Source organism: Streptomyces californicus (assembly GCF_000717645.1).
In the GTDB taxonomy this organism is placed as follows: domain Bacteria; phylum Actinomycetota; class Actinomycetes; order Streptomycetales; family Streptomycetaceae; genus Streptomyces; species Streptomyces californicus.
The window spans coordinates 113,869-171,539 of sequence record NZ_JNZZ01000010.1; the positions used below are offsets into that span (position 1 = coordinate 113,869).

Consider the following 57,671-nt stretch of genomic DNA (forward strand, 5'->3'; position numbering starts at 1 on the left):
GATGGGCATCGGGAAGTTCCACGGGGCGATGACCCCGACGACGCCGAGCGGCTCCAGGATCGTGAAGTCGATGCCGCCCGCCACCGGGATCTGCCGGCCCAGCAGCCGTTCGGCGCCCCCCGCGGCGTAGTCGAGGAGGTCGCGGACGTTGCCCGCCTCCCAGCGGGCGTTGCCGACGGTGTGGCCGGCCTCCCGCACCTCCAACTGGGCCAGCTCCTCGACGTGTTCGTCGACGACAGCGGCGAAGCGGCGCAGCAGGCGGGCCCGGTCGGCGGGCGCCGCGGCGGCCCAGGAGCGCTGGGCGGTGGCCGCCCGGCGGACGGCGGCGTCGACGTCGGCGGCGGTGGCGGCCGGGACGGTGGCGATGACCTCGGCGGTGGCCGGGGCGATGACGTCCAGGGTGGGTTGTGACACGTACGAACCCCGATCAGGGAAGCGGGTGGTGGTCAGAGGCGTTCGAAGGAGCGGCGCAGCTCCCAGTCGGTCACCGCGGCGTCGTAGGCGGCCAGTTCGACGCGGGCCATGTTCAGGTAGTGCGCGACGACCTCCTCGCCGAACGCCTCCTCGGCGATGGGGCTGGCCTCCCACAGCTCGGCGGCCTCGCGCAGCGTCGTCGGCACCTGGTCGTAGCCGGCGGTGTACGCGTTGCCGGTACAGGCGTCGGGCAGTTCCAGCCGGTGCTCGACGCCGTGCAGTCCGGCGGCGACCAGTCCGGCGACGGCCAGATGGGGGTTGACGTCACCGCCCGGCAGCCGGTTCTCCAGGCGCATCGAGGGCCCGTGGCCGACGACCCGCAGCGCGCAGGTGCGGTTGTCGACGCCCCAGGCGACGGCGGTCGGCGCGAAGGAGCCCGGCTGGAAGCGTTTGTAGGAGTTGATGTTCGGCGCGTAGAGGAGGGAGAAGTCGCGCAGGGCGGCGAGCTGGCCGGCCAGGAAATGGCGCATCAGCTCGGACATGCCGTCCGGCCCGTCGCCGGCCATCAGGTTCGCGCCGTCCGCGTCCGTGAGCGAGAGGTGGATGTGGCAGGAGTTGCCCTCGCGCTCGTCGTACTTGGCCATGAAGGTGAGCGAGACGCCCTCCTGGGAGGCGATCTCCTTGGCCCCCGTCTTGTAGACGGCGTGCTGGTCGCAGGTGGTCAGCGCCTCGTCGTAGCGGAAGACGATCTCGTGCTGGCCGGGGTTGCACTCGCCCTTGGCGGACTCGACGGTCAGCCCCGCCCGCTGCATCTCGTTGCGGATGCGGCGCAGCAGCGGCTCGATCCGGCCGGTGCCGAGGATCGAGTAGTCGATGTTGTACTGGTTGGCCGGGGTCAGCCCGCGGTAGTCGCGGTCCCAGGCCTCCTCGTAGCTGTCCCGGAAGACGATGAACTCCAGCTCCGTGCCGACCTGCGCCGTCCAGCCGCGCTCGGCCAGCCGGTCGAGCTGGCGGCGCAGGATCTGGCGGGGTGCGGCCACCACCGGGCTGCCGTCGTGCCAGGCGAGATCCGCGATCAGCAGCGCGGTGCCCTCGTGCCAGGGGATGGGCCGCAGGGTGGCGGTGTCGGGGACCATGCCGAAGTCGCCGTAGCCGTTCTCCCACGAGGACATCGCGTAGCCGTCGACGGTCTGCATCTCGGTGTCCACGGCCAGCAGGTAGTTGCAGCCCTCGGAGCCGTGCTCCAGCACCTCGTCGAGGAAGAACCCGGCCGCGAACCGCTTGCCCTGCAACCGGCCCTGCATGTCGGGGAAGGCCAGCACCACGGTGTCTATCGACCCGTCCGCGACACGGGCGCGCAGCTCGTCGAGGGCGAGCGGGGGTGTGCGGTCTGCCACGGGAAGCCTCCTTGGGGGAACCGGGAGGCATAAGGTATGACAGAGAACCATTGCTTGGGAAGGGGATCCGCCCGTGGTGACGAGGGGAAGAGCGCACGGCACCCGTCCGGCGGCAGCGGCGGCCGGACGGGCGGCGGACGGCGCCGAGGAGGAAGCCGCGGAGACGGCCGCGGGTGGCGCCGCTGCCGGTCCGCTCGACTCCGTGCTGCGGCCCGTCCGGGCCGGCAACGGCTTCGAGGAGGCGCTGGAGCAGATCCTCCAACTGCTGCGCCTCGGTCTCGTCCCGCCCGGCGAACGGCTCCCCTCCGAACGCGAGTTGTCCCAGCAGCTGCGCATCAGCAGGGTCACCCTGCGCGAGGCCCTCAAGGTCCTCCAGGACCAGGGCATGGTCGAGAGCCGCCGGGGGCGCTACGGCGGCACCTTCGTCCTGCCGCGCACCGCGTCCCCCGACGGCACCGGTGAACTGCGCCGCCGCATCGCCGCCGTCGACGTGGAGGACACCCTGCGCTTCCGCGAGGTGCTGGAGGCCGGGGCGGCCGGTCTGTGCGCCGAAGGGCTGACCGGTGACGAGGAGGCCCGGCTGCGGGGAGCGCTCGACGCCACACGGGGCGCCCGGCTGGAGGACTACCGCCGCCGGGACACCCTGCTCCACCTCACCCTCGCCGAACTCTCCGGCTCCCGTACGCTCGCCGCGCAGTACGCCGCCGTCCGGGCCACCCTCAACGAACTCCTCGACTGCATCCCGCTGCTGGTGCGCAACCTGGAGCACTCCCAGCAGCAGCACGCGGCCGTCGTCGAGGCGGTGCTCGACCGCGACGCGGACGCGGCGCGCGAGATGATGCGCGAACACTGCGGCGGCACCGCCGCCCTGCTGCGCGGCTTCCTCGCGTGAGCCGCACACCCCGGGCCCGTGTCCCCGGCGGAGCCTTCGGCGCCGGACCCCGCGGCCCCTGCCCCGCCCCGTTACCGGTGCCTCCGGCCCGGCGGTCCCGCCGCTCCGCCGGGCGGCCCGGCGAGGCGAATCCGTAACCGCTCTTTAACGCACGCCCCTTGCCATTCCCGCAGCCGTTCCACAAAGGTGTGCCGACGAACCTTTGATCGAAGCAGTTCCGACGATGCCGTTCACCCACATCTGGAGCGCCTCATGGCTCAGGGAACCGAAACACCCGCCGGCCCACCCGGGGACGCGAGCCCGGGAGCGTCCGGCACGGACGCGTACCTCCACCGCAGGACCCTGCGCCGGGGCAGCGCCGGCTGGCTCCTGCTGACCGGCCTCGGCGTCGCCTACGTGGTCTCCGGCGACTTCTCCGGCTGGAACATCGGCCTGTCCAAGGGCGGCTTCGGCGGGCTCGCCGCGGCCATGGTCCTCATGGGCGTCATGTACGCCTGCCTGGTCTTCGCCCTGGCCGAACTCTCCGCGATCCTGCCCACGGCGGGCGGCGGCTACGGCTTCGCGCGGCGTGCGCTCGGCACCTGGGGCGGCTTCCTGACGGGGACGGCGATCCTCATCGAGTACATCCTCGCCCCCGCCGCCATCTCCCTCTTCATCGGCGACTACGTCGAATCGCTCGGCCTGTTCGGACTCACCTCCGGCTGGCCGGTCTACCTCGCCTGCTTCGCGGTCTTCATCGGCATCCACCTCTGGGGCGTCGGCGAGGCGCTCCGCTTCAGCCTGGTGGTCACCGCCATCGCCGTGGCCGCGCTGCTGATCTTCGCCGTCGGCGCGTTCACCGAGTTCGACGCGGGCCGCCTGAACGACATCCCGGCCGACGCCTCGGCCTTCGGCTCCTCCTCCTGGCTGCCGTTCGGCCTCCTCGGCATCTGGGCCGCCTTTCCCTTCGGCATGTGGTTCTTCCTCGGCGTGGAAGGCGTACCGCTCGCCGCGGAGGAGGCGAAGGACCCGGTCCGCTCGATGCCGAAGGCCCTGGCCATCTCGCTCGCCGTCCTGGTCTTCCTCGCCCTCATCACCTTCGTCTCCGCCACCGGCGCCCAGGGCGCCGACGCCATCAAGGAGGCCGGCAACCCGCTCGTGGTGGCCCTCCAGGGCGACGGCGAACCCACCGCCCTGAGCCGCTTCGTCAACTACGCGGGCCTCGCCGGTCTGGTGGCCTCCTTCTTCTCGCTGATCTTCGCCGGCTCCCGCCAGTTGTTCGCGCTCTCCCGGGCCGGCTATCTGCCCCGCTTCCTGTCGCTGACCAACCGCCGCAAGTCCCCCTACCTCGGCCTGCTGATCCCCGGCGCCATCGGCTTCACGCTCGCCGCGTGGAGCGGCAACGGCGGCCGCATGCTGAACGTCGCCGTCTTCGGCGCCACCATCAGCTACGCCCTGATGGCCCTCTCCCACATGGTGCTGCGCCGCCGCGAACCCGGGCTGCCGCGCCCCTACCGCACCCCCGGCGGCGCGCTGACCTCGTCCGTGGCCTTCGTCCTGGCATGCTCGGCGCTGGTGGCGACCTTCCTGGTCGACCGCGACGCGGCGTTCATCGCCCTCGCCGTGTACGCGGTGGCGCTGGCCTACTTCGCCCTCTACAGCCGCCACCGGCTGGTCGCGGGAGCGCCGGAGGAGGAGTTCGCCGCCCTCGCGGCGGCCGAGGCCGAACTCGCCCGCGACTGACCCCCGTACCCCCGCCGGCCGCGGCCGGTCCACGATCCACCCGAGGAGCCCGTTCCATGTCCCGGCCCGTCATCGGCATCAGCACCTACCAGGACCAGGCCCGCTGGGGGGTGTGGGAGATGCCGGCGGTGCTGCTGCCCGCCGGCTACCCCCGCCTCGTGCGCGCGGCGGGCGGACTGGCGGTGCTGCTGCCGCCCGACGACGCCGAGGACGCGGCCCGGGACACCGTCGCCGCCCTGGACGGCCTGGTGATCGCCGGGGGAGCGGATGTGGAACCGGCCAGGTACGGGGCGGTCGCCGACCCCCGCACCGGCCCGCCGGCCCGTGAACGCGACGCCTGGGAACTGGCGTTGATCAGGGCGGCCGTCGAGCAGGAGGTCCCTCTGCTCGGCATCTGCCGGGGCATGCAGCTGCTGAACGTCGCCCTCGGCGGCACCCTCGTCCAGCACCTGGAGGACCACACCGGCGGTCTCGGCGTCTTCGGCAGCCATCCGGTGGTCCCGGTGCCCGGCACCGCGTACGCGGACGCCGTACCGGAGACCGCCATGGTGCCCGCCTACCACCACCAGGCCGTCGACCGCCTCGGCGGCGGCCTGGTGGCCTCCGCCCACGCCCCGGACGGGACGGTGGAGGCCGTGGAACTGCCCGGCCGCGCGAGCCTGGTGCTCGGCGTCCAGTGGCATCCGGAGATGGGCGAGGACACCCGGGTCATGGCCGCCCTGGTGCGGGCGGCCGGGGAGCGGTCCCGGAGCCCTCGAACCCCGGCCCGGAGAAGTCCGGCCCCGCGAACGCCGGTGAGCTGAACCGGGACCCGCCGGCGTCGCCCGCGTCCGGCGCGGGCGACGCCGCCCCGGCCAGCTCCTGGAGCAGGAACGGCCGGATGCCCCGGTCGCGCAGCGCCCCGAGCCACACCTCCCGGGCCCGGTCGAGAGCGGGGGAGAGGGAGGCGTCGGGGAGGTCCGGAACCGCGTCGGCCGCCGCCTGCCTCGCCGCCGTCCGGTAGAGGGCGGCCACGCTGACCAGAGCCGTGGCCGCCGCGATCCCCAGGCTCAGCCACCCGACGCCCACGAGGGTGTCCGCCAGGGCGGGCAGGGCCTCGGCGAGCCGCAGCCCGTACCCGAGGACCAGGAAGGTCGCGGCGGCCACCGCGGCGAGCACCGGCGTCAGCACCCCGAGGACCGCGAGCACCCCGGCCCCCGGCCGCTCCTGGTCGCCCGGCCCGGAGAGCGGTGAGGCCCCGGCCGCCCGCGATCCGCCGCGCGCCTGCCGGCGCAGGGCCGTGTACCGCCGGTACTCCACGTCGGCCGCGTGCGCGACCCGGGCGACGGCCGCCAGGCCCCGGACGCGCAACCGGTCGCCGGGGACGCCCGAACGCTCCAGCAGGCGCTGGATCTGAGGGGAGGCGATCACCTCGTCGAGAGCGCTCGCGTAGTCCGGTCTGTCCTCGTCCCCGAGCCGGAAGGGTCTGCCCATGCTGGTGTCCTCGGTCAAGTGGGGCGGTGGTCGTTCGTGTACGACGGCGCGGGGTCGCGCACGTGGAGCGTGCGCGACCCCACCGGGAGCCGGGTGACCGTCAGAGGTGCGGCGCGATCGCGGGCATGAGGTCCTGGAAGGTCCGCCCGTCCGCCGCCGCGCCGATCGCGGCCATCTGCCAGCCCGAACCGGTCCGCTGGACCTTGGCCATGATCTGGGCGGTGTTCCGCCCGCCGCCGGTCAGGGTGTAGCGGGCCAGCTCCTGGCCGGTGGTCTCGTCGACCAGCCGGCAGAAGGCGGCCTCGACCTCCTCGAAGGTCTGGCCGGTGAACGAGTTCACCGTGAAGACGATCTGGTCGACATGGGCCGGCACGCGCCGCAGGTCGACGACGATGGACTCGTCGTCGCCGCCCTCTCCCGCGCCGCCCACCCGGTTGTCCCCGGTGTGCCGGACCGAGCCGTCGTCGCTGATCAGGTGCTGGAAGAAGACCACGTCCTGCGGGTCGCGCCCCGCGAAGAGCACCGCCGAGGCGTCCAGGTCGATCTCCCGGGCGGTCAGCCGGGCCAGGAACCCCTTGCGGGGAGCGGACTTCCAGCCGAGCCCCATCCGTACGACGTCGAGCTCGCCGCCGCCGGACTTGGTGAGGCTGACCTGCTGGCCCTTGGTGAGGTTGATCGTCATCGTTCCGCCTTCGGTGGCTGGGTGCTGCCTGGGTGCCTGGGGTGGTGTCGGTGGGGCGCGCGGCTCAGAGGCTGACGCCGAAGTCGGCGACGATGCCGCTCAGCCCGGATGCGTAACCCTGCCCGACCGCGCGGAACTTCCACTCCGCGCCGTGCCGGTACAGCTCGCCGAAGACCATCGCCGTTTCGGTCGAGGCGTCCTCGCTGAGGTCGTAGCGGGCGATCTCCGCGCCGCCCGCCTGGTTGACCACGCGGATGTACGCGTTGCGCACCTGGCCGAAGCTCTGGCCCCGCCCCTCCGCCTCGTGGATCGAGACCGGGAACACGATCTTCGCCACGTCGGCGGGGACCGCGGCCAGGTCGACCTTGACGGTCTCGTCGTCGCCGTCGCCCTCGCCGGTGAGGTTGTCGCCGGTGTGCTCGACCGAACCGTCGGGGCTCTTGAGGTTGTTGTAGAAGACGAAGTGCTGGTTGGACCGGACCTTGCCCGCCTCGTCGCAGAGCAGCGCGCTCGCGTCGAGGTCGTAGTCGGCGCCGGTGGTGGTGCGGACGTCCCAGCCGAGACCGACGAGGACCGCGGTCAGGCCGGGGGCCTCCTTGCTCAGCGAGACGTTCCCGCCCTTGGCGAGGCTCACGCCCATGATCTTCTCCCTTGTGCGACGACGTGCGATGACATGCGATGACGGGTGTTCACGCGGTCGCGGCCACGACCCGGGTGACGGCGCGACCGCGAGCCGCGGCCGTGGGGAAAATCTACAGCACTGTAGATTTGCGGTGCCAGGAGGCGAGCGCGCGGACACCGGGCGGAGAGGGCCGGTGCGGTCCGCGGACGGCCCGGGCGGGCGCGGCCGGGTGTGCCGTTCGCGCCGGCCGGTCGCCCTCGGCTCCGGCGGCTGGATACGATGCGCCGATGCCCGGTCGGCGTGACGCCGCGGCCGGGCGGCCGAACGGAGAAAGGGGCCGTGCCGTGGACGCCGAGGGAGTCGGTGGCGAGGGGGAGACGCCTGCCCGCAGGCGCGGCCAGGGCGAGTTGGAGGCCCGGGTGCTGTCGGTGCTGGGCGGGGCGAGCGAACCGGTGACCGCCGCCTGGGTGCTGGAGCGGCTCGACGCCGGCCTCTCGTACAGCACCGTCATCACCATCCTGACGCGGCTGCACGCCAAACAGGCCGTCTCGCGCACCGGGAGGGGCCGCCCCGTGCTGTGGGAGCCCGTGGCGAACGAGGCCGGGCTCGCCGCCCTGCGGATGCGCCGCCTCCTCGACAAGCAGAGCGACCGGGACGCGGTGCTCTCCAGCTTCGTCTCCGTTCTCTCCTCGCACGACGAGGAGCTGCTGCGGACCCTTCTCGCCGAGAGCGGCCCCGACGCCCCCGGCACCACCCCGGACCGGCCGGAGCGCTGACGATGGGCGTCTTCGTCTACCTGCCGCTCGTACTGCCCCTGACCGCGCTGCCCATCGCGCGCCTGGCGGAGCAGCATCTGCATCCCCGCAGAGCCGCCCGGCTGCTGACCACCGTCGCCGTGATCCTCGCCACCTGCAGCCTGGTCTGCCTCGGACTGCTGGTGGTCGTGGGCACGGCCCAACTGCCCGGCAACCCGCTGCCCGACGGCTGGTCCGACGACGAGGTCCGCGAGGCCGTGCCGCACGACGCGTTCGCGGGCAAGGCGTCCATCGTCGCGCTCGTCGTCGTCGCGGCCGCCTGCGGGTACACCGTCCACCGCCACTACCGCTTCCGGGCCCGCGCCCACCGCGCGCTCGCGGGTCTGCGCGGCGACGGCGACGTCGCCGTCCTGCCCGACGACGTCCCGTACGCCTACGCCCTGCCCGGCTCCCCCGGGCGGGTGATGGTCTCCACGGCCATGCTCGCCTCCCTCGAACCGGCCGAGCACCGGGCGCTGTTCGCCCACGAGCGGGCGCACCTGGCCGGACGTCACCACCGGCTGCTGCTCGCGACCCGGCTGGCCGGCTGCGTCAACCCCCTGCTGTGGCCGCTGCTCGCGGCCCTCGTCTACAGCACCGAACGCTGGGCCGACGAGGAGGCCGCCCGGGTCACCGGCGACCGACGGCTCACCGCCCGCGCGGTCGGCAAGGCGGCACTGGTCGCCCGCCCGGTACCCGGCGGCCCGGCCTTCGCCTCCTTCGCGGCGGCGGGACCGGTGCCGCGCAGGGTGGCGGCCCTCCTGGGCCCGGTGCCGCCGGACCGGGGCTGGCCCCCGGCCCTCACCCCGGCCGGCGCGGCCGCGTTCGTCGCCGCGGCCGGGACGACCGTCTCGGCGCTGTCCGCGCTGAACGCGGCCGTCGCCCTGTTCCTCGTCCTGGAGGCGGCGACCCCGCTGTAGGCCGCGACGCCGCTGTGAGCCGCGACGCCGCTGTGGGCCGCGACGCCGCTGTAGGTCGCGACGTCCGCCTCCTTCTTCTTCGGTGCGCACCGCGTCGAACCCCGCCTGTCTACAGGGCTGTAGAGTTCATCAGCCGCAGAGTGCGGAGCCCCCGCCGCCACGGCGCGGGGCCGGGGCGCGGAGCGCGGAGGACGGCGTGGGCACGGACGGCCGGGCACGGCGGGCCGCTCCGGCACGCCGCGATGACGGCAGCCGCGACGGGCCGGACACCGGGACACGGCGCCCGACGGCCGCCCGGCGGGGAGGAACCCACCGGGCCCGTCGGCCGGACACGCGCCTCCCCGCCCGGAGCGGACACCCGTTCTCCGCCCGTCCGGCATGCAGAATCGAACCCATGGCTGGAGAACCCAGCCGGACAGGAGCCACGCGTTGTCCGTCAGTCCGTGCCCTTCGGGGCCCTGCCGACATCCTCACCGCCATCGAACCCCGGCCCCGGTGCGGGCCCCGCGCGGGGCGGGTGAACGATGACCTCCGCCCTGCTCGGGCTGCTGGCGGTGTTCGTCCTCACCGCCGGGACCGGCTACTTCGTGGCCCAGGAGTTCGCGTACGTCTCCGCCGACCGGCTCACCCTCGCCCGGGAGGCGGCCGCCGGCGACAAGCGGGCCGCCCGCGCCGTGAACGTACTGGAGCGCCTCTCCTTCATGCTGTCCGGCGCGCAGCTCGGCATCACCGTCACCGGGCTCGTCGTCGGCTTCCTCGCCGAACCGTCCGTCTCGACCCTCCTGCGGCCCGCCCTGAACGCCACGGGACTCCCCGACGGCGCTATCTCGGGCATCTCCGTGGTGCTCTCCTTCGTGCTGGCGACCGTCATCCAGATGGTGCTCGGCGAACTCGCCCCCAAGAACCTGGCCCTCGCCGTGCCCGAGTCCATGGCGAAGTCGCTGGCCGCCTCCACCCTGGTCTACCTGCGGATCGTCGGCCCCGTCGTCCACGTCTTCGACAGCGCCGCCAACCGGCTGCTGCGCCGCATCGGCATCGAACCGGTCGAGGAGCTGCACCACGGCGCGACCCTGGAGGAGCTGGGCCACCTGGTCGGGGAGTCCCACGAGCAGGGTGAACTCCCGGCCGCGACGGCAGAACTCATGGACCACGCGCTGGAGTTCTCCGAGCGGACCCTGGGCGAGGTGATGGTGCCGCGCGCCGACGTCACGTTCGTCCGCCGGGACGCCCTCGCCACCGAGGCCGTCGCACTGATCGCCCGCCACGGCCACTCCACCTACCCGGTGCTCGGCGACCACCCCGACGACCCCGCCGGCGTCCTCGGCGTACGGGAGCTGATGCGGCTGCCCGCCGCCGACATCGGGAGCACCACCGTGGGCTCCCTGGCCCGCCGCCCCCTGCTGCTGCCCGAACTGCTCAAGCTTCCGGCCGCTGTCGCGCAGATGCGGGAGCGCGACGACGAGTTCGCCGTCGTCCTGGACGAGCACGGCGGTCTCGCCGGGATCGTCACCTACGAGGACATCGCCGAGGAGCTCGTCGGCGACATCGCCGACGAGTCGGACACCGTCGTCGAGACCGCGGTGGCCGACGGCTCCGGCTGGATCGTGGACGCGGGCCGCCGCCTCGACGAGATCGAGGAGGCCACGGGCGTCCACCTGCCCCAGGAGAGCGACGACTACGACACGCTGGCCGGACTGATCATCGACCGGCTCGGCCGCTTCCCCACCGTGGGCGACCGGCTCACCGTGGACGGGGTCGGTATGGAAGTCCGCTCCCTGGACCGGCACGTCGCCGAGTACGTACGCGTCGAACACACCGACCGCCCCGAACGCACCAGTCGTGCCGAACACACCGACAGCCCCGAGCGCACCGGTGGTCCCGGGCACGCGGGGCCGACCGAGCACACCGACCGGACCGGTCGCACCGGACAGGAGCCGCAGGCATGAGCTTCCCCATGGCGCTCTTCGTCACCGTCCTGCTCCTCATCGGGAGCGGCTTCTTCGTCGCCGCCGAATTCGCCCTGGTCGCCTCCAAGCGCCACCGGATGGAACAGGCGGCCGCCCGCGGGCAGCGCGGGGCCAAGGCGGCGCTCGCCGGGATGCGCGAGCTGTCGTTGATGCTCGCGGGGGCGCAGCTCGGCATCACCGTCTGCACCCTGGGCCTGGGTTCCGTGTCCAAGCCCGCCATCTCGCACGAACTGGACCCGCTGCTGGAGCGGCTCGGGCTGCCCGCGGCCGTCAGCTACGGCGTCGCGTTCGCGCTGGCGATGATCGTCGTGGTCTTCCTGCACATGGTGGTCGGCGAGATGGCCCCGAAGTCCTGGGCCATCGCCCATCCGGAACGTTCGGCGATGCTGCTGAGCCCGGCCTTCCGGGCCCTCGTGCGCGCCGTACGCCCGCTGATCCGCGTGCTGAACGCGGTGAGCAACTCCCTCGTACGGCTCTGCCGGGTCACCCCGCGCGACGAGCTCACCTCGGTGCACAACCGCGACCAGCTCACCCACCTGATCGAGGAGTCCGCACGCCTCGGACTGATCAGCAAGGGCGACTCAGGGCTGATGACGAGGTCGCTGACCGAACCGGCGACCCCGGTCTCCGCGCTCCGGATCCCCGTGGAGCGGATCGTGACGGTCCCGGCGGACGCCGGACTCGACAGCATCCTGGCCACCGCGGCGGACGCCGACCGCACCCGCCTGCTCGTACGGGACGGGGAGGAGGTCCTCGGCTCGGTGCACGCCCGGGACGCGCTCGTGGCCCGCGCCGGCGGCCGGGACGTCCTCGCCCGCTCCCTGGCCCGCCCGGTCCCGGAGCTGACTCCTGACGCGACCGTGGCACACGCCGTGGAGCAACTGCGCGAACGGCGGGCCACGATCGCCGTCGTCCGCGACGGAGAGGGCCGGCTCGCGGGGCTGGTCAGCCTGGACGACCTGCTCGCCCGGCTGCTGCACCCGCAGGCCCCTCCCGGGCCGACCGCGTAGGCGGGCCCCGGCCGCGGCACCCGGCCGGGGCGCCTCATCGCACGGTGTTCAGGCGTCTTGGCCCGGCCGCTCGGCCGTCTCCCCGCGGATCACCCGGGGGGACGGCCGGTCCGGTCCGCCGTCCTCGTCCTTGAGCGCCCGCTTTTCGGCCTTGAGGATGCGGGCGGCCTTCCCGGCCGACCGCGTGAGTTCGGGCAGCCGCTTCACGGCCAGCACCGCCACGATCACCAGCAGGAGGATGGTGAGTTCGCCGATCCCGAACATGGTCACTGCTTTCTCTGGGGTGGAGCGGACGCCGAGACGGCCCGTCCTTGGAAGCGGCCGGGCCCCCTCAATCTACAGGGCTGTAGAGCGGCCCTTCGCGAGATCCCCGACACGTCTTGGGCCTCAACCCCCGGGCCTCAGCCGGGCGGTGGCGTGCGGGAGACGGTCCCACCAGTGGCCGTAGCGCCGGTGTACCTCCGGCCGGGCGCCCGGCGTGGATCGCGATCGCCCGCCGCACCCCCTCGGCGGCGTCCAGCGCTTCGCGTTTCAGCCGGAGCGCGGCCCGGGCGCGGTGGCGGCGCGCCCGGGCCGACCCCCTCACCGCTTTCCGGGACGGCCCCGCCGACGGCCGGGGCGGGGCGCCGGGACCAGGCGGAACGCCGTGTTGAGCACATGGTCGGCCACATCGCGCGAGGGCTTGTCCGTGAGATCGGTGAGCAGCCGGGCCAGCAGATCGAGGAGGAACGGCGAGCCCATGACGTACCGGTTCAGCACCGGCTGGAAGCCCGCACGGCTGAAGACCAGGTCGGCGGCGGTGTTGCCCAGACGGTAGTAGCGGCCCCAGCGGCGGTTCATCTCCACCGGGTAGCCGCGCAGCACCTGTTCGCGGCGCGGCCCCTCCGGGTGGGCCAGAGCGAGGGCCGCGCTCTCGGCGGCCACCTCGCCCGCCTCCATCGCCTGCGCGATGCCCTCGCCGTTCCACGGGCTGACCATCCCGCCGGAGTCGCCGACCAGCAACAGCCCCCGGGCGTACAGCGGATGGCGGTTGAAGCCGAGCGGCAGGGCGGCGCTGCGCACCGGGCCCTCCGCGTTCTCCTCGCGCAGCCCCCACTCCCGCGGGGTGCGGGCCAGCCACTGGTCCAGCGTCGCGCGCAGGTCCGCCTTGCCGTGCCGCCGGTGGGGCAGCGCCCCCAGCCCGACGTTGACCCGGCCGTCGCCCATCGGGAAGATCCAGCCGTACCCGGGGAGATACGGGCCGCCGTCCGGGAAGCGGAGGTCCGCCCACAGCTCCAGGTACTCCTCCCGCGAGCGCTCGGGGCTGCGGTAGTACCGCCGGGCGGCGGTGGCGATCTGCCGCCCGGGGTCCCGCTCCAGCCCCAGCGCCAGGGCGAGGCGGGCGGACGCCCCGTCGGCCGCGACGACGACCGGGGCGCGGAAGTCGAACGTACCGGAGACGTCCGGGGAGTCGGAGGACGCGGCGACCCCCGTGACCCGGCCCGCCCGGTCGGTCAGCGGCCGTTCCGCCTTCCAGCCGCTGTACAGCCGGGCCCCGGCCGCCACGGCGTGCCGGGCCAGGATGTCGTCGAAGTCGTGCCGGCTGCGGGAGAGCCCGAAGTCCGGATAGCGGCCCAGCGCGGGCCACTCGATGTGCACCCGGTGCTTTCCGGCCACCCAGCGCATCCCGCGCGAACGCGTCCAGCCCGGCGCGGAGACGTCCACGCCCATCCGGATCAACTGGTGCACCGCTCGGGGGGTGAGGCCGTCGCCGCACACCTTCTCCCGGGGGAAGCGGGCCTTCTCCAGAAGGATCACGTCCACGCCGGCGCGCGCCAGGTGGTACGCGGCCGAGGAGCCGGCCGGCCCGGCCCCCACCACGATCACCTGGGCGTCCTCGCCGGTACGGGGGACGTCGCGCGGGTCCGCCTCCGTGTGCGTATCCGTGTTCGTGTCCGTCGTCCCCGGGGTGGTGGGCAGTTCCCGCATGACAAGCCTTTCGTCCGACGGCCGGTGCACCTGCCGGGGCACAGGAGCCCCGGCCGACATCATCGATCAGTACGGGCCGGGGCGGTACAGGGCCCGGGAAAACCCCGGGCGACCGAGGGAACCGGCCGCCTACGCTCCCTTGGTGACCACCCCGCCGGATGCCGCCCTCCACGCCGCGCTCGACCGCGCCGACGCCGCACTGCTCGCCAGGCTGTCGGCCACCCGCGCCTGTCCTTCGGACCTGCTCGGCCGCATGGTGCGGCACCCCGCGCCCCGGATACGCCACCTGGGCCTCACGCTCCTCGCCGAACGCCTGGACGAGCCCGGCAGCGGGCCGGGCAACGCTCCTGGGCCCCGGCGCGGCGAACCCGGGCCCGGGGGCGGGGCCACGGAAGATCGCGAGTCCGGACAGGTCGACAGGTTGACACGCCTGTTGCCGGATTCCCCGGGGAGTTCGCCGGAGGAGTCGTTGCTCCTCGCCCGCCTCCACGCCCGGATCGCCGTACGCCGCCCGGCTCACCAGCTCCCCGACTGGCGCGCGGGCCGCCTGCCCGTCCGGGTGCGGATCGCGTGGCTGCGGGCCGAACTCCTCGGCGATCCGGCCGTCCTCCGTACGGAACCGGTGGGCGAGCTCCTCTACCGTGCCGTGCGCGAGTGCCGGGCCGCCGACGCGCACCGGCCCGACCGCCTGGTGGCCGAGCTGGTCGACACCGGGGACCCCGTCCTGCGGATCGAGGCGCTGCGGCTGGCCCGCGACGGGCTGCACGCGGGGCTGCTCGCACCGGCGTTCGTCCGCGGCAGGCTGCTCCACCTGGTGGACGCGCCCGACCACGACGTGGTGACCGGCGCCCTGCACGCGCTCGCGGAGCCCTGGGCGGCGGTGACGCCCGTGGCCCAGGCCGAGCTGACCCGGGTGGTGGAGCGGGCGGAGGAAGACGGGGGCCGGGACGGGAGCGGGTACGAGGGCCCGGGCGGGAACGGGAAGAGGCGCTCGGGTGATCCGGCCGCGTCGGTGGCGGCCGCGCTCGTCGTCGCGGCGCGGCACGGGCATCCCGCGGTGCTCTGGTCCGTGGCGAAGAATCCGGCCGCGGCGCCCGCTCCGCGTCGCCGCGCCGTGGAGCTGCTGGGCGAACGGGCGGAACGCACCGACATCCGACGCCTGGTGGAGCTGGCCGCCACGGATCCGCTGCTCCTCGCCGGGCCCGCGCTGGCCTGTCTGCGCGCCCTGCACCGGCGCGGCCCCTTCCCGGCGGAACGGGACGCCGGGCCCCTGCTCGCCCTGGCGCTGGCCGACCACACGCTTCCGGCGCAGGACGTCGCCACGGTCCTCTACACCTGCCGCCACCGGATGCCTGACCGGCCGCCGCCGAGGCAGACCGTCCCGGATGCCGCCCGGGTTCCGCTCGGACGGCATCCGGCAGGAGTACGAACCGGGCGAACGCGCCTTGTCTTCGGCCGCATATGCGTATCGGGTATGCCGTTGTATCTCCGGTCCGGACCAGGTTATTGACGGCTCTTCCGGCACTCCTTTAAATCAAGAAGTGAAGTATGCGCCTGAGGTGAGCGCCCCAACCGTTCACCTCTCGGCGCATACCTGTCATGTACATGCCTTCCCTCTCCCCCCACGCGAAGTGATGTGATGACCGTGCACCCCACGCGCTCCACGGCTCGCAACGTCTCCCGGCGCCGCCGCGTCGCGCTCTACGCGGCCTCGATGCTCTGCGCCTCCGCCATCCTGACCGCCCTCCCCGGCGGCGCCTCCGCCGCACCCGCCGACGCCTCCGCCCCCGGGGCGGGCGCCCGAGCCGTCGTCTTCGAGGACCAGTTCGACGGCCCGGCGGGCGCCGCCGTGGACGGCGGCAAGTGGCAGACCGAGACCGGCGACAACGTCAGCAACCACGAACGGCAGTACTACACCCCGGGCAACGACAACGCGGCCCTCGACGGCCGGGGCAACCTGGTGATCACCGCCCGGAAGGAGAACCCGGGCAACTACGCGTGCTGGTACGGGACCTGCGAGTACACCTCGTCCCGGCTCAACACCTCCGGCAAGTTCGCCGCCGCCTACGGCCATGTCGAGGCCCGCATCAAGATCCCGCGCGGCCAGGGCATCTGGCCCGCGTTCTGGATGCTGGGCGACGACTTCGGCAATGTCGGCTGGCCCGACAGCGGCGAGATCGACATCATGGAGAACGTCGGCTTCGAGCCCGGCACCGTCCACGGCACGCTGCACGGCCCCGGATACTCCGGCTCCGGAGGCATCGGCGCCGCCTACACGCTGCCCGGCGGGCAGGCGTTCGCCGACGACTTCCACACCTTCTCGGTCGACTGGGCTCCTGACTCCATCACCTGGTCCGTCGACGGCAACGTCTTCCAGCGGCGCACCCCGGCCGACCTGAACGGCAACCCATGGGTGTTCGACAAGCCCTTCTTCCTCATCCTCAACCTCGCGGTCGGCGGCTACTGGCCCGGCGACCCCGACGGCTCCACCCGGTTCCCGCAGCAGATGGTCATCGACTACGTCCGGGTGACGACGGGCGACTGACCGCCGGCCCGGCGCGCTCCCCGGGCGCTCCCGAGACGTGGACGGCGGCAGAGGTGCTCCTGCCGCCGTCCACCCGCGTGAGCGGGAAGCGAAATAGCATGATCCCCATGGAACAGCGCACACTCGGCAGGACCGGCCGTGACGTCTCGGTCGTCGGACAGGGCACCTGGCAGCTCGGGGGAGACTGGGGGGACGTCGCGGAGGGCGACGCTTTCGACGTCCTCGACGCGGCCGTCGACTCCGGTGTCACCTTCTTCGACACCGCCGACGTGTACGGGGACGGCCGCAGCGAACAGCTCATCGGCCGCTACCTCGAGAACCGGCCCGACGCCGACGTCTTCGTGGCCACCAAGATGGGCCGCCGGGCCGACCAGGTCCCGGAGAACTACACCCTGGACAACTTCCGCGCCTGGAACGACCGTTCCCGTGCCAACCTCGGCACCGACACGCTCGATCTCGTACAACTGCACTGCCCGCCCAGCGGCGTCTACTCCTCCGACGCCGTCTACGACGCCCTCGACACCCTGGTCGCCGAGGAGCGGATCGCCGCCTACGCGGTGAGCGTGGAGACCTGCGCCGAGGCGCTGACCGCCATCGCGCGTCCCGGGGTCGCGAGCGTGCAGATCATCCTCAACCCGTTCCGCCTCAAGCCCCTGGACGAGGTTCTTCCGGCGGCCGCCGCCGCGGGCGTCGGCATCATCGCCCGGGTGCCGCTCGCCTCCGGACTGCTCTCCGGGAAGTACACCGAGGACACCGTCTTCGGCCCCGACGACCACCGGACGTACAACCGGCACGGCGAGGCGTTCGACCAGGGCGAGACGTTCTCCGGCATCGACTACGCCACCGGCGTCGCCGCGGCCGCCGCATTCGCCGAGCTGGCCCCGGAGGGCGCCACCCCCGCGCAGACCGCGCTGCGCTGGATCATCCAGCAGCCCGGCGTGACCAGCGTGATCCCCGGCGCACGCTCGGTGGAACAGGCCCGCGCCAACGCGGCCGCCGCCGCCCTGCCCCCACTGCCGCAGGCCACCCTGGACGCGGTCCGCGAGCTGTACGACCGGTCGATCCGCGCGGAGGTCCACGGCCGCTGGTGACCGGTGCCGCCGGTCATCGACCGGAATCGGCGGGCAGGCGGGCAGGGGCTCAGTCGTCCTGCCCGTCGCCGTCGTCGCCGACGGTCTCGCTGTCGCCGATGTCCTGCGCGGGACCCGAGGAGGGAACCTGGTCCGGCGTACCGGCGGAGCTGGAGTCCGGGGAGAACAGGATCATCCCCAGATAGACGGCCGCCAGGAACGTCGCCGTCCCCGCGACGGCGCTCGCCACCCTGGGGCGCCGCCGTATCGCCTCGCGGGTGCTGCGACGGCGGGCCGGCGCCGACCGGGCCGGGGCCTGCCGTCTTCGCCCCGTGGGACCAGGCAGCCGGTACGTCGCCGGGCCGGCCGGAGCGGACGGCCCGGCGGGGGAGGGCTTCGGCGCGACCGGGGCAGGGGCCCGGTGCGACGCGGGCGACGGCATCGGAAGGGGCTCCGGCCGGCCGCGCCAGGCGTCGGTGCGGAACCAGTCGGCGACCTGCTGCGCGGTGGGCCGCTCCTCGGGCTGCTTCGCCAGCAGCCCGAGGAGGTACGCGTCGAAGGCGGCGGAGATGTCCACACCGCGCTGCCGGAGCGGAACCGGCGGGGTGTCGACATGCTGGTACAGCGTCGCGGTCGCCGTGTCGGAACGGAACGGCGGGTCGCCGAGCAGCAGTTGGTAGACGACGCAGCCCAGCGAGTACATGTCGGACGCGGAGTCGGCGGTGCGGCCCAGCGCCCGCTCGGGGGCCAAGTAGAGGCTGGTGCCGACGATGTGGCCGGCCGTGGTCAGCGCGGTCGAGGGGTCGTCGACGAACTGGGCGATGCCGAAGTCGCCGATCTTGACCGAACCCTCCGCGTCCAGCATCAGGTTGCCCGGCTTGATGTCGCGGTGGACGATGCCCTGGCGGTGCGCGGCGGCCAGCCCGGCGGCGGCCTGGCCGGCGATCCGGGCGACCTGCTCGGGGTGGACGCGTTCCTGGGCGGCCAGCAGGTCTCCGAGGCTCTGCCCCTCGACCAGCTCCATCACGAGGAAGAACCGGTCCTCCCACGCCCCGAAGTCGAACACGGCCACCAGATGCGGATGGCTCAGCCGGGCGGCGGTCTGCGCCTCCAGCCGGAAGCGGGCGGTCGACGAGGCGTCCGCCTGATCACCCAGCAGCAGCTTCACGGCCACGGCACGGCCCAGGACCTCGTCCGTGGCGCGCCACACCTCGCCCATGCCGCCACGACCGATGGGGGATACCAATCGGTACCGACCAGCTACCAGCACCTGTACACCTATCTCGAATGGCGGCCCGCTCCGGCAGTCGGCCTCCGGGGTCTCCTGACTCCGGCCACGCCCTGGGCCGGTGAGACGAACAACATGATCAGGATATCTGTCCGGCGGGCTCCGCACGCCCCGACGGCTTTTTGTCCGGACCCGGTTGACGGTCCGGCACATCGGCCGCCGGTCAGCCGGTGGGCGACGCCGACCGGCCCACGGACTCCACCAGCGGCAGCATCCGGTGCGCCACCCGTTCACGCAGCGCCACGTCGGTCCGCGTCCTGACGACCCCCGGCAACTGGATCAGCCGCTGGATCACGTCCTCCAGATGTCCGTTGTCCCGGGCGACCACGCGGGTCAGCAGATCGCCGCCGCCCGTCGTCGAGAACGCCTCGATGATCTCGGGCAAGGCGGCCAGCGCGTCACCCACCTCGACCAGATGCCCCTGGGTGACCTCCAGGTGGACGAAGGCGAGCACGGGGTGGCCGAGCGCGGCGGGGGAGAGGATCGGGCCGGTGCCGGTGATCACGCCGTCGCGCTCCAGCCGGTCCAGCCGGGCCTGGAGGGTGCCGCGTGCCACGCCGAGGATGCGCGCGTACTCCCGGACGCTGGTGCGCGGCTGCTCGATCAGCAGGCGCAGGATCCGGGTGTCGAGCGCGTCCACCGCCATGATCCGCCGATCTCCTTCCGAGCCGAGCTGTGCCGTTCCGACTGTACCCAGCGGGAGGGGGCGACCCCCTCCCGCCGCGTGTCATCCGTAGGCCGACAGCAGCCAGACCATCAGCACGGCCGTCAGGGCGAACTGGATCACGGCGGCGCCCCAGTACCGGCCCCAGCACACGGCCAGCCCCGCCGCCGCCAGCAGGCCCACGGATCCCGCCACCTCCGCCACCGGCAGGACGGGGCGCTGCCCGCCGTGCGAGGCGGCCCAGCCCTCCATCCCCACCGCCAGCCAGGCGTAGCCGCCCACGAAGACGTCGAACGGAACCAGGGCGAGGAACACCAGCAGGTTCATCGCACCGCTGCGCGGCTCGCGCCTGTTCGGAGTTCCGGGCGTACCCGTGTGCATGTCCATGGCGGAAGCGTCTGCCATCCGCGCCGACCCGGGATGAGTACGCGTACTCATCCCGGATGGTCCGTTGGTACGCCGGTGGTCGGCTCTCACCCGACTTCGCTGTGCCATTGGTGCAGAGGTCGCCGTTCCGTTTGATCCACGGGCCTGGCGGGTGCTGCAATGGAGCAGTCGATGGCGCTGCGGACTTCCGCGGCGCCTTTTTCATGCGAGTTCTGCGGCGACGCGGAAGGGGTGGAAGCGTGCTGAAGAGGGTGTTCGTGGCGCCGGATCCAGGGCGGATACGGCTGCGCTTCGCCTCCCGCGCCGTGATCGGCATCGGCCTCGCGGTCGCGCTGTGCGGGTTCGTCGGGCATTCGCTGGAAGCGGCCATCACCGGTGGCCTCGCGGCTCTCCTCGCCCTCTTCACCGTGACCGATCCGACGGTGCGCGGCCAGGCGGTCACCACCGCCCTGCTCCCCGCCGCCGGCCTGCCCGTCCTCGCCCTCGCCGCCGCGCTGCACGACGCGCCGGCCGCCCGCGACCTGAGTTTCCTCGCCGTGATGGGGGCGGGTGTGTACGCCCGCCGCTGGGGGCCGCGCGGGCACGCGCTGGGCGTCTTCGCCTTCATGATGTTCTTCGCCGCCCAGTTCCTGCACACCGTCCCCGCCCAGCTGCCCGAGCTGTACACCGCCGTGGCGCTGTCCCTGGGGGCCGCCTCCACCGTGCGCTTCGGCCTGTGGTGCTACGAGCGGCGGCTCCCCGTCCCGGCGCCACCCGCCCCGCCGGAGATCGGCGGCCGGCTGCGGGTCACCACCCGGCAGGCCGTCCAGGCCACCCTGGGCGGGGCCTTCGCACTGGGAATGGGGCAGGTGCTGTCCGACCACCGGTGGTACTGGGCGGTCGGCGCGACCTGGTGGGTCTTCGTCAACACCACCTCGCGCGGCGAAACGCTCGTCCGCGGGTTCCGGCGCGTCCTGGGGACCGTGATCGGCATCGCCTCCGGTTTCGCCGTGGCCATCCCGCTGGACGGCGCGGCCGTGCCGACCGCCGTCGTCGTCGCGATCGGCGTCTTCGGCATCTTCTACACGGCGGCGGTCTCGTACAGCTGGATGATGTTCTTCGTTACCGTCATGGCCGGCATGCTCTACGGGGCGCTGGGCGTCCTGGACGCCGCACTGCTCTGGCTGCGCGTCGCGGAGACCGCAGTCGGCGCGCTCGGCGCGGTGCTCGCCGTGCTGGTGGTCCTCCCCGTCACCACGCACGCCGTCACGGACGCTTGGATCCAGCGGGCGCTGCGGTGCGTCCACGCCTGCACGGCCGACGCGGCCGACCGGCTCGCCGGATCGGCGCTCGCCGACCCCGCGCCGCGCGTCGCCGAGCTGGAGGTGCTGCTCGGGCGGGTACGGCTCTCCCTCGCGCCCCTGGTCCACCCGCTGAACCCGCTGCGGGCCCGCAAGGCGCGGGCCCGCAGGGTCCTGGCCCTGCTCGACGACTGCGCCCGCGAGGTCCGCGGCCTCGCCCTGGTCGCGGCCGACCCGGACGCCTCGCACGACGCCCGCCTCACCGCGGCCTGCCTGCGGGTCGAGGCCGCCGTCGAGATCCTCACCTCGCCCCGGCCCGGCACGGTCCCGGCGGCGCCCGCCCCCGCGCACCGCACCCCCGCGGCCCACCCCGCCCTGGCCCACCTCCACGACCTGGAACGCGCCCTGGCCGAACTCGTCAGCCCGCTCAGCCACGCCCCGTACGCGGCGTCCGCGAACGCGTGAAGGCCTGAGTCAGCCCGCCACCCCGGTGGCGTAGCCGGTCGCACTGCCCGGTTCCGGTCAGGGCGTTGTCCGGGAGGGCCACCGCGTGCTTTTTGCCGCCCGGTGACACCACAGAGGGGGCGGGCAGACCGCCGAACGGCAGCCGTTGCGCGAGGGGCTGCGGCTTCAGGCTGGGGGACTGCTCGCCCGGACCATCGACCGGTCCCCCCGATCCGTGTAACGCGTCGTAGACCGGATCAGGTACCGACGGTCCGGTCATCCACAGCCTTGAGCGCTCGCCCCACGCCTGGTTCGCCGTCCTGGCGCCGACGTCCACCGCGTTGGAGCGCATCAAGGTCACGAAGGAGACCCGGCGGGGAGACCGACGTTCCAGGGAACAGGAGAACCACGGCGCCCATCGCGCCGGGTATCACCCGCACTCGTTCGACGGAGCACTCACCCCGGTCGGCAGATGAATGAGCCCGCGAGCCCCGGACTGCCGTCGGTCCGGGGCTCGCGGGCTGTTCGGGCGCACGCGCCGCTCGCGGACCGCCTCCACCGCAGGGCGGTCCGGGCGCCCTCGTGCTCGACGACCTCGCGGTGGAGGCCACCGGACTCGTCATTACGTACCGCCGACAGCGCGGCCTGACCGAACTGCCCAGCCGGACAGGCCACGGGCTTCGCCGTGCTCAGCAGCGCCTGAGGCGGCCCGAAGGTCATTTACCGGGTAGCTCTCAGGGATACGCCGGATGTCGCATACGGTCTGAGGGGTTTCTGATCTGGACATCGGGCTCGATGCCGTCCAGATATCTCTCGATCGGCTCGTCCTCGCGGACCGGGCAGCTCGCGACGTCACCGCGGCACTTGACCGGGGAGAGATCGTTAAATTCTCCTGATGGTTGCATGTGAAGAGCAGGGAACCCGATATCTTGAAATTGTCCTGAAAGTGACGACGCTCGGAGCGTGAGCGAAGTTCTTTGTATGTCATACGCCGCAAATCCGCCCCTTGGAGGCGTCGGAGGGGAGGGAGTAGTTCGACACGGTACGGAGGTTGCCCGTGTGAAATCTGTGCCGAATGAAATTCGGGCGCCCATAGATTTTTCTGCTCCTCTTTGATCTGCGAAGGGCCGGGTCGGGGCGGAGGCGAGTTCTTGCAGTCCAGGCCACCTGTGCCGCCGATTCGGAACAGGATTCGAGCGAGCCGGCGAGAAGTGGATCGGTGCCTGAAGAATCCGATCCGCTTGCCGGATCCGCCCTTGAGGGCAAGTCTTGGTCGCACAAGCAGGGTGTCTGGAGGTCGCGCCGAGAATGTGGTGCATGTCGGCCGGGCCTGTGGATTCGGTACGTCGCCCCTGCTGCCAACTGCGATCTTCCCATCGAGGGGGTCTTCCTCTTGCCTGCCACCGAGTTCATCGACCGTGTAGGGATAAATATTCCCGATCACCTCAGTGCCAATGAGTTTCTGTCGCTGGCTCGGGAGGGGATGATCGAAGAAGAGCATCTGCGCAGTTTCGCCCTGGCAGAGTTTCAGTCGCAGGAGGCGGAGTTCACCGCCTACGGCCTGCTGGTCTCTCGTTTCCCGCACGAGGTCCCCGGCGGATTCTTCTCCTTCGTCACGGGCGAGTTGATGAAGGCGCGTCAGCGCATGGTGACCGGGCTGGCGCCCGCGTTGGGGATGTCGGTGGACCGGATGCGCTCGGAGCCCCGGCTGGAAGCGGTCCGGCGGTTCACCGAGTTCATCTCATGGGTCGCTCTGCACGCGGGGGCGGGTGAGGCCGCCCTCCTGGCGCGCACGGACTTCACCCTGTGGTGCAACTCCTGCGCGGTGCTCGCCGACGTCCTCGCCGAGACGGAAGAGATGCCGCAGGCCGTAGTGGCGTATGTCGACGCCTACCGGGACAACCCGCCGGAGGTGGCGGACGGCGTCCTGGAGGTCATCGAGTACGGCAGGAAGCATCACGAACCCGACGACTGGGTCACCCGCAGCGCGGTGCGGATGGAGCCGGCGCTGCGGGACTGGTGGCGAGCGGTCGCCGTGCTCGACTGAACAGCGCCGCACCACGACTGGACCGGAAGAGGCCACAAGGCCGTACAGGGGAGCGACATGGGCCGCGAAGTCGGTCGAGTGGCATTCACGGAGCGGGACCACGCACGGTTCCGGTCCCGCCTGACGGAGAGCCTTTCCTCGCTGAGGAAAGCGGTGACGGACCCCGCCTTCGGGGCGGCTCCGCCCACGCTGGGGGCGGAGCTCGAGCTCTCCCTCATCGAGCCGGACGGCCGTCCGGCCCCGGTCAACGCGGCTGTCCGCGAGGCCACCCGGGACGACTCGCTCACCCTGGAGGTGGCCCGTTTCAACCTTGAGGCGAACCTGACGCCGGTTCCGGCGCGAGGCCGCCCCTTCACCGCCCTGGCCGCGCAGGCGACAAGCACACTGACGGGGATCAACGCCACAACACCGCGGCACCGGGGGGTCGCGGCGGTCCCGATCGGAACCCTCCCCACCCTTACACCGACCGACCTGACCGCGCGGGCACTGACCGACCTCCCGCGCTACCACGCGCTGGAGCGGGCCTGGAGCCGCCGCCGCTCCGTGCCCTTCGACCTGCCCGTGGGGGAACGGGGCCTGGTCAGGGCGGAGTCCGTGGCGGTCCAGGGCGCGGCCTGCTCCTGGCAGGTACACCTGACGGTCGCCCCGCACCTCTTCCGTCGTGCCTTCAACGCCGCCCAGCTCGCCACCGGACCGGCCTTGGCGGCCGCAGGCAATTCCCCCTTCCCGCTGGGCCTACCCGGATGGCAGGAGGCCCGCATCCCGGTGTACGAACACGGCTTCGGCGACCGTGGCTCACCTGGCTCCGGCACCCGGCGCCCCCGGGCCGGATTCGGTCCCGGATGGATGCGGGGCGGTCCTCTCTCCGCGTTCGAGGTGGCCGTACGCCGTTACGACGTCCTGCTGCCGGAGGTCCTCCCCACCCACGGCCTTGACGCACCCTGCGACTGGCCGGAGCTCGGGGAACTCCGCCTGCACCTCAGCACGGTGTGGTGGTGGAACCGGCCGGTGTACGACCCTCGCGGCCACCTGCGGATCGAGTTCCGGGCGCTCCCGTCCGGGCCGACGCCGCTGGACATGGCCGCGAACGCCGCCTTCCTGGTCGGCCTCACGCTCTTTCTCACGGCCGGTGGGCGCGACGTGGCGCAGGAACTCCCGTTCGCGCTCGCCAAGGCCAATTTCTACCGCGCCGCCCGCGATGGGCCGCACGCCTCCCTGTGGTGGCCCTCGCCGGGAACGGCGCCGCGCGAGTACCGAGCCGGAGCCCTGGTGGAGGAGTTGCTGCCGCGGGCCCGTGAGGGACTGGCGCTGCTCTCGGTGGGCGCCGATGAGGCCGACACCATGCTGGACCTGCTGCACCACCGGGTCGTGACGGGCCGTACGGGCGCCTGGTGGCAGCAGCGCGCACGTGAGGCGCTGCGGAGGCGCGGGGCGGCGGACGGGGAAGCCGCGGAACGGGGGACGGGGAGACCCGCACCGCCCGGCACATCGGACACCCCTGGGTCTGCATGCGAACGAGACTCCGCCGAACTCGCGGAACTGACGGTCCACTACGCCCGGCTCGCTGCTGAAGCCGCGCCGGTGCACACCTGGAAACCACCCGCCCTTTCACCACGGAGCGACCGATGAGCACGAGCACGCGCCCGCCCGCCACCGATCTCCAGGTCGACTTCCCCTTCGACTACGCCGCGCACGTCGGCGGCGGCCGACGCATGGGACGACTCCCCGAGAAGGCTCTCGGCGCGCGCGTCGCCGTCGTGGGAACCGGCGGCAGCGGGCTGGCCGCCGCCTACGAACTGCTGCGGGCCGGCTGCCGTCCCGTCCTGTACGAGGCCGAGCGCAGCGCGGACGGGCCGGGGGGCCGACGCCTGGGAGGACGCATGTACAGCCGTCGCCTCCGTGAGGAGGACAGCGCCGTCGTGGAACTGGGCTGCATGCGTTTTCCCGATTCCGCCTCCCTTCTGCGCCAGTACGCCGGGACCTTCGGCGTTCGGCTGGAGCCGTTCCGCGACAACTACGCCGCCCCCGTCACGCCGTTGACGGTGCTGGACGTGGACGGCGTCCAGCACACCACCCGGGAGATCCAGGACCTGTACGACCGGCTCGACGGCTTCCGTGAGGCGCACACGCGCTGGCGACGCGCTCTCGCCCGGATCGGTCTCTCCCAGATCCTGCGCGATCTTGCCGCGCGCGACCTCACCGCGGTGCGCCCTCACTGGAACCAGGTGCTCGGCCGGTTCGAGTCCTGGTCCTTCTACCGCTTCCTGCGCGAGCCCGGCGGCGCGGGCCTGACCCACGACCAGGCACGGCTCCTGGGGACCGCGGGAGTGGCGCCCGGCGTCTGGGACTCCTTCTTCGAGATCAGCGTGATCGAGATTCTGCGACTGCTGCTGTGCACCGAGGGAAGCGACACCCTGTACGCGCCCGACGGCATCAGCCGGCTCGCCGAAGGCTTCTGGACCTGCCCCGTCGCCGACCCCCGCGAGCGGACGCACAGCCTGGAGGCGGTCAACGAAGGGGCACCCCGGCCCGCCGTGCGCCTCCTGGAAGTCGAACCGGACGCGGCGCGTGGTGTGGTGGTGCACGACGCCGACGGACAGGCCGAGCGGTTCGCGGCCGTGGTGTTCACCCCGCAACTGCGCCTGCTGGAGACCGGAATCGAGGTTCGTTCCACCAGCCCCCGCACCCCCGTGTTCGGCCCCCGGCTGTGGAGAGCCGTCCGCCGCCTGTCCTACTGGCAGTCGTCCAAGACCGCCCTCGTGGTCGAGCGGCCGTTCTGGGAGGCGACGACCATGGACGGGGTCACCCTCACCGACCGGCTGCCTCGGGCCGCCTACACCCTGGACTACGGGCCGCCGCGCGGCCCGGAAGGCCGCCGGGGCGTGCTCGACCTCAGCTTCAGCTGGGCCCAGGACGCGGCGAAGGTCGCCCCTTCCTCCCTGGAGGAGAGAGTCGCTCTCTTTGTCCGCGACCTCGCTTCCATCCACCCCGGAATGGCGGACGAACTGCGCGCCCAGGCCCGTGCGGGAGAGGCAGTGACGGTGTCCTGGGAGAACGAGAAGAACTTCCGCGGCTTGTGCCGCTGGTCCTGCCCGGGTGACTACCCGTACCAACGGGACCTCTTCGCCCACTTCCTCAAGGACTTCACCGGTTCCCCGGCCGTGCCGGGCGAACCGCCGAACGCCCTCTACCTGGCTGGAGACGATACCTCCTGGTCGCCCGGCTGGCTCGACCACGCCCTGGCCTCCGGCCTCAACGCCGCCTGGGGGGTGCTGCGCCAGCTCGGCGCCCGACCCGAGCCGGGCAACCCGGGGCCGGGCGATGTCTGGGGCGATCCTCGTTACACGCCACCCACCACCCCCTGAGCGGACCGGCGGCATCGCCCGGCCCACGCCCCCCCCGTACTCGTCCTGCCGTGTCTGCCGCCCTGGAGGTATTCGTGCGCACACCACCCCCCGGCCGAGAGATCCTGCTGCGTCCCGATCGCGTGTGGGACGCGGTCGCGGACGCCCCCACCGAAGGACTCTCCGTTCTCCTCCGGGACGGCCGCGTCGCAGCTGTCGCACACGGCCTCGCCCCAGGTCCGGACACGGATGTCCTCGATATGCCCGGCTGCACGCTGCTGCCCGGATTCATCGACTGCCACGTCCACCTGCTCGACGAAAGCGCGGAGACCGGACCCGCCGCGTACCAGACCCTCACCGCCGTACCCGTCCTCCGCACCATGCTGCACAACGGGTTCACCACCGTCCGCGACCTGGGAAGCGCCCACCTGCCTCTCAACGTGTCGCTGCGTGACGCGGTCGAGGACGGTCTGGTCGAAGGGCCACGGATCCTCGCGGCTCCCAACATCCTGTCCCCGCCGGGCGGCCACGGCGACAAGAAGCCCGACCTCGCTCAGCGCTACGGGCACCCGATCGGCACCCTGGCCCAAGGCGTCGAAGGACTGCGCCGCGCGATACGCGAGCAGGCACGCGCGGGAGCCGACTGGATCAAGTTCGCCGGCGGCGGCGGATTCTCCTCACCGGTGGACAGCCCCACCAGTACCTCCTACTCACGCGTCGAGATGCACACCATCGTCGCCACCGCCGATGACCTCGGTCTGCCCTGCGCGGCACACGTCTTCACCGACCGGGCCGTTCTGCGCGCCGTCGCCGCAGGGGTACGCAGCGTGGAACACGGCTGCTTCGCCACCCCGCCCACCTACCGGGCCATGGAGCAGGCGGGCACATTCCTGGTGCCCACCCAGTACGTTCAGACCTACTTCCTCGACCTGCTCGACGACGACGCCTTCTGGGACGACTCCTCGGCCGTCATGCGCGAGAGCTATCGGGAACACGCGGAGGCTCTGCGCGAAGGCCTTCTGCGGCCGGCGCGGACAGACGTGAAGACGGCCTTCGGGACCGATGCGGGCATGTTCCCCCACGCCGACAACTGGCGTGAGTTCCCCACTCTGATGGGTAACGGCTACACCGCCCTACGCGCCCTGCGGGCGGCCACGAGCGTCGCGGCGGACCTCCTCGGCCGACCCGACCTGGGCACCCTCACCCCCGGGGCCGTCGCCGACCTCGTCGCCCTCGAAGGCGATCCGTTCCGTGACATGACCGCCGTCGCCCGTGTACGGCACGTGATCCAGCGGGGACGCCCGGTCGTCCGGGAACCGGCCACCATCGCGCCGGGCGCCCGCCCTGTCCCGGTCCATCCCTCCTCCTCCACCTCGCCCAAGGAGAACCCCGTGCGGCCCGAGCAGCTCGTCGAAGCGATGAAACCGGACGTCGAACGATTCGTCAGCGGCAACCGCCTCGTCGAACTGGCGCAGTCCGGTCAGATCCGTCCTGAGCACTTCAGGAGGCTCCTGCTGGCCGAGTACCAGTGCCAGGAGGCCGAACTGTCGACCTACGCCCTTCTGGTGGCCCGGCACCGCCACGAGATACCGGCCACCATGTTCTCGTTCATCCAGCACACCATCGCCACCGCACGCGGCCTGCTGCGCGAGGCGTCTCCGTCCGTCGGCGTCTCCGGCCCCGACATCCCGCCGGTGCCGGTCGACCAGGGACTCTTCCGCGTGGTGCGCGACCTGACCTGGATGGGCACCCAGGCCGGTCCCGCCGAAGCCGCCCTCTACCTCCATACGGACCTCTCGACCTGGTGCACCCTCTTCTCCCGCATCGTCGAGGCGTCGAGGCAGCTCCCCGATGTTCCGGTCCCCGTCCTCACCTACATGGAGTCGTGGGGCGACCAGCCACCTCCGGAAGTCGCCGAAGGTACTCTGAGAATCCTCGAATACGGTCTGGCACAGGGGGAGGAGCCCGCCCGCATCCTCCACACCGCCCGGCAGCTCGGAGCGCTCGTCGACCCGTACTGGGACTACGTCGAAGCCGGGTGAAGAGGGGGCACGTCCGCCGTTCCGGCCGCTCTCTCCGGACGATACGATCTGCGCCCCGACGAAAAGAACCGGAACGAAGTGCGCTGATGCCTTCGTTCGACACCACGGAAGAAGACGTCCGGGACTTCGCCGCAGCGGTGGCGCGGGCGGTCGACCCACCCGAGAAGGCTTCCCGCCGGCCGTAGGGCGGGGAACCACCCAGTACCCGGCGGGAGGCGTCCACCGGCCGGCGGGGAGCGGGCGTCATCCGGTCGGTCCCCTCCCGCCGTCCTCCTCCTCGTCCGCAGTGGGGGCGGGAAGGAGACCGGCCCCCCTCAGGAACCGGAGATTCGCGTCGATCATCCGCGCGTCGACCGGCGGGCACACGACACCGCTTCCGGCGAGCGCGTCCTCGGTGCTCTCCCGGCCGAAACGCGGAAAGGTGCCGGCGAAGTACATCTCCGCGATCGAGGCGGTGGAACCGCGGGCCGGTTCGGTGAACATCGGAACGTACGGGGCCAGGGGGTGCTCGGGATCGCGGGCGGTCAGCTCGACCATGTGCCGGGTCCAGGCGGCGTAGGACTGCTCCCGGACGCGGTAGCCCATGGCGCGCAGACGTTCCACCAGCAGGTGCAGCAGCGCGGGACGGGGATTGGCGAGGTGGTGGACGCGGCCCTCGCAGGGCTGGTGGGTGAGGATGTGGACGACGGCGGACGCGGTGTAGTCCACCGGGATGAAGTCCAGGAGCAGAGGGACGTCCGGGGCCGTTCCGGTTTCCGCCACGGTGCGGAAGAGCGCGCACATCATGGTGTCGGTGTTCCACGTGCCGCTGTTCGTGGCGCCCGTGATTTCGTGGGGCCGGTGAATGGTGACCGGAAGTCCGCGCCTCGCCGCCAGGGAGACGAGGCGTTCCGCGACCCACTTGGTCTCGGCATAGCCCTGGGAGAGCAGTTCCGGATGGGACGCAGGGGCGTCCTCGTCGACCCGCCGTACACCGGCGAGTCCGGACCCGGCGATGACGCTCATGCTGGAGACGTGGTGCACGGCCTTGAGCCGCCGTTCCGTCGCCAGGTCCAGAACAGTCCGGGTCCCTCCGACGTTCGCCGCGGACAGGGCCTCGTACGGGTAGGCGAAGTTGACCTGGGCGCCGTTGTGGAGGATGACCTCCACCTCGCGGGCGAGCTCGTCCCAGCCTCCGCTGTCCAGTCCGAATCGTGGCAGGCCCAGATCGCCGGGCACCGCCGCGATGCGGTCCGCCCAGCGGTCGGGGTCGAGGCCGTAGTGCCGCTGACGGTCCCGCAGACGGGCGAGGGCCTCGGCGCCGTCGCGAGCACGCACGAGGCAGTGGACGCGCCGGACGCCGGACGCGGCGAGGCGGTCGAGGAGGCGGACTCCGAGAAAGCCGGTTGCTCCCGTCAGCAGCACGGAACGAGGAACCCTCTCCTCGTGGCGTTTCGTTGGGGCGCCGTCGGCGGCGGGCGCGTCGAACCGCAGGGCCGGGTCCGGAACGGACTCGGCGGCGAAGTCGACCGGTGTGTCATGGCCGGCGTCGCCGGGCGCATGACGCAGCTCGGAGGTCCGCTCCGTGAACGCGGCCAGCGTGGGGTTGTCGAGGAGGACCCGGACGAGAGTCCGGGTGAAGGCGGTCCGGATGCCGAGACGTTCACGGACGACTGCGGAGATCCGGGTCGCCTGGAGCGAGGTGCCGCCCAGGGCGAGGAAGTCGTCCTGGCGCCTGACGACGTCGACGCCGAGGAAGCGGCGCCAGACCTCGGCGACAACCTCCTCGTCCTGCCCCCGGGGGCCCTCGGCGGTCCCCACCGGTTCCCGGGCCGCGGCGTCCGTGAGTTCCCGCAGCCGGCCCCGGTCGACCTTGCCGCTGCTGTTGAGGGGGAGTTCGGGTACGGGGACGACGCGTGCGGGCAACATGTGCGGCGGCAACCGCTCGCGCAGGTACGCGTCGAGCTCCCCGGGCAGACCGCCGTCCTGTTCCGGTGCGGGGACCACGGCGGCGGCCAAGTGCTGTGAGGCATCCTCCCCCAGGACACCGACGGCGGACTCGTTGACCTGCGGGTGGTCGGTCAGTGTGGTCTCGACCTCGTCGAGTTCCACCCGGAAGCCGCGGATCTTGACCTGCCTGTCCCGGCGCCCGTGGAACTCGATGACCCCGTCCGTCCGCCATGCGGCCAGGTCTCCCGTGCGGTACAGGCGCCGCCCCGGGCCGGGACGGAACCGGTCAGGGACGAACGCCGCCGCCGTCCTGGTGCGGTCGCCGAGGTATCCGAGGGCCACACCATCGCCACCTACCCACAGCTCGCCGATCTCCCCGGGATCGGCCGGGGTGCCGTCGTCCCGTACGACGTAGGCAGTGGAGGCGGCCACCGGCCGGCCGATGGGGATGCCACGGGCTTCCGGGGCGATGGAGTCGATGACGTGCGTGGTGGAGAACACGGAGTTCTCGGTGGGGCCGTAGCCGTTCAGGAAGAGGACAGGGGAACCGTGCTCCAGTACGGCTCTGACGGCGGAGGGGTTGAGGACGTCCCCGCCCGCGATCAGGCACCGGAGCCCTGAGAACATTCCGGGACGCTGTTCGGCGTGCAGGTGGAAGAGGCCGGCGCTGAGCCACATCACGGTAATTCCGCGGTCATCGAGCAGTTGCTCGAGTGCGGCCGGGTCGAGAAGGGTCTCGGGGGCGGGCAGGACCAGGGCGGCGCCGTTCAGCAACGGGGCGAACAGTTCGAAGCAGGAGACGTCGAAGGTCGGGTTGGTGGTGGCCAGGAGGCGGTCGGCCGGCGCCATCCGGAGGGCTTCGGTTCCGCGCACCAGCCGGACGGGGCCCCGATGTGCGCAGACGACGCCTTTGGGCCTCCCGGTCGAGCCGGAGGTGTAGATGACGTAGGCCGCGTCGGTGGCGCGCCGTCGCGTTGTCCGGTCCTCCGCCGGACCGGGGCCTTCCCGTGACGTGAGTTCGGCGACGGTCATCCGGCCGAATCCTCCGGCCGGCCCGGTCCGCGGTTCGGTGTCGGCGGTGACGACCGCGCGCACGTCCGCGTCGCGCAGGATCGAGGAGAGACGGTCGGCAGGGTGCGAGGGGTCCAGCGGCAGGTAGACCGCGCCGGCTTCGAGGACGGCGAACACGGCCGCGACGGTCTCCGGTGAGCGGGGCAGGAGGAGCGCGACGCGGTCCCCGTCCCGCACTCCGCGTGCCCGCAGGCGTGCCGCGCCGCGCCGCACGCGATCCAGCAGTTCGCTGTAGTCCCACACTCCCCCCTCCCACAGCACCGCGGGAGCGTGAGGATGGAGACGGGCCTGTTCCTCGAACAGTTCGGGAATCAGCGCGTTCCGGGGGTAATCGGTGGCGGTGTCGTTCCACCGCCGGACGGCGTCCGGCACGTGGACGGGGAGCTGGACCATACGGCGCCTCGGTGACTGAGGGGGAGTGGCGGTCGCCGCCGGATGGGTCCGGCCTGAGGCGGAGCACAACAGAAATGCGCGACCTCCAGGGTGCCGGATTCATGCACGGCGATTCTTTGGTGACCTACCCGGTCATCGCTATCCGATTCACTCCGTCGGGAAAATTCTCACATACTTTCGCCTCTTCCGGCGCATGGAAACCATGCGCAACAGTGGTGCGCCGGCGATTCGTCCGGCGGGGTTTCGGAAGTGATCCACCAGTTTTATCGGGGCGGTTCGGCGTATGGGGCGAGTGCCGGGGCCGGCCCTCTGTCCAAAAGATCAAAATCGTTGGGGGGGAGTAATAGAATCTTGGTAATCCCCTTGCTCGTCCCTGTGGTTCGTGCAGTAATGGAGGGAAACCCGGTGGGTCATGGCGGGACGGGTAGAGATCGCCAAATATTTATCCGACCCTTACTTCGGTCGTAGTGCATCCTGCATCCCTATGCGCTCGCGAGTTCCTTAAGGGCGCTCTGCATCCCATCCGGAGAAAATGCGAAACGAGCAGAAAGGGCGAGGTTTGCATGCCCGAAATCATTCCTTCGGACGCCAGGGAGCTCGCGCGACGTCTCGAGGAGCGGCGCGAGCAGGCCCCGGTGGGCAACGCGCTCCTCGACAGGCTCGACGGCGACCGGGCGCCGGAGCTCTTCCGGCGCTTGGTCGCCGTCGAGGCCCAGTGCCACTCCGCCGAGATGATCGCCTACGGAACCATGCTGGCACGCTTCCCGCGTCGTCCGGCCGCCGATCTGTTCATCCGCCTCTCCCGGCTGGTCTGCGACGCCCAGCCGAAACTGCGGAAGTGTGCCGACGCCCTCGACATGCCCGACCCCTTCGAGAGCTTCTGGCCTCCGGACCGTGAGACGTACGCGTTCAACGGAACGCTCAGCTGGGTGGCGAACCAGGGGAGCCAGGCGTCTTTCGCGCTTTCCTCGTACACCGACATGGTGGTCTATTTTTCTGGCTGCTCAGCCCTTGTGCGACGAGTGCGCGAACTGCGGATCGATGCCCCTGCCGAATTCATCGAGTACTACGATGACGACGCATCGGACGAGCTGACCGAGTTGGCGCTCGACGTGGCCCAGGACGGCTTGGGCCGAGGTGACGACCCGCAGGATGCGTTGTTTCAGGCTCGCCTTCTGGAGGAGTCGATCGGCGACTTCTGGAGGTCCGCCGCGAACGTTTCGTGAACAGCTTTCTGCCTACGCGGAATCCGAGGAATGGACATGCGTGTCGCAATCGCTGGTGCGGGCATCGCCGGACTGACCGCTGCCTGGCTCCTGGAGGACTCGCACGATGTCGTCCTCCTGGAGAAGCGAGCACAGCCGGGTGGAAATCTCCGTACGTTCTACCCGCCCGGAACGGGCCGCGTGCCCGAAGCCGTGGAGTTGGGGGTACGGGAAGTCCCCTCAGCCCCGGACTCCATGGTCATGCGGCTCGCCGGGGAACTGGGCATGGACCGAGGCCACTGGCAGCCCCTTCCCTCCGGACGCCTCCTCCTGAGCGACCGGGATGGGCAGGGCCGGCGTCGCACCGCTGACGCGCTCGAACCGGTGCCCCGCGAGGTGGTAGTGCGAGCGGTTGCCCTCATGGCGGAGCACGCGTACCGCTGGAAGAGCGGACGGCTCGGCTGGGAGGTTCCGCTGCGTGAGATGGTGAGGGACTTCGACCTGCCGGACTGGGTGCGGGAGGTCGCCGTGTACTCCCTTCCGGCCGCGACCTTCGGCTGCACTCTGGATGAGGCCGGTGCGCTCTCGGCCCGTGCCGTGGGGGAGTTGTACGCCGAGGATCCTTCCGCCCCGGCCGTGGCGGGCTGCCGGCCGCGCGGGGGCATGCAGTCGCTCGCCCGGCGCCTGGCCTCGCGGTTGTTCCGCGCCGATCTGGCGCTCGGCACCGCCCTGCGGAGCGTCCGCCTTCGGGGAGGCGGCCCCGAGGTGACCGACACCGACGGGTGCCGGTACCGGACGGACGCCCTTGTGCTCGCGGTGCCGGCTGACGAGGCCGCACGAACGTTGTCACCACACTTCTTCAGCCCGGCACGGGCCCCACTGGCGTCCTACGCCTACCGTCCCCTGCTCTACCAGGTGCACAGAAGTACCTGCCGCATGCCCGTGGACCGCCGCCTGTGGGCCCCCACGACCATGTCCGTCCACGGTGCCCGGGCTGAGACCACGGACTGGCACCCCACCAGCGACGGGGACCTCTTCGTCAGCCAGATATCCTCCGGGGCCCCCGGGCCCGGCGGTCCCCTGGCCTCGGCGAGCTTCCGGACGCTGCAGCCGACCCCCGGCATGCTGAGGGCGCAGAGGAAGCTCCTCGCTCTCCAGGGCGACGACGGCGTCTTCTTCGCCGGCCACGTCACCACTCCCGTCAACACCCTTGAGAACGCCCTCGGCAGCGCCGTCGCGGTCGCCCGTCGGCTGGCCCCCCGGAGCAGGCGACTCGCCCGGCTTCTCGCCGACACGTGAAAGGTCCCCCATGTCCCGGCCCGTCTTCCACGACCAGCACTCCCACGTAGGCGATCTGGTCATCCCCTGCATCGACGTCTCCCGTGGCCGCGCCACGGAACCGAGCGGCATTCCCCACCTGGCCGACCCGACCGATGTACTGGCCATCGCCGAGGCGTACGCCGCGGGTAGCGCGCAGAAGCTCTTCCTCGACGTCTTCGACTCCTGGGACGCCGTCGACTATCTTCCCGGCCTGCTGCGTGACCTCAGCACGACCGGGATGAATCTGCTGGTCTCCGTCGGGCACGGTGACATCCCCTCCGCGGTGCACGCCGGCGGTCTTCTGGAGGCCGGGGCCGACGTCATCTCCGTCAGCACCGCTCTGATCGAGAAACCGGACACCGTGACGCGGGTCGCCGAGGGCTATGGCGCCCACCGCCTCATGGGCGTCGTCAACTGCCGCTCCGCCGGGCCGGGCCACTGGCAGGTGTATGTCCACGACGGTGAGCGGAGCACCGGGCGCGGTGCCGCGGAGGTCGCCCGGCAGTTCGGCGAACTCGGTGTGGCCGCCGTACTCGCCAACAACATCGACCGGGAAGGCACCGGAGTCGGTTTCGATCTGGAGCTCGTCCGTGCTGTCGCCACCTCCTCGGGCCTCCCCGTCATAGCATCGGGCGGCTGCGGCGGTCTCGACCACCTCAGCGAGGCACTCGGGGCTGGGCACTCCGCCTACGTCCTGGTCAACGCCATGATCCACCGGGGCACTTACACCGTCCGGGAGATTCGGGACCATCTCCTGACCCACTCCTCCTTCCGCACAGGTCTCGGCTAGGGGCTTGGCCGTGCGCCAGATCGTCTTCGCCCGGTACGGCGATCCCGCCGATGTGCTGGTCCTCGCCCACCGTCCGGCCCCGGAGCCCGGCCCCCGCCAGGTGCGTGTGCGCATGCTGGCCCGGCCCGTCAACCCTTCCGATCTGCTCCTGGTGGAAGGCCGTTACGGGAGGCCTGCCTCCTTCGCGCCGGGACTCCACCCTGATGGCGTCCGCACGGCGGCGGCCGTCGGGTTCGAAGGGGTGGGTGTGGTCGACCGGGCCGGACCGGACGCGCACCATTCGGTGGGCACCCGCGTAGCGGTCTCGGCCCAGGGCACCTGGGCCGAGTACGTCGTCGCGGACCACCGGGACGCTCACCCGGTGCCTCCGGGCCTGAGCGACGCCGCTGCCTGCCGACTCACCGTCAATCCCGTCACCGCCAACCTCATGCTCGAAGACCTCGCCCTTGAGCCGAAGGACCTGGTCCTGTTCACTGCGGCGGCCTCATCCGTTGCTCGGATGATGATCCGTCTCGCCCACTCGAGAGGCGCGCGCTGTATCGGCCTGGTACGTGACCTGCGGCACCGGCGGCCCCTCATGGAAGCCGGTGCGTTCGCCGTCCTGTGCGAAGACGAACCCGACCTCGAACGACAGCTTTCGAACATCGCCACCACGTCGGGCATCCGCGCAGTGGTGGACGCGGTCGGCGGCCCGGTCGCCGACCTGTCGCTCCGGGCCCTGTGCCCGCACGGCCGGTTCGTCAGTTACGGCCTCCTGTCCGGACTGCCCGTCACCGTCCGCCCGGAGGACCTCGTGTTCCGCGGAATCACCATGACCGGCTTCTGGCTCCCCGAACGACTGTCCCGGCTCACCCCCGCGCAGGTCACTGACGCGCTGGCGCGGGCTGCCCTCCAACTGGCCGACGGCACGATCGACGTCCCCCGCGCCGAGACGTTCGATCTCTCGGACTTCCAGGCGGCCGTGCGCCACAGCCGTGAGCCGGGACACCTCTCCAAGGCCGTCCTGGTCGGCTGAGACTTCCCGGCGTCGAAGCGTCCTGCCCCTGCGTCACGAGGTCTCCTCTCCCTCCGAGTGAGGAGGAAAGAGACGTCGCGCGAGGCCGCTGAGCCGTTCCCGGGGCAGACGGATCCCGAAGCGTGCCAGATCCGCTTCCAGCGAGGTGCGGGTCAGCCTGCGCGTCCGCTGCACGCCTCCCCGTGTCTCCAGGAAATCGAGACCCCGTACGTGCAGGCGCGTGTCGGGAGTGGTCAAGTGGAGCAACGGAGCCCTGCGCAGCATCGAGCGCGGATGGGTGGCCAGGAAGTGGTGGGCGACGACGAAGTCCATGGGCTCCTGGGGTTCGAGGGTGAAATGGTAGAGCGCTGTCCACACGTCCTCCTGGTGCATCTCGACGGTCCAGAAGGGAGACGACAGGGCACGTATGCGGAAGGTCCGGCCGAGTTGGTGGGATGTCGCGCCGTCGTGCAGGGGCAGCGGTTCGAGAAAGCCCTGGACGCCGAACCCGACGTCGCACAGCCATGTGTGAGGGCCATGTCGGACGTGCAGGGCCATGTGGGTGCGGGGCCGTGGTCCTTCGCCGCCCAGCCGCACGCGTGCGGCGATCCTGTCGACGCGGTAGCCCAGGTGTTCCAGGACACAGCCGAACAGCAGGTTGTGCTCATGGCAGCAGCCGCCTCGCGGACCACTCAGTTTGCGCAGCACCTCCGCGGGGCCGAGTCCGACCGGGACGTCGGCGACGAAGTCGAGGTTGTCGAACGGGATGGCCGCCACGTGCGCTCGGTGAAGGAGGCGCAGCCTCTCCTCAGGGGCTCCGGCACCGGGATCGCGCAGGCCGACCCGTCGTGCGTACACACGCAGGTCCACCCGCTCGTGGCCCCACGAGGACGGCGGAATGTCGTCGTACGTGCCCTGAGTCATGCGGAGCCACGCCCGGTGAGGAGGTCGGCAGCGCGCTCCGCGACATCGAGCAGCATCGTGTCCGCACTCGGAGCGGCGTCCAGGAGCAGGCCCACCGGAAGACCTGAGGCGGTGTGGCCCGCGGGGACCGTGATGGACGGGCTCCCCGTCACAGCCGCCACCGCCGTGTTGCGGATGTAGGTGAGAAACGTGGACGCCTCACCCGAGGGGCGGACCAGGGCGGCGCCCACGTCCTTACCGGGAGCCGGCAGCGTGGTCGCGGGCGCCAGCAGGACATGCGCTTCCTCCCGTCCTCTCAGAAAGTCCAGCCGACTCGCCAGGAGCCGGGCGGTGTTCAGAGCTTCCTCGTAGGCGGTCCGGTCCGGCCCACCACCTCCGAGCAGGGGCAGAACGAGATCGCGGACGTCCTCGCCCGACACCGCGCGCAGTACGTCGTCCGCCTCGGGTGCGCCGGGGTGGCGGGTGAGGTAGCCGGCGAGGGCGCAGCGGGTCTCGTGCGCGGGGACGAGGGTCGCGCTTCGCAGCACGTCGTGCCAGGAGAAACCAGGCAATGCGCGTTCGACCAGTTCCCAGCCCGCAACGCTCAGTCTTTCGCAGGCGGCCCGGCAGACGTGTTCGACCTGGGGGTCGAGGTCTTCCCAGAGAGGGGCGGGAAGCACGGCTCTGGGGACCCGGCGAAGCGGCGTGGCGGCGCGGGCGTGGGGACCGGCCAGGACGCGGTCGAGCAGGCGGGCGTCATGGACGTCGCGGGTCATCACGCCGACCGTGTCCCTGCTGGTGGAGACACGCACCACCCCGTCAGCCGGGTAGCGACCCAGGGTGGGCCGGTACCCGATGACGCCGCAGAGCGCCGCCGGGATGCGGACGGAGCCTCCGGTGTCGGTGCCCAGGCCTGCCGGTACGAGGCGCGCGGCGACGGCCGCGGCGGTTCCCGAGCTGCTGCCACCGGCCAGATGGTCCGGGGCGGAGGGGTTGAGAGAGGGCGGCCCCAGGGCGTGATGACCGGTGATGCCGTAGGCGAGTTCGTGCAGCGCGGTCTTGCCCGCCAAGGCGGCACCGGCTCGCGCACAGCGCTCCCACACCGTGCTGGAGCGCGAGGGCAGGTGCCTCCGCAGGGCCGGTGTGCCGGCCGTGGTACGGACTCCCGCCACGTCGATGTTGTCCTTCACCGCGAGGAGCACTCCGAACAGCGGATTCTCCGGCGTGACTTCGTCGAGAGCCGTGTGGAACGCCTCGCTGAGGTACGCGTTGAGGTGGGCGTGTTCACGGGTGCGGACGGCGAGGGCCTCACGGTACGCGGCGGGGCTGATACGGAGCGCCCGCAAGTGTGCGACGGCTTGTGCGAGCGTCCAGTCCGTCGGTTCGGACGGGCGCCTCACGGAGCGTCCCGATGAACGTGACCGGCGTCCTTCTCCAGTAGCTCCGGATGGTGGACGGCGATGTAGGGCCGCAGATCGTGGAGGGCGTTGCCGTAGGCGTCCACGAGTGCGTCCACGCTCTCCGGCGCGGTCGGCACGTGCTGACACAACAGTCCGTGCGGGGCGGTGAGGAATCCGGCGTTCAGGAGACTGAGGTGCAGCAACGACCTCAGCTCCGCCCTGCCTGCGCGGAGGCGGGCGGTGTCGGCCGCGTCGCGCGGGGGCGTGCTCCCGAAGTGGAAGTAGCTGAGGCCGCCCTCTCCCACCGACCTGCCCGCCACTCCCACCGAAGCGGCCGCGGCGTCCAGGCCCGCGCGCAGCCGGTCGCCCAGGAAGTCGAGGTGGGCGATCTCGTCCGTACCGAAGTGGTCGAGGGCGGCTGATCCGGCGGCCAGCGAGAGGCTGTTCCCGCCGAAGGCGCCGGCGTGGTGGACGGGGTGGGGGCGAGAGGGGTCGAAGAGGGCCATGACGTCCTCGCGTCCGCCGAAGACTCCCAGGGGCAGCCCGCCTCCGACGATCTTGCTGTGGGTGGTCAGGTCGGGAATCACGCCGTGTTTGACCTGCCAGGGGCCGAGCCGGAGGGTGGCACACTCGTCGAACACGAGCAGGGCACCCGCCTCCCGGGTGAGGCGCCGTAGCCCGGCGAGATAGCCGGGCGCCGAGGGGACACCGCCGCCGACACCGAGAACCGGCTCCACGACCACGGCGGCGATCTGTTCGCCCAGCCCACGGAGGACCGTTGCGGCTGCCGGAAGATCGTTGTACGGAATGGCGACGATGTCGCCCGCTGTCGAGAGCGCGACCCCGGCCGCCGGCCGGATCTCGGGCAATCCCGCCAAACGTGCTGGAGCGGTCCGCTGCGGGGCGAAGAAGGCGTTGACCTGTCCCCAGTCGTGGGTTCCGTGGTAGCCGCCGTCGATCTTCACGACCAGATCACGGCCGGTGTACGCGCGGGCGGTACGGACCGCCCACATGGTCGCTTCGGTACCGCTGTTGCAGTATCTGAGGCGTTCCAGGGAGGGGTTGAGGGCACGCAGGCGTTCCGCGTGTTCGTACTGGAGCGGAACCGGACCGCCCGGTGCGGTTCCGCGGGTCATTTGTCCGGTGACGGCCGCCACCAGTGCCGGATGGTTGTGACCGTGGGCCAAGGCCCCGTAGTTGGCGATCATGTCCTCGTACCAGTGCCCGTCGGCGTCCCGCACCCGTGTCCCCTCGCACTGCACGAGAAAGAGCGGGTATGGGGGGTACCACGTCATCGAACGGGTGTCGCCGCCGGGCAGCGAACGGGCTGCCCGGTGCGAAGCGGTGGCAGAGGCAGGGGTGGCGTGTTCGTAGGCTTCCCGTATTCTTCCGGCCACGTCGTGACGGTTCATCCCCGCTCCCGCTTCCGCGATGCACCCGGGCCCGGGTCGAGCGGAGACGGGGGGAAGGCGTGGTCACCACCGGTGGTGCCGCCCTCCAGACAGGAACGCGCTTCCCACAGCTCCGGAAAGGCGTGCTGGGAAGCGACGTGGCGCAGCCATGCGACACCGGTGGTGCCGCCCGTCCCCGGCTTGTACCCGATGATCCGCTCCACGGTGAGCAGGTGGAGCGACCGCCACCTGCCGAAGGCCTGGGCGAGGTCCATCAGCGACTCCGCCCAGCGCAGCAGTCCGCTGGAGACGCTCTTCTCGCGGTGGATCCTCGCCCAGGCGGCACGAATCGCCTGCGCGTCGCGGTCCGGTCCCAGAGCTCCCGCGCTCAGCAGCCCCCGTCGTACCAGAAGGCCCAGCGCGTCGTCGTAGACACTCGCATCGTGCAGTGCCCGGTACACCTCGGTCTCGACCCCGGGCACCCCCTCGTACGTCGCCGCGGTGGAAGGAGCCGCGACACCGAGCGCGAACTCCAGCTCGCGGTACTTGTACGAACCGTTGCCGGACGCGTCTCCGAGGGCATCCCGGAATGAGTGGAACTCGGCCGGCGACAGTGTGGACAACAGCCCCCAGAATTCACCGAGGAGCCGGAATCCGGCTGCGGCCCGCCGCACATGCCAGGAGGACCGGCCGAGGTCATCGGCAGCGATTCCCTCCTGAGCCGCACGCACCTCTTCCAGTACCAGCGAGAACAAGAGTTCCTTGGCCTGTCCGGCGAGATAGAAAGAGGATTCCGCTTGGTGCGCCGTACGGGGCTGGTGCAGGGCGTGGAGCAGGGTGACGCTCTGGTAGTCGATGTACGAGTTGCCGGTCGGGGCGGGAAGCCTGGGCGCTCCTTCGTACAGTGTCCGGAACTCCTGCGGAACTTTCCCGCCGTCCTCGTACCGGATTCCGAACCTCTTCCGGTACTCGGCGAACAGAAACGGGTCCGCGTGCAGGAAAAGGATGTCGTGGAAGGCCATGTGTCGGACCGCCACGAGCGGGAGCGGCGACCTGGACACCGCGAAGGAGGGATTCCAGTGCGCGGGTTCCGGGCAGGCGGGATGGAACTGCCCCACCATCAGGCCCTCGCGCACGGCCTCCCGTTTCAGACGGCGCTGTGCCCTGTCGAGCAGACGCCAGCGGTGCCGGGGGAGGTCCCTGATCAGGACCACCAGCGCGGTGAGCGGTTCTTTTCCCTCCGGAACCGGAAGGTCGCGGAAGTGCTGCATGCGGTCGCGCAAGGAGCTCACCAGTTCATCCGTGCCGTCCGCGGGTTCCGCGCGAAGGCTCTCCATCCGGATCGCCCCCGCCTCCCGAGCGGGTCCGACGAAAGGACACACCGCTCCTCCGCGCCCCAGGTCCTCATGCTCTCTGGTGAGATACTCCCTGATCCACTGCTCGGCAACGCGCTGATCCTCGGATGTCGATTCGATCATTTGCATGATGTGCCCCACACGGTATTTCCTGAAGAAGTCCCGCTTCCTTCCTACGCCTCATGCGGGGGCATGTAAATCGATTTCGATTATTCTTTTGATGCCTTGCGTCTCGTTCCGTATCAAAGGTTTTCTTTTTTCTCATGAGTCCCTGTGGCGGAAAACCGAACCACAACTGTGCCCTGGACCCACGGGGAGCCTCGTCCGGATTTCCGGTGCCGCCGGACCAGGGCTTCCGCGCCCGGGGCGTCTACCGCGACCGCGACACCCGAACCCACCGGTCGAGCACGTCGCGCGCGGTTCCGTCGTCAATGGCTTCGGCGGCGCGCGCCATCGCCCGGCCCCAGTCCTTGTGCCTGCCGGCCATCCGTAGGGCCGCCGCCGTATTGAGGAGGACGATGTCGCGACGCGGCCCTCGCTCACCGGCCAGCACTCTGCGCGTCAGGTCGGCGTTCTGTTCCGGTGTTCCACCCGTGAGTGAACCCGGTGCCGCTGCGGTGAGTCCCAGCGCGGCCGGGTCGAGCACATAGCGCCGGGTCCGGCCCTCCCTCGTCTCCGCCACCCGGGCGGGCGCCGAGGTGCTCAGCTCGTCCAGGCCGTCCTGTGGGCAGAAGACCATGACGTGGGCGGCCCCGAGGAGCTCCAGGGCGTCGGCCAGCAACTCGAACGCGTCCTCGTCGGGCACCCCGATGATCTGATACTGCGCCCGTGCGGGGTTGCAGAGGGGACCCAGCAGGTTGAACACGGTCCGGACCCTCAGTTCCCGTATCGGCCCCATGGCGTGCTTGAAGGCGGGGTGAAACACCGTGGCCGAGAGGAAGGTGATGCCCGCCTCCTCCAAGCAGCGGGCCGCCGCCCGGGGAGGCAGATCGACGTTCACTCCAAGCGCTTCGAGGACGTCGGCGCTGCCGCACCGGGAGGAGACGCTCCGACTGCCGTGTTTGGCGACGGGCACGCCGCAGGCCGCCGCGACGACGGCCGCCGTGGACGAGATATTGAAGGTGCCGTGTCCGTCGCCTCCCGTGCCACAGGTGTCGAGCACCTCGGAAGGACCTGGGAACGGCTCTGAGAACTCCCTCACTGTCCGTACGAAAGCGGTGAGTTCAGCTGCGGTGACCCCTTTTCCCGCCATCCCCATGGCGAGGCCGGCCACCTGCAGGGGCGACGCCTCGCCCCGCATCACCGACGTCATGGCGCGTCTCGCTTCCGCCTCCGGCAGATCGCGGCGGTGGGCCAGTAGGTCAAGGGCTTCCCACATGAGCGACGTCCTTTCGGTCATCGGCGGGTCTGCGGCAGAGGCCGTCATCTCCGCGTCACGCGCTCTGTCCGGCCCCCGAAAGTCTCTTTCCGGGCCGCGCGGCCCTCCATCTCGTCGTGGCGTGGGACAGTCGCGGGCGCGGCCGGCTCGTTCCAGTACTCAACGCACAGGGCTTCCGGCTGTCTGCCCGCGCGCCGGCTCGCCCACGCGCCGCCGGGTACCGCCCGTCCGGTCCGAAGGTACCGGCCGGCTTCCCACATGGAAGGCGGGAAACCGGTCAACCGGGAACTACGGCCGCTGGAACGGCGCAGCACCGATGGGACGACAGACGCCGCGCGCCCAGCCGTACCTCCGCGTGCCGACCTCTCGTCGCGGCCGTTCACGTCTCCTCACCGAGCAGGAACGCCACAGGCCCAACGGAAGGACACACGATATGAGCGTGCCGGAGACCATGGTCGGGGACGGCGACCTCTACAACCCGTACGAGGACACGGAACTGCTTCGCGAAGCGACCGCGGCCGGCAGGAAGGTGGCCGACATCATCTACCTCAGCCTGGGGGAGACCTGGAACGGGGCCGCCGAAGGGTTGGTCGCCGCCCTCGGCAGGGATGTTCCGCCGCACAGTCACGGTTACGTTCTCAGCCCGTACGGCCTTCCCACCCTCAGGCGGATGCTGCGCTCCCGCATCCCCGCCGAGCACCGGCTCCCCCCGTCGGCGCGACTGGGGGAGGAGTACGACGTGGCCGTTTCCCACGGGGGGACACGCAACGCCATGTTCCACTTCGGGCGGCTCATGGCCCAGCGGTCCCGTGGACCGATCGCCCGCCCTGCCGTGGTGTGTTCCTCACCCGGGTGGGACTACCCGGGGGTCTTCGGAGCGCTCGGCTACGACGTCCACCGGTTTCCTCTCGATCCCGGGACGGAATACCAGCCCGACCCCGGCGACGTCGCGCGCACCCTGAGGAAGGCCCGGGCCGAAACCTCGGGCCCGCTCCTCCTCGTCGTCAACGCTCAGCACAACCCGACCGGCGGCAACTGGGCCGAGGACACCGTACGCGCGATGGTCCGCGCGGCACGGGAAGTGGGGAGCGGCGTCCTCGTCGACGACGCGTACTACGCTCTGCATGACCCCGGGGTGACCCCGGTCTCCGCTCTGCGGATCCTTCTGGAGGAGTTCGGAGCTCTTCCCGCAGCGCGACGTCCACCGTGGCTGGCGGTGCGTTCCCTGAGTAAGCAGTTCCACTGCAACGGCTGGGGAATCGGTGCGCTGACGGGACCGCCGGACGTGCTGGAAGACCTGTTGGGACGGCTCCTTCCCGAATACGGCTTCGTCTCCTCCGTTCCTCTCCAGGCCGCCATGGCGGCCTGGCTCGGGAGCCCGGAGAGCGACGACTACCTGGCCCGCCAACGCGGGGAGTACGCCCTCAAACGAGTCCACATGGCCCAGCATCTCACCGGCGAACTCGGCTACCCGCAGGACGCGTTCTTCATCGGCCCGTGCGGGCCCTACCTCCTGATGCGCACACCCCCCTGGTACGGCGCCCGGACGGACGAGCCCTACCGCTCCTTCTGCTTACGCCGTAGCGGCGTTCTCCTGGGAGAGGGGCACATGACCACTCCGGGCGCGCTTCCCGTGACCGGACAGGATCACGTCCGCCTCTTCCTGGGACCGGGGACACGAACACTGACCCGGGCCGTCCAGCGCATGGCGGCTGCGGGGCTGACGTGGCAAGGCGGTCCGGCGACGGGCCGCTGACGTCCCGATCGGCCCGTACGAAGAAGCGGCCCGGTCAAGCCGGCGCCATGAACCTGAGGAGTGACGATGAACCACCCCGCGGACCGGCTCGCACGCGGTCGCGCCATGATGCACCTGATCTCCCCCCGGCTGGGCGGTGACATGACCGACGGCCTGCACGAGGTGGCCCCGGATTTCGAGGAGTTGTTGCTCGGCTTCGCCTTCGCGGACGTGTGGGCGCGGGATGTCCTGCCTCTGCGGGAACGAGCCCTCGTCAGGCTCGGAGCTCTCACGGCCCTGGGCGCTCCGGCGACCGCGACGCGCGCCAACATCGACTCGGCTCTCAGTGCAGGGCTGAGCCGGGAGGAAGTCTCCGAGGCGATCCTCCAGACACTGCCTTACGCGGGCTTTCCTCACGCGATCGCCTCACTGGAGATCCTTCGGGACTCGACGACACCGCCGTCCTGTCGCGATGCCTGATCGAGAACACGGCCCCCGAAGGAGCGCTCCGGCCTCGCTCTTCTCCGGCCCGTCGCGCTACGGAACGATCCTTCGCCCCACCATGTGCGCCATGGTCCTGCTGATCGCCTCGGACCGACCGGACACTCCGAGCTTCACGTACACCGAACGCAGCGTGTTCTTCACCGTCCGCTCGGTGACGCCGAGATCCCGCCCGATCTTCCGGTTGGTCGCACCGGTGAGCAGTGCCGCCAGTGTCAGGCTCTCCCGTTCCGTCAGACCGGACGCCCTGCACCAGTCGGTGAAACCGCCGCCCACCTGTTCGCCCACGGCCTCGCCGTCGCGTTCGATTGCCGGATGCAGCCGTCGCAACTCGTGCACGACTTGCTCATGGGCTCGTTCCAGAGCTGCCAGGCTGTCGATGACGCGCAGCAGGAGAACCAGGACCTCGCCCCTCTGGGCGCCGTCCCCGTCGTGTGCGCCGGGCTCGGGAGAAGGATGCGCCACTGATCGTCCACCACCGTCTGAAGAGCGCCCGGGGAGAATTCTCGGGAACGGTCCGGGACCTGTCTTCCTTGTTCCCCCTGCGATGGGACCGAAGCCGCCCGCCCGGTGCACCAGGAAAGCGAATACCGAATCCGTTGGCGGAGCGAACGGCTCGGGCCGGGGACAGGCGGCGGTCGAAGCCGCGCCCACAGCTCCGCACCGACCAGGAAGGACGTCCATGAACGCGACAGAATCATCCGACGCGACCATCACCGGCCATCTCCTCGACCGTCTGCACAGCCTGGGTGTGACCCACCTGTTCGGGGTGGCCGGCGACTACAACCTTCGCATGCTCGACGAGGTCCTGGCACATCCGGGCGTGCAATGGGTCGGCACAGCCGGCGAACTGGGGGCCGCCTACGCTGCTGACGGCTACGCACGCGTCCGCGGGTTCGCCGCCCTGGTCACCACGCACGGCGTCGGCGAGCTGAGCGCGATCAACGGCGTGGCGGGCAGCTATGCCGAACATGTGCCGCTGCTGCACATCGCGGTCGGTCCGCCCAGGTCGAAGGAGCGGGACGGTGCCGTCGCCCACCACACGCTGGGCGACGGAGACTACGAGCACTTCGCACGTGCTTTCCGGCAGGTGGTCTGCGCCGACGCCGTCGTCAGGCCCGAGGACGGCCCCGACGAGATCGACAGGGTCATCACAACCTGCCTACGTGAGAGCCGTCCTGGGTATCTGCGTCTGCCACAGGACGTCGCCCTCGCGAACGCTCCATCGCCCTCGGGAGCCTTGCACCGCCCGGACCGGCACGCCGCCGACCAGTACAGTCTCACCGCTTTCGTCGACGCTGCCACACGCAGGATCGAGGCGGCGGACACCGTCTCGGTTCTGGCCGACTGCTTGGTGGACCGGTTCGACGGCCGCGCGGCGCTTTCCGGCCTGCTGAGCGCCGGCTCCCTCCCGCATGCCGTCGTCGTGTCGGGCAAAGGCGTGGTCGACGAGAGCGCTCCCCACTACGTCGGTCTGTACGCGGGCGCGTGCAGCGATGGAGCAGTCCGCTCAGCCATCGACGACGCTGATCTGCTGATCCGCGCCGGAGTGCGGCTCGCCGACACGACCAGCGGCGGATTCACCCACGGCTACGATCCGGACCGGGGGATCAGCGTCGACCCGACCACCGCGAGCGTGGACGGCGTCGTCTTCCCGAACGTGGGCCTCCCGGCGGCACTGGCGGCTCTCGCCCGGCTTGTCGAAGGACGTCTGACATCCGCCGCGTCCACCACAACCGCACCCCACCTCCGCCACCGGTCGTCCTCCGGCGACAACCCGCTCAGCCAGGCGTACCTCTGGCAGGCGGTGGGCGCCGCCGTGCGACCGGACCACACGGTCATCGCCGACCAGGGAACTCCCTTGTTCGGCATCTCACCCCGTCGTCTGCCGACGGGCGCCCGTTTCCTCGCCCAACCTGTCTGGGGCTCCATCGGGTACAGCCTTCCGGCCCTCCTGGGCGCCCAACTCGCGGACCACTCACGGCGCGGACTGCTGCTCATCGGCGACGGGGCGGCGCAACTGACCATCCAAGAACTGGGGACCCTCGGCCGCCTCCGGCTCACGCCCGTGATCGTCCTCGTGAACAACGACGGATACACGGTCGAACGCGCCCTGCACAGCCCGGGAGCCGCATACAACGATATCGCTCCATGGCGATGGCCCGATCTGCCGGCCGCTTTGGGAGTGCCCGAGCCGCTCGTTCTCACCGCTCGCACGGAGGCCGAACTCGACCACTCCCTCACGACGGCCGCCGAGGTGACCGACCGCTTGATCTTCATCGAGGCCCGAACGGAGCGGGACGACACCCCCCTGCTTCTGTCCCGGTTCGCGGAGATCGCGAAGCGGCAAGCCAGGAAGGTCCAGTAGCCGTGGAGGACGTCTCGGCACCGCCGACTGACGGCTTCCGCCGCTCCCTTCGGCCATCCCGGCCCCGATGCCCGGACGAACGCACTCGGCCTCCGGCCGCTCCTCGGGTCGCCGTCCGCGTCCGTCCACGACCGCTTTCCGGTGCGCCCGGAATCCCACTCGATGGTCGCGTCGCCCGCCGGACGTCATATCCGCGTGAGCGGGTAGGAGGGCAGGGCGGAGGACGACGAGCCTCCTTCGTATTCACCGATGAACGAACGGACGGCGTCGGCGTGGCAGATTCCGAGATGAGGGCGGTGGGCTGGGCGCAGTCGTTCCCCATGTCCCAGGGGGTGCGGGCAGGCCGCCACTGGGCGCGGGCGCACCTGGACTCGCTGGAATGGGCGCGGAGAGCTCCCGATCTGGTGGATTCGGTGCTTCTGACGGTGTCCGAGCTGATCACCAACGCGCACAAGCACGCCCACAGCGACGCGCAGCTCGTCCTGACCTGGGACAGCACCTGCCTGCACGTCAGCGTTCACGACTCCAGCCCGAACCCGCCGGCCCCGGCCGACCGGGGCCCCGACGCGACCGGCGGTCGCGGCCTCACGATCGTCGAGGCCCTGTCCGACAGCTGGGAACACCATCAGCAACGGGACGGCAAGACCGTGACCGCCTGCTTCATCCCGCCCGGATACCCCGCACCGGAGCACACCGGCTGAGCCCGCCGACGAGTCGGCGGTGTGCCCGGCCACGCTCCGTACGCCGCGGCGACGAGCAGCCGGGCACGCGTCCCGCCGGAGGCCGACCGCGTACCGGGAGAGGCGCGCTCACCCCTTGAGGCGTACCGGCAGCGTGCGCACGCTGTTGCCCACGAACGACGCGTGGCGCGGCAGCTCCGGCTCCGGAACCGCGAGGTCCAGGGCCGGGAAGCGGGTGAAGAGCCGCTCCAGGGCCGTGACGCTCTCCATCCGGGCCAGCGGCGCGCCCATGCAGAAGTGCGCCCCGTGGCCCAGGGAGAGGTGGCGGGAACCGTCGGTGCGCGTGATGTCGAAGCGCGCCGCGTCCGCGCCGTGCGCCCGGGTGTCGCGGCCGGCCGCCGAGTACCCGGCGAGCACCGGGGTGCCCCGGGGGATCACCGTGCCGTCCACCGTCAGGTCCCGGGTCGGGTAGCGGAACGGGAAGTAGCTGACCGGGCTGTCCCAGCGCAGGGTCTCCTCCACCACGTCCGCCCAGCTCGCCCCGCCGGCGAGCACCAGGTCGAGCTGGTCCCGGTGGGTGCACAGGGCGCGCACGGCGTTGGTGATCAGGTTCAGCGTCGTCTCGTGCCCGGCGATGATGGTCAGCATCAGCGTGCCGATCAGCTCGTGCGGGCTGAACCGGTCGCCGCCCTCCTCCCGGGCCGCGATCATCGCGCTGGTGAGGTCGTCCCCCGGATCGGCCGTCCGCGCGGCCGCGACCGCGCTCAGCACCTCCACCATCTCCCGGTTGGCCGCCATCGCCTCGGCCGGCCCGATGTCCGTGGCCACGATCTGGTTCGAGAGGGCGTGCAGCCGGTCGTGATGGGACTCCTCCACGCCCAGCAGCTCGCAGATGACACCCATCGGCAGCGGCAGGGCGAAGTGGGTGCGCAGATCGACGACGCCGTCCTCACCGGCGGCCGTCTCCAGGCCGTCCAGCAGGCGGGACGTCAGCTCCTCCACGGAGGGGCGGAGCTCCTCGACCCGGCGGGCGGTGAACGCCTTGCTCATCAGCGACCGCAGCCGCCGGTGGTCGGCGCCGTCCGCGGTCGTCATCCCCTGCACCGTGGCGAACGTCTTCAGCGGCCAGCCGTCGGCGATCTCCCCGGCCTGGAGCGCCGCGAAGTGCTGGGCGTTCTTGGCGACATCGGGGTGCGCGAGGAACTCCTTGAGCGCTTCGTGGCCCAGCACCGCCATGCCCTGTACGTCACCGGGGAGGACCACCGGGGCGACCGCCCCGCGGGCCAGCAGCCGGGCGTTGGCCGCGTGCGGACAGCCGCCGGCCGGGTCCAGGCGGTGCGGAGAAGGAGCGGCGGCGTTCGTCGGTGACGTGTTCAACGGGACTCCAGTTCTTCGAGCGGGTCGATACGTGAGGAGGAAGGGCGGGCCGCGGCCGCGCCGCCACCCGGCGCGGTCACGCCGGGGCGGGTGCCCCGGGTGCCCCGGAGGGCGCGGGGCCCGAGGGGGACAGCGGCGAGGTGAAGCGCACGGGCAGGGTGCCGAGCCCTTTGCTCCACGGCGAGTTGACCCACTTCAACTCGCTCTCGGGAACCGCAAGTTCCAAGTCCGGCAGCCGGTGCCGGATCGTGTCGACCGCCGTCCGGGTGATCAGGCGGGCCGGATCCTGGGCGGGGCAGGTGTGGGGTCCCGCACCGAACGCCAGATGGGAGCGGTTGCCGACCACCGGGGCGCCGTCGGCCGGCAGGACCTCCGGATCCGCGTTGGCCGCCGCCAGGCCCAGGATCAGCATGTCGCCGGCCCGGATGTCCTGACCGCCGAACCTCATGTCGCGCGTGGCGTAGCGGGCGGGGAAGTTCTGGGTGGGCGGGAAGCGCCACAGGACGAGGTCGAGCGCGTCGTCCACGCTGAGATGGCCGCCGCTGAGGGAGGAGCGCAGAGCGGGGTCGCACAGCAGGACGCGTAGCGCGGTGGCGATCCAGTTCACCGTGGTCTGGTTGCCCGCGACGAACATGACCACGAGGTTGTGCAGCACCTCCTCGTCGGTGAGCCGCGCCGGGTGGTGCAGCAGCGAGGAGACGATGTCGTCGCCCCTCACCCGCCGCTTCCGCTCGATCAGCCCCTGCAGGATGGCTCCCATCCGGCGGCTGGCGTCGGCCGCCCCGCTGGTGGCGGACACCAGGCCGCCCACCGCGTCCACCAGCTCCCGGCCGGTCCGTTCGTCCAGCCCGAGCAGCCCGGCGATCACCCGCATCGGCAGCATGCGCGCGTAACCCGCGACGAGATCGGCCTCGCCCCGCGCGGCGAACCCGGCGATCAGGTCCTCGGCGGTGGACCGGACCCCGCGGCGCAGCTCGTGCCCGTTGATCCCGGCCAGCGCATCGGAGACGGCGGCGCGCATCCTGCGGTGCTGCTGCCCGTCCGCGAAGAGCAGCGCGGGCCGCCATCCGACCATCGGCAGGATCGGCGCGTCGGCCGGCACCCGGCCCTCGCGCAGCCGGCTCCACCGGCGCGGGTCGTGCGAGAAGTCCTGTTCCTCGCGGGTCAGCCGCAGCAGTTCGCGGTGGCCCAGGACCAGCCAGGCGTCGATGCCGGGAGCGACGGACACCGGCGCCACCGGGCCGTGGGCGCCGCGCAGCGCCTCGTACAGCGCGGGCATCGCGTCGCCGTCGAGGCCGGGCCCGTACAGTCGGGCCGTCGTGGCGGGCGTGCCGCTCACGGGGCAGCCGGCGGCCTGTCCGGCCGTGGGGTGCGGCGTGCTCATGAGGACTCCGTGGCGACGTGGATGAGATGACGGACCAGGGCGATCAGCGCGCGGATCGACGAGGTCCGGTCCCGTGCGTCGCAGGTCACCAGCTCGGTGTCGGGCAGCAGGTCGAGGGCGGCACGGATGTCGTCGGCGTCGTACCGGGGGCCGGACGGGAAGACGTTGACGGCGACCGCGAACGGGAGGTCCAGGTCCTCCAGGTTGTCCAGGGCGTCGAAAGAGGCCGCCAGGTCCCGGGTGTCCACCAGCGCGAGCGCGCCGAGCGCCCCCTTGGCCAGATCCCGCCAGGCCGGCAGGAACCGCTGCTGGCCCGGCGTGCCGAACAGGTACAGGACGAGATCGCCGTCGATCGTCAGCCGGCCGAAGTCCAGGGCGACGGTGGTGGTCCTCTTGCCGCTGTCCACGTCGGGATCGACCCGGACGCCCGCCCGGGTCATCGACGCCTCGGTGGAGAGCGGTTCGATCTCCGACACCGTGCCGATCAGCGTCGTCTTGCCCACCCCCAGCGGGCCGACGACCAGGATCTTCGCGGCGCCCGCCACGTTCGAGTCGAGGTACTTCCCGCCGGCCGGCGGCGGATGCGCCCCGGCGAGGGTTTCAGAGGGAGCTTTCGAGACCATGGAGGACCTTTCTGAGCATGGTCACATCGGCGCGTTCGGCCGGCGGAATGGGCGGCCGGGTCACGATCAGCCCCCAGCGGAGGAGGTCGGAGAGCAGCACCTGGACGACGGACGGGGGCTGGCCCAGATGGGCGGCCACCTCCGCGACCGAGATGAGTCCCTCGCACTGCTTCAGAATCGCGAGGTGCTCCGGCTGGAGGGCGGCGGGGAACGCCGCGTCCGCCGTCATCACGAGGGACTCCCAGGACAGCGGCTCGCCCTCGGACTCCGTGCGCCCGCGGGTGATGACGTACGGGCGGATCGCCGAGGCTCTCGGCGCCTCAGGCCGCTCCGCCGTCACGTCGCGGGGGCCTCGTCCCGGGGCAGGCTGCTCAGGTGTGCGCCGATCTTCGCCACCAGCAACTGCATCTGCTGGGCCACCAGGCCCACGTCCGCCTCCAGATCGGTGGCGACCCCCAGGTGCGCGCCCACCCCGGCGTGGGTGAAGAGCACGAACCCCTGGTCGGTCTCCATCATCAACTGGCGTGTCGTGGCTCCCCGTCCGAACAGCAGCGCGCCGGTGGACCGGCCCGTCATGGTCATCGCCGCACAGGCCGCCGAGAGCGATTCCGCCTCCGCGACGCTCAGGCGGGCCACCGGGCCCGAGAGGTTCTCGGCGGAGTCGTGCCCCAGGCGCAGCCCGTCCTCGGACACCACCACGGCGTGCCGGACTCCCGGGATCTCGGTGAGGGGACGGAGCATCCACCCCAGGTCGGGGAGTCGAGTGATGGTTCCGGTCACGGTCGGCCTCCGTCGTGCTCGTGCGGGGTGGTGGGAAGGGGCTGTCCGCCGGGTGGGGACGGTTCGGCGTCCGCGTCGACGGCCGCCCGGCCGCGCAGCGTCCCGGATATGACGCCGGCGATCGAGGCGCGTGCGGCCTCCGGCGTCCAGGGTTCGGAGGGCGCGACGGCGGTCGGCGGGCCGGGGGCCGCATGCCGTGCGGGGGACGCGGCGCGGGGGGCGCCGCGTCGGCTGCGCCGCTGGGGCAGAGCGGCCAGGGCGGTTTCGCCGGCCGGCTCGGCGGCGTCGTCGCGCACCGGGACCGGGGGAGCGGAGGGCTCGGCCCGCTCGGCCGCCGGCCGGCGGTGCGCGGCGGGGGCGGGCAGCGGGTCGGTCAGCAGCCGGAAGGGTACGAACATCACCGCGCGGGTGCCGCCGTACGCCGAGGACCCGCTCAGCTCCACGGTGAAGCCCAGCTCCCGGCTCCAGCGTCCGACGCAGGTCAGGCCGAGCCGGGGCACCGCGCCCAGCCGGGTCAGGTCCAGGTCGTCGCGGAGCCGGCCGAGGGCCTGGTCCAGGACGTCCGGCGGCATCCCGAGCCCGGCGTCGTCGATCTCGACGACCGCGCCGGCGCCCACCTCCCGCACGCTGACGACCACGGGGGAGCTGGAGGGGGAGAACACCGTGGCGTTCTCCAGCAGTTCGGCGATGGAGTGCATCAGGCCCTCCGCGGCCGGGGCCACCGCGTACAGGTTCTGGCCGCCGTGCACCTCGATCCGCCCGAACTCCACGATCCGGGACTGGGCGCCCCGTACGCAGTCGTAGAGCGAGACCGGCCGGGGCTCCCGGCGGGTGGGCCAGATTCCGCACATCACCAGGAGGGTCTGCGCCTTGCGGGTCATCTGCGACGCGGCGTGGTCGGCCTTCATCACGTTCGCCATCAGGAGAGGGTCCTCGATGGCGCGTTCGACCTCGTCCAGGACCTGCTGCTGCACGGTCGCCATCACGTGCATGGTGCGGGCGACGGATTCGAAGGCGGTCTGCACCGAGTCGCGCAGGGCGCGCTCGCGGTGCAGGGCCGCGTCCGAGCCGAGTGTGACGACGACCGAGTCCAGCGCCCGCGCGAACTCCGCGCCCGTCCTCTCCGGCGGTGCCAACGGCCCCGGCACGCCGTCGAGCCGCCGTCCGGTGTGGAGCCGCTCGACGATGGCCGGAACGCGTACCGCGGCCAGGTGCGCCACCTCGGCGCCCCGCGCGTCGGCCACGCCGGCCTCCTGCGTACGGTGCGCGCGTTCGGCGGACAGCCGCCTGGCGAGAACCAGAATTCCGGCGGTCATCAGGACGACGGCCGCGGCACAGGCTCCAGCGAGGACGTGGCGCCAGGCCGCGTCGGCGGCGGCGGCGCCCCACCCCGCGCCGGCGGCGGCCGACAGGGCGGCCGTCCATCCGATGACCGTGGCGCCCGCACCCGCGCCGCGCCGGGACTCCCTCGACGGTCGGCTCACCGGTGCTGCCTCGACCTGACGTATTTGCGGAGACCGGTGCCAGCCACGAGAAGCGAAACCTTTCACGATGCATCGAACCCTCGTTCGGTCCCGAGGGCATGCAAAGCGTAGGTCAACTGGCCGGAATGATGGAGGTGTTGACCCTTTTCGGTCACGCCGGGCGGCCGGGAATGGCTCGTTGACGCCCCTGAGTCGTACGCCCGCGCGCTGTACGCCCGCGCGCCCTGCGCCCGCGTGGCCCGTGCCCGCGTGGCCCGTGCCCCCTCCGCCGTACGCCCGGCCCCGACGTCAGCCCAGCGACGGCCGCAGCCGTACCGGCAGGCTCTGGTGGCCGTTGCTGATCAGGGACGGGAGCGGCTTCAGTTCGGCCGCCGGGACGGCCAGTTCGGCGTCGGGGAAGCGGTCGAAGAACTGCTGGAGGACCGTGGCGACCTCCAGACGGGCCAGTGGGGCGCCGAGGCAGAAGTGAACGCCGTGGCCGAAGGCCAGGTGGTCCTTGGTGGGGCGGGTGGGATCGAAGCTGTCGGCGGTCTCCCCGTGCCAGCCGGGGTGGCGGTTGGCGGCGGCGTACGAGGCGAGGATCGCCTCGCCCCGGGCGATCTTCCCGCCGCCGGGCAGGGGGATGTCCGAGACGGCGTAGCGCAGCGGCAGGTGCTTGACGGCGGGCTCGTGGCGCAGGGTCTCCTCGACGACGCCGTGCCAGTCGGCACGGCCCGCCCGCAGATGGGCGAGGTGGGCGGGGTCGGTCAGCAGGGCGGTGATCGCCTGGTCGATCACGTTGACCGTGGTGTCGTAGCCCGCGGAGATCATCAGGAGCAGGGTGTCGCGCAGTTCCTCGTCGGTGAGGCCGCCGCCGTCGCCCTCCTCGTCGCGGGAGGCGATGAGGAGCGAGGTCATGTCGTCGCCGGGCTCCGAGCGCTTGGAGTCGATCAGGGCGTTCAGCGCACCGTACAGGGAGGCCGTGTTGGCGGTGGCCTCCTCGACGGTCAGGGTGGTGTCGAACACGCCGTCCACCACGGCGCGGAATCCGTCGAGCCGGCCCTCGGGCACGCCCATGAGCTTGCCGATCACCGCGATCGGCAGGGGGTGGGCCAGCTCCTGGCGCAGGTCGGCCACCTCGCCGGCGGGCCGGGAGGCGAGCTCGTCCAGGAGCCTCCCGACGACCTTCTCCACCGAGGTGCGCAGCTCCTGGACGCGGCGGGCGCTGAACGCCGGCGCCACGATGCGCCGCAGCCTGCGGTGGTCCCCGCCGTACGCGGTGAACATGTTGTTCACCGCGACCCAGAGCGCGAGCGGCCAGGTGGCCACCGTCTCGGCGAAGGCGGGCCAGTGGGCCCTGGCGTCCTTGGAGACCTGCGGGCTGGTGAGGAGCTCCTTGAGGAGGACGGGGTCCGTGACGGACCACGCGGTCACTCCGAGGACGTCCACCCGGGTCGCGGGACCGCGCTCGCGCAGGGCCCGGTACTCCGCGTGGCGGTCGGAGCCGGAGGGGTCGAGGGCGAGGATCGGCTGCTCGGGCATGGTGGGGTCCTCCATCGGGAGAGGGTGCGGAGAAGGGGGCGAGGCTCCGGAGCGCGGTGCGTGGCGGGGCCCCGCGGTCGGCGCGGACCCGGCAGGCCGTCCCGTGCGGTCCGCCGGAGGAGGCGGAAGGCCGCCGTCCGGAGTCCGGTGCGGGCGGCCGACGGGAAGGGCATGGCCGAACCCTATGGGGAAGGGCCGACCCGCGTACGGGAAAACCGGTCTGAGGGCTGGTCAGCGGCGGTACGCCGCCCAGTTCCCGGCCGCGTTCCAGGGCGCTCGTCGGCGGGGCCTCACCCCCATGGCCCTATTGGTCTGGACCTCCGTGGGCCGCCTGCTACCGTCGGCCGTGAAGATCGCGGCGACGGTGGAAACGTGGCGACGGTGAAGAGGGGTAGCGCGATGGTCGGCAACAGCGCCGGGCGGGCATTCGTAGGGTCGTTCACCTCGGCGGGCGGGCTCGGCATCACCGCCGCCGCCGTGGACCGGGACACCGGAGCGCTGACCGTGCTCGGCTCCACGGACGCCGTGCCCGACCCCTCCTTCCTCGCGATCGGCGCCCGCGACGGCGAAACGGTTCTGTACGCCGTCGGCGAGAGCGCCCCGGGCGTCGCCGCCGCCTTCTCCGCCGACGGGGACGTCCCCGCCCTGCTGGGCTCCGTCCAGGCCGTCGGCGGCGACGGGCCCACCCATCTGGCGCTTGCCGCGAACCACCTGGTCACGGCCAACTACACCTCCGGCAGCGTCACCGCGCTGCCCGTCCTCGACGACGGGGCGCTCGGGCCCGCCTCCGACGTCCTGCGGTACGAGGGCAGCGGCCCGGACCCCGACCGGCAGGAGGGCCCGCACGCCCACCAGGTGCTCGCCGACCCCTCCGGGGCCTGGGTGGTCGGGGTGGACCTCGGCACCGACGCGGTGCGCGTCTGCGCCCTCGACCCCGCGACCGGCTCGCTGACCCTGCACAGTGAGACCGCGCTGCGGCCCGGCACCGGGCCGCGCCACCTGGCCTTCCACCCCTCGGGCTCGCTCGCCTACGTCCTCGGCGAGCTGGAGCCCGTCCTCACCGTGTGCCGCTGGGACGCGGCGGCGGGCCGCCTCGACGTCCTCGGGGAGGCGCCGGTGCTGCCCGAGGACGTCGAGGCGGCCGACGACGCGGGGCGCACCTACCCGTCCGAGGTGGTCGTCGCGCACGACGGACGCTTCCTGTGGACCGCCAACCGCGGCCACGACAGCATCTCCGTCCTCACCCTCGACGAGAGCGGCGAGAAGGCCGCCCTGGTGGCCACCGTCGGCTGCGGCGGGCACTGGCCGCGCGACCTCACCCTCGACCCGAGCGGCCAGTGGCTGTACGCGGCCAACGAGCGGTCCGGGAACGTCAGCTGGTTCGCCGTGGACGCCCAGACCGGCATCCCGCGGCACGCCGGCTCCATCGACGTCCCCGCGGCCTCCTGCGTCGTCCTCCTCTGACGGCGGCCGCCCCGGCACAGCGTGACGGGCCCGGACCGAAGGAGATCTCCTCCGGTCCGGGCCCGTCACGCTGTCCGGCTTCCCGCGCCGCCGCGACGGCGTCCGGTCAGTGAGCCTGGGCGCCCTGCGGCGTCGCCGGCGTGATGCCCAGCTTCGTCGCGTACAGCGAGAGGACGAGCTTGCCGATCGCCGGGTACGCGCCGAGCGGCTCGGCCGTCGCGCAGCCCGCCTCCTTCGCGGCGGCGTCCAGCAGACCGGGGTCGACCTCCGGGCCCACCAGGTACGGCGCCAGCGCCAGCTGGGCGGAGCCGGAGCCCTGCAGCTGCTCCGCGATCGAGGTGACCGAACCCTCCACGTCCAGCGCGGCGGCCATCACCGGGACCGCGAGCCGGGCGGCCAGCAGCATGCCGGTGATCCCGGCGGCCCGCACCGCCTCCTCGCCGCCCACGGTGACCAGCACGATGCCGTCGGCCGCGGTGGCCACCGTGAACAGCCTGGCCCGGTCGGCGCGCGCCAGCCCGGCCTCCGACAGCCGTACGTGCAGGGCCTCGGCGAGCAGCGGGTGCGGGCCGAGCACATCGGTCAGCTCGGACTGCGTGCCGCTCTCCATCACCGCTTGCCGTATCCGGCGGAGCAGCGCGCTGTCGGGGCCC

General features: G+C 71.9%; 49 protein-coding genes (2 of these 49 only partly in view). 24 read left to right on the top strand and 25 right to left on the bottom strand.

The features are described from left to right. Both IF19_RS0115385 and IF19_RS0115390 read right to left on the bottom strand, forming a co-directional pair. A protein-coding gene (locus IF19_RS0115385; RefSeq protein ID WP_030112374.1) for an aldehyde dehydrogenase family protein crosses the window boundary here: on the bottom strand, positions 1-414 show its 5' portion. Its footprint begins 969 nt before the window's first position; 414 of the gene's 1,383 nt are visible here — the first part of the coding sequence; its start codon is at positions 412-414; its stop codon lies beyond the left edge, outside the window. 32 nt (positions 415-446) lie between these two features. Next, entirely contained in the window at positions 447-1,811 is a 1,365-nt protein-coding gene (locus tag IF19_RS0115390; RefSeq protein ID WP_030112375.1) for a glutamine synthetase family protein, read from the bottom strand. A 202-nt stretch (positions 1,812-2,013) separates the two neighbouring features. Here IF19_RS0115390 and IF19_RS0115395 point away from each other — a divergent pair, with 202 nt between their 5' ends. The 3 genes from IF19_RS0115395 (at position 2,014) to IF19_RS0115405 (ending at position 5,228) form a co-directional block, all read left to right on the top strand. Then, complete coding sequence (locus IF19_RS0115395) at positions 2,014-2,703, top strand: FadR/GntR family transcriptional regulator (protein WP_078580636.1); 690 nt, start codon at positions 2,014-2,016, stop codon at positions 2,701-2,703. Positions 2,704-2,955: 252 nt separating this feature from the next. Continuing rightward, positions 2,956-4,425, top strand: a complete 1,470-nt coding sequence (gene eat / locus IF19_RS0115400; RefSeq protein ID WP_030112377.1) for an ethanolamine permease — start codon at positions 2,956-2,958, stop codon at positions 4,423-4,425. 56 nt (positions 4,426-4,481) lie between these two features. Further along, positions 4,482-5,228 carry a gamma-glutamyl-gamma-aminobutyrate hydrolase family protein gene (locus tag IF19_RS0115405; protein WP_030112378.1) on the top strand — a complete coding sequence of 249 codons (747 nt, stop codon included), beginning with the start codon at positions 4,482-4,484 and terminating at the stop codon, positions 5,226-5,228. Here the strand turns inward: IF19_RS0115405 and IF19_RS0115410 are convergent. From IF19_RS0115410 to IF19_RS0115420, 3 genes are all read right to left on the bottom strand, one after another. Further along, positions 5,134-5,898, bottom strand: a complete 765-nt coding sequence (locus IF19_RS0115410; protein WP_030112379.1) for a hypothetical protein — start codon at positions 5,896-5,898, stop codon at positions 5,134-5,136. The genes IF19_RS0115405 and IF19_RS0115410 overlap by 95 nt on opposite strands. A 100-nt stretch (positions 5,899-5,998) precedes the next feature. Next, on the bottom strand, positions 5,999-6,580 hold the full coding sequence (locus tag IF19_RS0115415; RefSeq protein WP_030112380.1) for a TerD family protein: 582 nt from the start codon (positions 6,578-6,580) through the stop codon (positions 5,999-6,001). Positions 6,581-6,644: 64 nt separating this feature from the next. Next, the gene (locus IF19_RS0115420; RefSeq protein ID WP_030112381.1) at positions 6,645-7,220 is read right to left on the bottom strand and encodes a TerD family protein; all 576 of its coding nucleotides are present in this window, start codon (positions 7,218-7,220) and stop codon (positions 6,645-6,647) included. Positions 7,221-7,546: 326 nt separating this feature from the next. On the opposite strand from IF19_RS0115420, the gene IF19_RS0115425 reads away from it, so the two are divergent. From IF19_RS0115425 to IF19_RS0115440, 4 genes are all read left to right on the top strand, one after another. After that, a complete protein-coding gene (locus IF19_RS0115425; protein WP_030112382.1) occupies positions 7,547-7,978 on the top strand; it encodes a BlaI/MecI/CopY family transcriptional regulator in 432 nt (143 codons plus the stop codon). A 2-nt stretch (positions 7,979-7,980) separates the two neighbouring features. Beyond that, the gene (locus tag IF19_RS0115430; RefSeq protein WP_030112383.1) at positions 7,981-8,916 is read left to right on the top strand and encodes a M56 family metallopeptidase; all 936 of its coding nucleotides are present in this window, start codon (positions 7,981-7,983) and stop codon (positions 8,914-8,916) included. A 524-nt stretch (positions 8,917-9,440) separates the two neighbouring features. Further along, positions 9,441-10,862, top strand: a complete 1,422-nt coding sequence (locus IF19_RS0115435; RefSeq protein WP_030112384.1) for a hemolysin family protein — start codon at positions 9,441-9,443, stop codon at positions 10,860-10,862. Beyond that, a complete protein-coding gene (locus tag IF19_RS0115440; RefSeq protein ID WP_030112385.1) occupies positions 10,859-11,893 on the top strand; it encodes a hemolysin family protein in 1,035 nt (344 codons plus the stop codon). Before IF19_RS0115435 ends, IF19_RS0115440 begins: the two co-directional genes overlap by 4 nt. 48 nt (positions 11,894-11,941) lie before the next feature. On the opposite strand, the gene IF19_RS0115445 is transcribed toward IF19_RS0115440, so the two are convergent. Together IF19_RS0115445 and IF19_RS0115450 are read right to left on the bottom strand one after the other, a co-directional pair. Next, entirely contained in the window at positions 11,942-12,157 is a 216-nt protein-coding gene (locus IF19_RS0115445; protein ID WP_030112386.1) for a twin-arginine translocase TatA/TatE family subunit, read from the bottom strand. Between the two features lie 318 nt (positions 12,158-12,475). Then, entirely contained in the window at positions 12,476-13,861 is a 1,386-nt protein-coding gene (locus IF19_RS0115450) for a geranylgeranyl reductase family protein (protein WP_030112387.1), read from the bottom strand. Between the two features lie 142 nt (positions 13,862-14,003). On the opposite strand from IF19_RS0115450, the gene IF19_RS0115455 reads away from it, so the two are divergent. The 3 genes from IF19_RS0115455 (at position 14,004) to IF19_RS0115465 (ending at position 17,497) form a co-directional block, all read left to right on the top strand. Next, positions 14,004-15,371: a hypothetical protein gene (locus IF19_RS0115455; protein WP_030112388.1), complete on the top strand. Its 1,368-nt coding sequence runs from the start codon at positions 14,004-14,006 to the stop codon at positions 15,369-15,371. Between the two features lie 129 nt (positions 15,372-15,500). Continuing rightward, positions 15,501-16,406 (top strand): glycoside hydrolase family 16 protein, encoded by a 906-nt coding sequence (locus tag IF19_RS0115460; RefSeq protein ID WP_030121040.1) that lies wholly within the window; start codon positions 15,501-15,503, stop codon positions 16,404-16,406. A gap of 98 nt (positions 16,407-16,504) precedes the next feature. Next, the gene (locus tag IF19_RS0115465; protein ID WP_030112391.1) at positions 16,505-17,497 is read left to right on the top strand and encodes an aldo/keto reductase; all 993 of its coding nucleotides are present in this window, start codon (positions 16,505-16,507) and stop codon (positions 17,495-17,497) included. Between the two features lie 49 nt (positions 17,498-17,546). Here the strand turns inward: IF19_RS0115465 and IF19_RS0115470 are convergent, their stop codons facing one another. From IF19_RS0115470 to IF19_RS0115480, 3 genes are all read right to left on the bottom strand, one after another. Next, positions 17,547-18,746: a serine/threonine-protein kinase gene (locus tag IF19_RS0115470; protein WP_078580629.1), complete on the bottom strand. Its 1,200-nt coding sequence runs from the start codon at positions 18,744-18,746 to the stop codon at positions 17,547-17,549. Positions 18,747-18,927: 181 nt separating this feature from the next. Next, a complete protein-coding gene (locus IF19_RS0115475; RefSeq protein ID WP_030112393.1) occupies positions 18,928-19,410 on the bottom strand; it encodes an Lrp/AsnC family transcriptional regulator in 483 nt (160 codons plus the stop codon). 81 nt (positions 19,411-19,491) lie between these two features. Beyond that, the gene (locus IF19_RS0115480; protein WP_030112394.1) at positions 19,492-19,815 is read right to left on the bottom strand and encodes a hypothetical protein; all 324 of its coding nucleotides are present in this window, start codon (positions 19,813-19,815) and stop codon (positions 19,492-19,494) included. Positions 19,816-20,054: 239 nt separating this feature from the next. On the opposite strand from IF19_RS0115480, the gene IF19_RS0115485 reads away from it, so the two are divergent. The 5 genes from IF19_RS0115485 to IF19_RS1000000135700 all read left to right on the top strand — a co-directional run bounded on the left by IF19_RS0115485 (position 20,055) and on the right by IF19_RS1000000135700 (position 28,972). Then, a complete protein-coding gene (locus IF19_RS0115485; protein ID WP_030112395.1) occupies positions 20,055-21,560 on the top strand; it encodes an FUSC family protein in 1,506 nt (501 codons plus the stop codon). Between the two features lie 1,462 nt (positions 21,561-23,022). Further along, a complete protein-coding gene (locus IF19_RS0115495; RefSeq protein WP_030112397.1) occupies positions 23,023-23,586 on the top strand; it encodes a hypothetical protein in 564 nt (187 codons plus the stop codon). A 153-nt stretch (positions 23,587-23,739) separates the two neighbouring features. Continuing rightward, a complete protein-coding gene (locus tag IF19_RS1000000137015) occupies positions 23,740-25,215 on the top strand; it encodes a glutamate-cysteine ligase family protein (protein WP_050493909.1) in 1,476 nt (491 codons plus the stop codon). Continuing rightward, positions 25,212-26,951: a flavin monoamine oxidase family protein gene (locus tag IF19_RS0115505; protein WP_030112399.1), complete on the top strand. Its 1,740-nt coding sequence runs from the start codon at positions 25,212-25,214 to the stop codon at positions 26,949-26,951. The genes IF19_RS1000000137015 and IF19_RS0115505 overlap by 4 nt, the downstream gene beginning before the upstream one ends. 74 nt (positions 26,952-27,025) lie before the next feature. Continuing rightward, positions 27,026-28,972, top strand: a complete 1,947-nt coding sequence (locus IF19_RS1000000135700; protein ID WP_137020501.1) for a metal-dependent hydrolase family protein — start codon at positions 27,026-27,028, stop codon at positions 28,970-28,972. 243 nt (positions 28,973-29,215) lie between these two features. On the opposite strand, the gene IF19_RS0115520 is transcribed toward IF19_RS1000000135700, so the two are convergent. Further along, positions 29,216-32,365, bottom strand: coding sequence for an amino acid adenylation domain-containing protein (locus IF19_RS0115520; RefSeq protein WP_050493911.1), 3,150 nt, complete (start codon positions 32,363-32,365; stop codon positions 29,216-29,218). Between the two features lie 563 nt (positions 32,366-32,928). Between IF19_RS0115520 and IF19_RS0115525 the strand changes: the two genes are divergently transcribed. Genes IF19_RS0115525 through IF19_RS0115540 form a run of 4 tightly spaced genes read left to right on the top strand, consistent with a single transcriptional unit; the run spans position 32,929 to position 36,695 of the window. Further along, positions 32,929-33,591 (top strand): hypothetical protein, encoded by a 663-nt coding sequence (locus IF19_RS0115525; RefSeq protein WP_030112402.1) that lies wholly within the window; start codon positions 32,929-32,931, stop codon positions 33,589-33,591. Positions 33,592-33,627: 36 nt separating this feature from the next. Continuing rightward, positions 33,628-34,869 (top strand): FAD-dependent oxidoreductase, encoded by a 1,242-nt coding sequence (locus IF19_RS0115530; protein WP_158706243.1) that lies wholly within the window; start codon positions 33,628-33,630, stop codon positions 34,867-34,869. A gap of 10 nt (positions 34,870-34,879) precedes the next feature. Next, positions 34,880-35,680: a HisA/HisF-related TIM barrel protein gene (locus IF19_RS0115535; protein WP_030112404.1), complete on the top strand. Its 801-nt coding sequence runs from the start codon at positions 34,880-34,882 to the stop codon at positions 35,678-35,680. A 10-nt stretch (positions 35,681-35,690) separates the two neighbouring features. Then, complete coding sequence (locus tag IF19_RS0115540; protein WP_093902482.1) at positions 35,691-36,695, top strand: zinc-dependent alcohol dehydrogenase family protein; 1,005 nt, start codon at positions 35,691-35,693, stop codon at positions 36,693-36,695. Positions 36,696-36,728: 33 nt separating this feature from the next. On the opposite strand, the gene IF19_RS0115545 is transcribed toward IF19_RS0115540, so the two are convergent. The 5 genes from IF19_RS0115545 to trpD form a co-directional block, all read right to left on the bottom strand. Further along, complete coding sequence (locus tag IF19_RS0115545) at positions 36,729-37,598, bottom strand: arylamine N-acetyltransferase family protein (protein ID WP_078580631.1); 870 nt, start codon at positions 37,596-37,598, stop codon at positions 36,729-36,731. Continuing rightward, the gene (locus IF19_RS0115550; protein WP_050504513.1) at positions 37,595-38,977 is read right to left on the bottom strand and encodes an amidase family protein; all 1,383 of its coding nucleotides are present in this window, start codon (positions 38,975-38,977) and stop codon (positions 37,595-37,597) included. Before IF19_RS0115550 ends, IF19_RS0115545 begins: the two co-directional genes overlap by 4 nt. Then, on the bottom strand, positions 38,974-40,389 hold the full coding sequence (locus IF19_RS0115555) for an aspartate aminotransferase family protein (protein WP_030112408.1): 1,416 nt from the start codon (positions 40,387-40,389) through the stop codon (positions 38,974-38,976). Before IF19_RS0115555 ends, IF19_RS0115550 begins: the two co-directional genes overlap by 4 nt. Further along, complete coding sequence (locus tag IF19_RS0115560) at positions 40,386-41,852, bottom strand: tryptophan 2,3-dioxygenase family protein (protein ID WP_063751376.1); 1,467 nt, start codon at positions 41,850-41,852, stop codon at positions 40,386-40,388. The genes IF19_RS0115555 and IF19_RS0115560 overlap by 4 nt, the downstream gene beginning before the upstream one ends. Before the next feature lie 241 nt (positions 41,853-42,093). Next, entirely contained in the window at positions 42,094-43,101 is a 1,008-nt protein-coding gene (gene trpD, locus IF19_RS0115565; protein ID WP_030112410.1) for an anthranilate phosphoribosyltransferase, read from the bottom strand. 433 nt (positions 43,102-43,534) lie between these two features. Here trpD and IF19_RS0115570 point away from each other — a divergent pair, with 433 nt between their 5' ends. After that, positions 43,535-44,857: a pyridoxal phosphate-dependent aminotransferase gene (locus tag IF19_RS0115570; protein WP_030112411.1), complete on the top strand. Its 1,323-nt coding sequence runs from the start codon at positions 43,535-43,537 to the stop codon at positions 44,855-44,857. Between the two features lie 66 nt (positions 44,858-44,923). Then, positions 44,924-45,316 (top strand): carboxymuconolactone decarboxylase family protein, encoded by a 393-nt coding sequence (locus IF19_RS0115575; protein WP_050504627.1) that lies wholly within the window; start codon positions 44,924-44,926, stop codon positions 45,314-45,316. Between the two features lie 57 nt (positions 45,317-45,373). Here the strand turns inward: IF19_RS0115575 and IF19_RS1000000137665 are convergent, their stop codons facing one another. Next, positions 45,374-45,802 carry a helix-turn-helix transcriptional regulator gene (locus IF19_RS1000000137665; RefSeq protein ID WP_157851956.1) on the bottom strand — a complete coding sequence of 143 codons (429 nt, stop codon included), beginning with the start codon at positions 45,800-45,802 and terminating at the stop codon, positions 45,374-45,376. Between the two features lie 217 nt (positions 45,803-46,019). Between IF19_RS1000000137665 and IF19_RS0115590 the strand changes: the two genes are divergently transcribed. Both IF19_RS0115590 and IF19_RS0115595 read left to right on the top strand, forming a co-directional pair. Continuing rightward, positions 46,020-47,705: an alpha-keto acid decarboxylase family protein gene (locus IF19_RS0115590; RefSeq protein WP_030112414.1), complete on the top strand. Its 1,686-nt coding sequence runs from the start codon at positions 46,020-46,022 to the stop codon at positions 47,703-47,705. 272 nt (positions 47,706-47,977) lie between these two features. After that, positions 47,978-48,406: an ATP-binding protein gene (locus IF19_RS0115595; RefSeq protein WP_032748051.1), complete on the top strand. Its 429-nt coding sequence runs from the start codon at positions 47,978-47,980 to the stop codon at positions 48,404-48,406. A 108-nt stretch (positions 48,407-48,514) separates the two neighbouring features. On the opposite strand, the gene IF19_RS0115600 is transcribed toward IF19_RS0115595, so the two are convergent. The 7 genes from IF19_RS0115600 to IF19_RS0115630 form a co-directional block, all read right to left on the bottom strand. Next, entirely contained in the window at positions 48,515-49,762 is a 1,248-nt protein-coding gene (locus IF19_RS0115600; RefSeq protein WP_030112416.1) for a cytochrome P450 family protein, read from the bottom strand. Positions 49,763-49,838: 76 nt separating this feature from the next. Next, positions 49,839-51,146, bottom strand: a complete 1,308-nt coding sequence (locus tag IF19_RS0115605; RefSeq protein ID WP_030277099.1) for a cytochrome P450 — start codon at positions 51,144-51,146, stop codon at positions 49,839-49,841. Continuing rightward, positions 51,143-51,691: a GTP-binding protein gene (locus IF19_RS0115610; RefSeq protein ID WP_030112419.1), complete on the bottom strand. Its 549-nt coding sequence runs from the start codon at positions 51,689-51,691 to the stop codon at positions 51,143-51,145. Before IF19_RS0115610 ends, IF19_RS0115605 begins: the two co-directional genes overlap by 4 nt. A gap of 55 nt (positions 51,692-51,746) precedes the next feature. Next, positions 51,747-52,109, bottom strand: a complete 363-nt coding sequence (locus IF19_RS0115615) for a DUF742 domain-containing protein (RefSeq protein WP_030112420.1) — start codon at positions 52,107-52,109, stop codon at positions 51,747-51,749. Beyond that, positions 52,106-52,549, bottom strand: coding sequence for a roadblock/LC7 domain-containing protein (locus tag IF19_RS0115620; RefSeq protein ID WP_030112421.1), 444 nt, complete (start codon positions 52,547-52,549; stop codon positions 52,106-52,108). Before IF19_RS0115620 ends, IF19_RS0115615 begins: the two co-directional genes overlap by 4 nt. Continuing rightward, positions 52,546-54,033: an ATP-binding protein gene (locus tag IF19_RS0115625; protein WP_030112422.1), complete on the bottom strand. Its 1,488-nt coding sequence runs from the start codon at positions 54,031-54,033 to the stop codon at positions 52,546-52,548. The genes IF19_RS0115620 and IF19_RS0115625 overlap by 4 nt, the downstream gene beginning before the upstream one ends. Positions 54,034-54,321: 288 nt before the next feature. Then, a complete protein-coding gene (locus IF19_RS0115630) occupies positions 54,322-55,554 on the bottom strand; it encodes a cytochrome P450 family protein (RefSeq protein WP_030277100.1) in 1,233 nt (410 codons plus the stop codon). Positions 55,555-55,953: 399 nt separating this feature from the next. Between IF19_RS0115630 and IF19_RS0115635 the strand changes: the two genes are divergently transcribed. Beyond that, positions 55,954-57,018 (top strand): lactonase family protein, encoded by a 1,065-nt coding sequence (locus IF19_RS0115635; protein WP_030277102.1) that lies wholly within the window; start codon positions 55,954-55,956, stop codon positions 57,016-57,018. Between the two features lie 106 nt (positions 57,019-57,124). Here the strand turns inward: IF19_RS0115635 and IF19_RS0115640 are convergent, their stop codons facing one another. Further along, positions 57,125-57,671, bottom strand: partial view of a sirohydrochlorin chelatase gene (locus IF19_RS0115640; RefSeq protein ID WP_078580633.1) — the 3' portion only. The gene runs 377 nt beyond the window's last position; 547 of the gene's 924 nt are visible here — the last part of the coding sequence; its start codon lies beyond the right edge, outside the window — the gene reads right to left on this strand; the stop codon is at positions 57,125-57,127.

What these genes read in the sequence shown, in the direction of transcription:
- IF19_RS0115505 (WP_030112399.1), top strand. Translation starts at nt 25,212, where the DNA reads ATGAGCACGAGCACGCGCCCGCCCGCCACCGATCTCCAGGTCGACTTC.
- IF19_RS0115560 (WP_063751376.1), bottom strand. Translation starts at nt 41,852, where the DNA reads ATGCAAATGATCGAATCGACATCCGAGGATCAGCGCGTTGCCGAGCAG.
- IF19_RS0115415 (WP_030112380.1), bottom strand. Translation starts at nt 6,580, where the DNA reads ATGACGATCAACCTCACCAAGGGCCAGCAGGTCAGCCTCACCAAGTCC.
- IF19_RS0115465 (WP_030112391.1), top strand. Translation starts at nt 16,505, where the DNA reads ATGATCCCCATGGAACAGCGCACACTCGGCAGGACCGGCCGTGACGTC.
- IF19_RS0115530 (WP_158706243.1), top strand. Translation starts at nt 33,628, where the DNA reads ATGCGTGTCGCAATCGCTGGTGCGGGCATCGCCGGACTGACCGCTGCC.
- IF19_RS0115450 (WP_030112387.1), bottom strand. Translation starts at nt 13,861, where the DNA reads ATGCGGGAACTGCCCACCACCCCGGGGACGACGGACACGAACACGGAT.
- eat (WP_030112377.1), top strand. Translation starts at nt 2,956, where the DNA reads ATGGCTCAGGGAACCGAAACACCCGCCGGCCCACCCGGGGACGCGAGC.
- IF19_RS0115440 (WP_030112385.1), top strand. Translation starts at nt 10,859, where the DNA reads ATGAGCTTCCCCATGGCGCTCTTCGTCACCGTCCTGCTCCTCATCGGG.
- IF19_RS0115525 (WP_030112402.1), top strand. Translation starts at nt 32,929, where the DNA reads ATGCCCGAAATCATTCCTTCGGACGCCAGGGAGCTCGCGCGACGTCTC.
- IF19_RS0115405 (WP_030112378.1), top strand. Translation starts at nt 4,482, where the DNA reads ATGTCCCGGCCCGTCATCGGCATCAGCACCTACCAGGACCAGGCCCGC.
- IF19_RS0115535 (WP_030112404.1), top strand. Translation starts at nt 34,880, where the DNA reads ATGTCCCGGCCCGTCTTCCACGACCAGCACTCCCACGTAGGCGATCTG.
- IF19_RS0115605 (WP_030277099.1), bottom strand. Translation starts at nt 51,146, where the DNA reads ATGAGCACGCCGCACCCCACGGCCGGACAGGCCGCCGGCTGCCCCGTG.
- IF19_RS0115420 (WP_030112381.1), bottom strand. Translation starts at nt 7,220, where the DNA reads ATGGGCGTGAGCCTCGCCAAGGGCGGGAACGTCTCGCTGAGCAAGGAG.
- trpD (WP_030112410.1), bottom strand. Translation starts at nt 43,101, where the DNA reads ATGTGGGAAGCCCTTGACCTACTGGCCCACCGCCGCGATCTGCCGGAG.
- IF19_RS0115575 (WP_050504627.1), top strand. Translation starts at nt 44,924, where the DNA reads ATGAACCACCCCGCGGACCGGCTCGCACGCGGTCGCGCCATGATGCAC.
- IF19_RS0115630 (WP_030277100.1), bottom strand. Translation starts at nt 55,554, where the DNA reads ATGCCCGAGCAGCCGATCCTCGCCCTCGACCCCTCCGGCTCCGACCGC.
- IF19_RS0115410 (WP_030112379.1), bottom strand. Translation starts at nt 5,898, where the DNA reads ATGGGCAGACCCTTCCGGCTCGGGGACGAGGACAGACCGGACTACGCG.
- IF19_RS0115435 (WP_030112384.1), top strand. Translation starts at nt 9,441, where the DNA reads ATGACCTCCGCCCTGCTCGGGCTGCTGGCGGTGTTCGTCCTCACCGCC.
- IF19_RS0115445 (WP_030112386.1), bottom strand. Translation starts at nt 12,157, where the DNA reads ATGTTCGGGATCGGCGAACTCACCATCCTCCTGCTGGTGATCGTGGCG.
- IF19_RS0115520 (WP_050493911.1), bottom strand. Translation starts at nt 32,365, where the DNA reads ATGGTCCAGCTCCCCGTCCACGTGCCGGACGCCGTCCGGCGGTGGAAC.
- IF19_RS0115545 (WP_078580631.1), bottom strand. Translation starts at nt 37,598, where the DNA reads ATGACTCAGGGCACGTACGACGACATTCCGCCGTCCTCGTGGGGCCAC.
- IF19_RS0115555 (WP_030112408.1), bottom strand. Translation starts at nt 40,389, where the DNA reads ATGAACCGTCACGACGTGGCCGGAAGAATACGGGAAGCCTACGAACAC.
- IF19_RS0115475 (WP_030112393.1), bottom strand. Translation starts at nt 19,410, where the DNA reads ATGGCGGTGGACGCGCTCGACACCCGGATCCTGCGCCTGCTGATCGAG.
- IF19_RS0115590 (WP_030112414.1), top strand. Translation starts at nt 46,020, where the DNA reads ATGAACGCGACAGAATCATCCGACGCGACCATCACCGGCCATCTCCTC.
- IF19_RS0115480 (WP_030112394.1), bottom strand. Translation starts at nt 19,815, where the DNA reads ATGGACATGCACACGGGTACGCCCGGAACTCCGAACAGGCGCGAGCCG.
- IF19_RS0115495 (WP_030112397.1), top strand. Translation starts at nt 23,023, where the DNA reads ATGATCGAAGAAGAGCATCTGCGCAGTTTCGCCCTGGCAGAGTTTCAG.
- IF19_RS0115430 (WP_030112383.1), top strand. Translation starts at nt 7,981, where the DNA reads ATGGGCGTCTTCGTCTACCTGCCGCTCGTACTGCCCCTGACCGCGCTG.
- IF19_RS0115460 (WP_030121040.1), top strand. Translation starts at nt 15,501, where the DNA reads ATGACCGTGCACCCCACGCGCTCCACGGCTCGCAACGTCTCCCGGCGC.
- IF19_RS0115570 (WP_030112411.1), top strand. Translation starts at nt 43,535, where the DNA reads ATGAGCGTGCCGGAGACCATGGTCGGGGACGGCGACCTCTACAACCCG.
- IF19_RS0115635 (WP_030277102.1), top strand. Translation starts at nt 55,954, where the DNA reads ATGGTCGGCAACAGCGCCGGGCGGGCATTCGTAGGGTCGTTCACCTCG.